General features: G+C 47.7%; 55 protein-coding genes (2 of these 55 cut by a window edge). 44 read left to right on the top strand and 11 right to left on the bottom strand.

Going from position 1 to position 57,671, the window contains the following annotated elements; translation table 11 throughout:
• The 7 genes from dnaJ to IPK84_00530 form a co-directional block, all read left to right on the top strand.
• Positions 1 to 163 carry the 3' portion of a molecular chaperone DnaJ gene (gene dnaJ, locus IPK84_00560; protein ID QQS15846.1) on the top strand. The gene continues 932 nt to the left of window position 1, outside the view, so the window shows 163 of its 1,095 coding nt (coding positions 933-1,095); its start codon lies off the left edge, out of view; its stop codon occupies positions 161 to 163.
• Positions 164 to 167: 4 nt separating this feature from the next.
• Positions 168 to 734 (top strand): RNA 2',3'-cyclic phosphodiesterase, encoded by a 567-nt coding sequence (thpR, locus tag IPK84_00555; GenBank protein ID QQS15845.1) that lies wholly within the window; start codon positions 168 to 170, stop codon positions 732 to 734.
• Between the two features lie 147 nt (positions 735 to 881).
• Positions 882 to 2,054, top strand: coding sequence for a GNAT family N-acetyltransferase (locus tag IPK84_00550; GenBank protein ID QQS15844.1), 1,173 nt, complete (start codon positions 882 to 884; stop codon positions 2,052 to 2,054).
• A gap of 59 nt (positions 2,055 to 2,113) precedes the next feature.
• Positions 2,114 to 3,628 (top strand): glutamate--tRNA ligase, encoded by a 1,515-nt coding sequence (locus IPK84_00545; protein ID QQS15843.1) that lies wholly within the window; start codon positions 2,114 to 2,116, stop codon positions 3,626 to 3,628.
• A 31-nt stretch (positions 3,629 to 3,659) separates the two neighbouring features.
• Complete coding sequence (locus tag IPK84_00540) at positions 3,660 to 4,949, top strand: peptidoglycan DD-metalloendopeptidase family protein (GenBank protein ID QQS15842.1); 1,290 nt, start codon at positions 3,660 to 3,662, stop codon at positions 4,947 to 4,949.
• Between the two features lie 11 nt (positions 4,950 to 4,960).
• The gene (locus IPK84_00535; protein QQS15841.1) at positions 4,961 to 6,232 is read left to right on the top strand and encodes a glycosyltransferase; all 1,272 of its coding nucleotides are present in this window, start codon (positions 4,961 to 4,963) and stop codon (positions 6,230 to 6,232) included.
• A gap of 51 nt (positions 6,233 to 6,283) precedes the next feature.
• On the top strand, positions 6,284 to 7,234 hold the full coding sequence (locus IPK84_00530) for an SDR family NAD(P)-dependent oxidoreductase (GenBank protein ID QQS15840.1): 951 nt from the start codon (positions 6,284 to 6,286) through the stop codon (positions 7,232 to 7,234).
• 50 nt (positions 7,235 to 7,284) lie between these two features.
• Here the strand turns inward: IPK84_00530 and IPK84_00525 are convergent, their stop codons facing one another.
• Together IPK84_00525 and IPK84_00520 are read right to left on the bottom strand one after the other, a co-directional pair.
• Positions 7,285 to 7,986, bottom strand: a complete 702-nt coding sequence (locus tag IPK84_00525; protein ID QQS15839.1) for a hypothetical protein — start codon at positions 7,984 to 7,986, stop codon at positions 7,285 to 7,287.
• 8 nt (positions 7,987 to 7,994) lie between these two features.
• Positions 7,995 to 9,449, bottom strand: coding sequence for a glycosyltransferase family 39 protein (locus tag IPK84_00520; protein ID QQS15838.1), 1,455 nt, complete (start codon positions 9,447 to 9,449; stop codon positions 7,995 to 7,997).
• A 161-nt stretch (positions 9,450 to 9,610) separates the two neighbouring features.
• Here IPK84_00520 and gmd point away from each other — a divergent pair, with 161 nt between their 5' ends.
• Genes gmd through IPK84_00480 form a run of 8 tightly spaced genes read left to right on the top strand, consistent with a single transcriptional unit; the run spans position 9,611 to position 17,572 of the window.
• Complete coding sequence (gmd, locus tag IPK84_00515) at positions 9,611 to 10,651, top strand: GDP-mannose 4,6-dehydratase (protein QQS15837.1); 1,041 nt, start codon at positions 9,611 to 9,613, stop codon at positions 10,649 to 10,651.
• Between the two features lie 33 nt (positions 10,652 to 10,684).
• A complete protein-coding gene (locus IPK84_00510) occupies positions 10,685 to 11,623 on the top strand; it encodes a GDP-L-fucose synthase (GenBank protein QQS16242.1) in 939 nt (312 codons plus the stop codon).
• Between the two features lie 19 nt (positions 11,624 to 11,642).
• On the top strand, positions 11,643 to 12,926 hold the full coding sequence (locus tag IPK84_00505) for an oligosaccharide flippase family protein (GenBank protein QQS15836.1): 1,284 nt from the start codon (positions 11,643 to 11,645) through the stop codon (positions 12,924 to 12,926).
• A gap of 4 nt (positions 12,927 to 12,930) precedes the next feature.
• Entirely contained in the window at positions 12,931 to 13,464 is a 534-nt protein-coding gene (locus tag IPK84_00500) for a methyltransferase domain-containing protein (GenBank protein ID QQS15835.1), read from the top strand.
• 8 nt (positions 13,465 to 13,472) lie between these two features.
• Positions 13,473 to 14,564 carry a glycosyltransferase gene (locus tag IPK84_00495; protein ID QQS15834.1) on the top strand — a complete coding sequence of 364 codons (1,092 nt, stop codon included), beginning with the start codon at positions 13,473 to 13,475 and terminating at the stop codon, positions 14,562 to 14,564.
• A 1-nt stretch (position 14,565) separates the two neighbouring features.
• Positions 14,566 to 15,678 (top strand): glycosyltransferase, encoded by a 1,113-nt coding sequence (locus IPK84_00490; GenBank protein QQS15833.1) that lies wholly within the window; start codon positions 14,566 to 14,568, stop codon positions 15,676 to 15,678.
• Positions 15,675 to 16,457, top strand: coding sequence for a class I SAM-dependent methyltransferase (locus IPK84_00485; protein ID QQS15832.1), 783 nt, complete (start codon positions 15,675 to 15,677; stop codon positions 16,455 to 16,457). The genes IPK84_00490 and IPK84_00485 overlap by 4 nt, the downstream gene beginning before the upstream one ends.
• Entirely contained in the window at positions 16,454 to 17,572 is a 1,119-nt protein-coding gene (locus IPK84_00480) for a glycosyltransferase family 4 protein (GenBank protein ID QQS15831.1), read from the top strand. The genes IPK84_00485 and IPK84_00480 overlap by 4 nt, the downstream gene beginning before the upstream one ends.
• Here IPK84_00480 and IPK84_00475 read toward each other — a convergent pair.
• The 8 genes from IPK84_00475 to IPK84_00440 form a co-directional block, all read right to left on the bottom strand.
• A complete protein-coding gene (locus IPK84_00475) occupies positions 17,551 to 18,675 on the bottom strand; it encodes a glycosyltransferase (GenBank protein ID QQS15830.1) in 1,125 nt (374 codons plus the stop codon). The genes IPK84_00480 and IPK84_00475 overlap by 22 nt on opposite strands.
• Positions 18,676 to 18,787: 112 nt before the next feature.
• Complete coding sequence (asnB, locus tag IPK84_00470) at positions 18,788 to 20,677, bottom strand: asparagine synthase (glutamine-hydrolyzing) (GenBank protein ID QQS15829.1); 1,890 nt, start codon at positions 20,675 to 20,677, stop codon at positions 18,788 to 18,790.
• Positions 20,678 to 20,681: 4 nt separating this feature from the next.
• Positions 20,682 to 21,974: a hypothetical protein gene (locus IPK84_00465; GenBank protein QQS15828.1), complete on the bottom strand. Its 1,293-nt coding sequence runs from the start codon at positions 21,972 to 21,974 to the stop codon at positions 20,682 to 20,684.
• Positions 21,965 to 22,813, bottom strand: a complete 849-nt coding sequence (locus IPK84_00460; protein ID QQS15827.1) for a methyltransferase domain-containing protein — start codon at positions 22,811 to 22,813, stop codon at positions 21,965 to 21,967. The genes IPK84_00465 and IPK84_00460 overlap by 10 nt, the downstream gene beginning before the upstream one ends.
• Positions 22,810 to 23,976: a glycosyltransferase family 4 protein gene (locus IPK84_00455; protein QQS15826.1), complete on the bottom strand. Its 1,167-nt coding sequence runs from the start codon at positions 23,974 to 23,976 to the stop codon at positions 22,810 to 22,812. The genes IPK84_00460 and IPK84_00455 overlap by 4 nt, the downstream gene beginning before the upstream one ends.
• On the bottom strand, positions 23,973 to 24,320 hold the full coding sequence (locus IPK84_00450) for a DUF2304 domain-containing protein (protein QQS15825.1): 348 nt from the start codon (positions 24,318 to 24,320) through the stop codon (positions 23,973 to 23,975). Before IPK84_00450 ends, IPK84_00455 begins: the two co-directional genes overlap by 4 nt.
• An 11-nt stretch (positions 24,321 to 24,331) precedes the next feature.
• A complete protein-coding gene (locus tag IPK84_00445) occupies positions 24,332 to 25,057 on the bottom strand; it encodes a glycosyltransferase family 2 protein (protein ID QQS15824.1) in 726 nt (241 codons plus the stop codon).
• Positions 25,058 to 25,062: 5 nt separating this feature from the next.
• Complete coding sequence (locus IPK84_00440) at positions 25,063 to 28,440, bottom strand: hypothetical protein (GenBank protein QQS15823.1); 3,378 nt, start codon at positions 28,438 to 28,440, stop codon at positions 25,063 to 25,065.
• Between the two features lie 254 nt (positions 28,441 to 28,694).
• Between IPK84_00440 and IPK84_00435 the strand changes: the two genes are divergently transcribed.
• The 11 genes from IPK84_00435 to IPK84_00385 all read left to right on the top strand — a co-directional run bounded on the left by IPK84_00435 (position 28,695) and on the right by IPK84_00385 (position 40,792).
• Positions 28,695 to 29,249, top strand: a complete 555-nt coding sequence (locus IPK84_00435; GenBank protein ID QQS15822.1) for a hypothetical protein — start codon at positions 28,695 to 28,697, stop codon at positions 29,247 to 29,249.
• Between the two features lie 217 nt (positions 29,250 to 29,466).
• A complete protein-coding gene (locus tag IPK84_00430) occupies positions 29,467 to 30,084 on the top strand; it encodes a hypothetical protein (GenBank protein ID QQS15821.1) in 618 nt (205 codons plus the stop codon).
• 175 nt (positions 30,085 to 30,259) lie between these two features.
• The gene (locus tag IPK84_00425) at positions 30,260 to 30,658 is read left to right on the top strand and encodes a hypothetical protein (protein ID QQS15820.1); all 399 of its coding nucleotides are present in this window, start codon (positions 30,260 to 30,262) and stop codon (positions 30,656 to 30,658) included.
• Between the two features lie 342 nt (positions 30,659 to 31,000).
• Positions 31,001 to 31,393 (top strand): hypothetical protein, encoded by a 393-nt coding sequence (locus tag IPK84_00420; protein ID QQS15819.1) that lies wholly within the window; start codon positions 31,001 to 31,003, stop codon positions 31,391 to 31,393.
• A gap of 197 nt (positions 31,394 to 31,590) precedes the next feature.
• Positions 31,591 to 32,022, top strand: a complete 432-nt coding sequence (locus tag IPK84_00415) for a hypothetical protein (protein ID QQS15818.1) — start codon at positions 31,591 to 31,593, stop codon at positions 32,020 to 32,022.
• Between the two features lie 539 nt (positions 32,023 to 32,561).
• Positions 32,562 to 34,547 carry a hypothetical protein gene (locus tag IPK84_00410; GenBank protein ID QQS15817.1) on the top strand — a complete coding sequence of 662 codons (1,986 nt, stop codon included), beginning with the start codon at positions 32,562 to 32,564 and terminating at the stop codon, positions 34,545 to 34,547.
• A gap of 38 nt (positions 34,548 to 34,585) precedes the next feature.
• Positions 34,586 to 36,652 carry a hypothetical protein gene (locus IPK84_00405; GenBank protein QQS15816.1) on the top strand — a complete coding sequence of 689 codons (2,067 nt, stop codon included), beginning with the start codon at positions 34,586 to 34,588 and terminating at the stop codon, positions 36,650 to 36,652.
• 20 nt (positions 36,653 to 36,672) lie between these two features.
• Positions 36,673 to 38,241, top strand: coding sequence for a glycosyltransferase (locus tag IPK84_00400; GenBank protein ID QQS15815.1), 1,569 nt, complete (start codon positions 36,673 to 36,675; stop codon positions 38,239 to 38,241).
• An 11-nt stretch (positions 38,242 to 38,252) separates the two neighbouring features.
• Entirely contained in the window at positions 38,253 to 39,032 is a 780-nt protein-coding gene (locus IPK84_00395; GenBank protein QQS15814.1) for an HlyD family efflux transporter periplasmic adaptor subunit, read from the top strand.
• 13 nt (positions 39,033 to 39,045) lie between these two features.
• The gene (locus tag IPK84_00390; protein QQS15813.1) at positions 39,046 to 40,191 is read left to right on the top strand and encodes a glycosyltransferase; all 1,146 of its coding nucleotides are present in this window, start codon (positions 39,046 to 39,048) and stop codon (positions 40,189 to 40,191) included.
• A 376-nt stretch (positions 40,192 to 40,567) separates the two neighbouring features.
• Positions 40,568 to 40,792, top strand: coding sequence for a hypothetical protein (locus IPK84_00385; GenBank protein ID QQS15812.1), 225 nt, complete (start codon positions 40,568 to 40,570; stop codon positions 40,790 to 40,792).
• 106 nt (positions 40,793 to 40,898) lie between these two features.
• On the opposite strand, the gene IPK84_00380 is transcribed toward IPK84_00385, so the two are convergent.
• Positions 40,899 to 41,468: a L,D-transpeptidase gene (locus IPK84_00380; GenBank protein ID QQS15811.1), complete on the bottom strand. Its 570-nt coding sequence runs from the start codon at positions 41,466 to 41,468 to the stop codon at positions 40,899 to 40,901.
• A gap of 198 nt (positions 41,469 to 41,666) precedes the next feature.
• On the opposite strand from IPK84_00380, the gene IPK84_00375 reads away from it, so the two are divergent.
• The 18 genes from IPK84_00375 to IPK84_00290 form a co-directional block, all read left to right on the top strand.
• Positions 41,667 to 42,812, top strand: a complete 1,146-nt coding sequence (locus tag IPK84_00375; protein QQS15810.1) for a glycosyltransferase family 2 protein — start codon at positions 41,667 to 41,669, stop codon at positions 42,810 to 42,812.
• A 20-nt stretch (positions 42,813 to 42,832) separates the two neighbouring features.
• Entirely contained in the window at positions 42,833 to 43,666 is an 834-nt protein-coding gene (locus IPK84_00370) for a polysaccharide deacetylase family protein (protein QQS15809.1), read from the top strand.
• A gap of 62 nt (positions 43,667 to 43,728) precedes the next feature.
• Positions 43,729 to 44,172, top strand: a complete 444-nt coding sequence (locus tag IPK84_00365; GenBank protein QQS15808.1) for a hypothetical protein — start codon at positions 43,729 to 43,731, stop codon at positions 44,170 to 44,172.
• Between the two features lie 15 nt (positions 44,173 to 44,187).
• A complete protein-coding gene (locus tag IPK84_00360) occupies positions 44,188 to 44,655 on the top strand; it encodes a hypothetical protein (protein QQS15807.1) in 468 nt (155 codons plus the stop codon).
• 128 nt (positions 44,656 to 44,783) lie between these two features.
• Positions 44,784 to 45,533, top strand: coding sequence for an NTP transferase domain-containing protein (locus tag IPK84_00355; protein ID QQS15806.1), 750 nt, complete (start codon positions 44,784 to 44,786; stop codon positions 45,531 to 45,533).
• 115 nt (positions 45,534 to 45,648) lie between these two features.
• Positions 45,649 to 45,975 (top strand): hypothetical protein, encoded by a 327-nt coding sequence (locus IPK84_00350; protein ID QQS15805.1) that lies wholly within the window; start codon positions 45,649 to 45,651, stop codon positions 45,973 to 45,975.
• A gap of 175 nt (positions 45,976 to 46,150) precedes the next feature.
• Complete coding sequence (gene trmD, locus IPK84_00345; GenBank protein ID QQS15804.1) at positions 46,151 to 46,807, top strand: tRNA (guanosine(37)-N1)-methyltransferase TrmD; 657 nt, start codon at positions 46,151 to 46,153, stop codon at positions 46,805 to 46,807.
• Between the two features lie 60 nt (positions 46,808 to 46,867).
• Complete coding sequence (gene ftsW, locus IPK84_00340) at positions 46,868 to 47,995, top strand: putative lipid II flippase FtsW (protein QQS15803.1); 1,128 nt, start codon at positions 46,868 to 46,870, stop codon at positions 47,993 to 47,995.
• Positions 47,996 to 48,006: 11 nt separating this feature from the next.
• Positions 48,007 to 49,179 carry an undecaprenyldiphospho-muramoylpentapeptide beta-N-acetylglucosaminyltransferase gene (gene murG, locus IPK84_00335; protein ID QQS15802.1) on the top strand — a complete coding sequence of 391 codons (1,173 nt, stop codon included), beginning with the start codon at positions 48,007 to 48,009 and terminating at the stop codon, positions 49,177 to 49,179.
• A 54-nt stretch (positions 49,180 to 49,233) separates the two neighbouring features.
• Positions 49,234 to 50,631, top strand: coding sequence for a UDP-N-acetylmuramate--L-alanine ligase (murC, locus tag IPK84_00330; protein ID QQS15801.1), 1,398 nt, complete (start codon positions 49,234 to 49,236; stop codon positions 50,629 to 50,631).
• 104 nt (positions 50,632 to 50,735) lie between these two features.
• On the top strand, positions 50,736 to 51,671 hold the full coding sequence (gene murB, locus IPK84_00325) for a UDP-N-acetylmuramate dehydrogenase (protein QQS15800.1): 936 nt from the start codon (positions 50,736 to 50,738) through the stop codon (positions 51,669 to 51,671).
• An 81-nt stretch (positions 51,672 to 51,752) separates the two neighbouring features.
• Positions 51,753 to 52,106 (top strand): ribosome-associated translation inhibitor RaiA, encoded by a 354-nt coding sequence (gene raiA, locus IPK84_00320; GenBank protein ID QQS15799.1) that lies wholly within the window; start codon positions 51,753 to 51,755, stop codon positions 52,104 to 52,106.
• A 24-nt stretch (positions 52,107 to 52,130) separates the two neighbouring features.
• Complete coding sequence (gene recJ / locus IPK84_00315; GenBank protein ID QQS15798.1) at positions 52,131 to 53,837, top strand: single-stranded-DNA-specific exonuclease RecJ; 1,707 nt, start codon at positions 52,131 to 52,133, stop codon at positions 53,835 to 53,837.
• Positions 53,838 to 53,985: 148 nt separating this feature from the next.
• On the top strand, positions 53,986 to 54,441 hold the full coding sequence (locus IPK84_00310) for a hypothetical protein (GenBank protein ID QQS15797.1): 456 nt from the start codon (positions 53,986 to 53,988) through the stop codon (positions 54,439 to 54,441).
• Positions 54,442 to 54,606: 165 nt separating this feature from the next.
• Positions 54,607 to 55,026, top strand: a complete 420-nt coding sequence (locus IPK84_00305; protein QQS15796.1) for a ribonuclease HI family protein — start codon at positions 54,607 to 54,609, stop codon at positions 55,024 to 55,026.
• Positions 55,027 to 55,039: 13 nt separating this feature from the next.
• On the top strand, positions 55,040 to 56,350 hold the full coding sequence (locus tag IPK84_00300) for an efflux RND transporter periplasmic adaptor subunit (GenBank protein ID QQS15795.1): 1,311 nt from the start codon (positions 55,040 to 55,042) through the stop codon (positions 56,348 to 56,350).
• 20 nt (positions 56,351 to 56,370) lie between these two features.
• Positions 56,371 to 57,189, top strand: coding sequence for an ABC transporter ATP-binding protein (locus IPK84_00295; GenBank protein ID QQS15794.1), 819 nt, complete (start codon positions 56,371 to 56,373; stop codon positions 57,187 to 57,189).
• Positions 57,190 to 57,394: 205 nt separating this feature from the next.
• Positions 57,395 to 57,671, top strand: the 5' portion of a protein-coding gene (locus IPK84_00290) for a hypothetical protein (protein ID QQS15793.1). The gene runs 149 nt beyond the window's last position; the window shows 277 of its 426 coding nt (coding positions 1-277); the start codon lies at positions 57,395 to 57,397; the stop codon falls past the right edge of the window.

The following is a 57,671-nucleotide window of genomic DNA, read 5'->3' as shown; positions in this document are numbered from 1 at the left end:
GCAGTCGGGCGAGGTGTTTCGCATTCGGAGCAAAGGGCTTCTTCCGGTAGGGAGTTCGTGGGGGAGAGGAGATCACTTGGTGACGGTGACGGTGCGTGTTCCGAAGCATCTTTCGCGCGAGGAGAAAAGGCTTTTTGAAGCTCTTCGGGATATTGAAAAATAAGGCTATGAAGGCGCGGAAAATATTCTTGGGAGTTCGTATCCCGGCGGAAGTGGCGAGGCGGCTCTCGGTACGGATGGAAAAATGGACATCTCTGCCGCTTCGTCTTACCAAAGAGCGGAATTTGCACGTGACGGTGCTTTTCCTGGGATTTCGAGGCGATGAGGATATTTCCGAGATCGTGTCGCGCATTGCTGAGGTGTGTCTGGCTACTGAATCGTTCGATGTGGCGCTTGACACAATAGATTTCTCACACAAGGAGGGCGATGCTTCGGAGAAGGGAAATATGCTGTGGTTTTCGGGAGAAGAAAGTGCGGAATTGCTTTTGCTGGCAAATCGACTTGAAGAGGCATTGGATATGGCGACAGCGCCTCGAAAGCATTTCCGTCCGCATATCACGCTTGCTCGCATCCGCAAAGAGAAGTGGGAGGCGCTTCGTGAGAAGCCTATCCTCGCCTCATCCTGGCGAGTTTCAATTCCTGTTTCGAGTCTCACGCTCTTCGAGAGCACGTTTTCAAAAGCGGAAGGTTTGCACTATGAAGTGCTGGAAGAATTCCCTCTGGGGGAGGAGTAATGCGGGTTGCATTGATTATCCCGACCGTACCTATGTCCTCCCGACCGAAACAGAGGGGCCTCATAACCAATACGGTTTTGGATTTTTCCGCTTCGCTCCTTCGTCGCTTCGGTCGGGATGACGAATGCTTTGCTGTTTTTGGAATACATGAATTTGAGCACATTCTCCATTTTCGGAATACCTCTATCGCTCGTGTCGCGCGGAGAAGTGCGTGACGGCGTAACGCGCTGGCTTTCAGGGAATGCTTTCCATCGGATTGCAACCGTCGGGCCGGAATTTCTCTTGCTCGCAAGAGAAAGTAAGCAATTTCATGCGAATCTTCTTCAGGCGGATGTGCGCGTTGCGGATGGTATCGGCATTACGATTGCGGGGTGGCTTTCCGGAAAACACATCGATCGATTTCCAGGTGCGGATATACTTCATGAGATTCTGAAAGAAGCAGAGAAACGAAATTTTTCCATGTTTCTTGCCATTAGGAAAGATGGACTTTCATCGCTTGATGAAATTCAAACCGCACTTCTCAAGAAATACCCGAGATTGAAAGTGACGGGGGAGGAATTTGCTTTGCCGATCAACAATCAACAATCAACAATCAACACTTCTATTGTCTTCTCCAACTTCGGAGCACCGGAGCAGGAATATTTCCTCGAGTCCTTGCGGGGACGTGCGGAACATGTGAAACTGGCAATGGGAGTGGGAGGGGCTTTTGACTTCCTGACCGGAAAGATCTCTCGAGCTCCGAAATTACTTCGAATATTCGGATTTGAGTGGCTCTGGCGGCTTCTTGTCCAGCCGTCGCGGTGGCGAAGGATATTCCGAGCGGTTATTGTATTCCCTTGTTCGGTACTTTGTGATTTTCTTATGAATACACCTCTGCCGGTTCATTTGAAAGAGGCGACGCATACTGATATTCCTCTGCTTCTGGATATTGAGAACAAAGTCTCGGGAACGTGCATTTATTCGCCGATGGTCAAGGAAGACGAATGGAATGAAGAGATGCGGAAAGGTTCTGTCTATCTTATTGAAAAGGGCGGTGAGATAGTGGGAAATGTTTCATATGAAAGAAAAGGCGAAAACATTGCTCATATAAGCGGACTTGTTGTGGCACCTCGTTTTCAGGGGCAAGGTATCGGACGTGAGGTGTTGAGCAAGATTTTGGAAGAGGATTTGAAAGATATGAAGAGGATCGATTTGGTTACTCATCCGGACAATATGATTGCGCAGAAGCTGTACCGGTCTTTTGGATTTGTTATTGAATCCCGAAAAGAAAATTATTGGGGTGATGGCGAACCTCGTCTGGTGATGGTACTCCAAAGATAAAAATCATTTCTTTGATTCTGAAGTGGAAGCGTCGTATGTTAAGAAGAAACTGAATATTTATGGATGACAAAAAAGTTCGGGTGCGGTTTGCGCCGTCGCCGACGGGGTATTTGCATGTGGGGAGCTTGCGGACGGCTTTGTATAATTATCTCTTTGCACGGAAGTGCGGAGGCACGTTTATTCTTCGTATTGAAGATACCGATCGGAAGCGACTGGTTGAGGATGCGGTCGAGAAATTGTTGGGGACGCTCGGATTGTTTTTTGACTGGGATGAGGGATTGGTGGGGAAAGCGGAAAACGGAAGATGGGGGACGACAGAAAAGGGGATGTGCGGTCCGTATGTTCAGTCCGCGCGGCTGGATATATACCGGAAGCATGCCGAAGAATTGATTGATAAGGGGAGGGCATATCGGTGCTTTTGCAGTGCGGAACGACTCGAGGCGGTGCGGAAAGAGCAAGAGGCGCGCAAAGAGCCGACGCGATATGACGGGCGGTGTCGAAATCTGTCGAAGGAAGAGGTTTCGAAGAAATTGATAGAAGATGCGTCGTATGTGGTTCGGCTGCGCGTTGATGGAGGGGATGGGAACATCACTTTTGATGATGCCGTGCGCGGGAAAGTTTCGTTTTTACGGGAGACGATTGATGATCAGGTGCTCCTTAAGTCGGACGGATTTCCAACCTATCACTTGGCAAACGTAGTGGATGATCATTTGATGGGTATCACGCATGTGATTCGCGGTGAAGAGTGGTTGCCGTCGACGCCGAAGCATATTTTGCTCTATGAAGCGTTTGGATGGAATATTCCGCAGTTTTCGCACTTGCCGCTTCTCCTCAATCCCGATCGCTCGAAGCTCTCGAAGCGGCAGGGCGATGTAGCGGTTGAGGATTATTTGGCGAAGGGGTATCTTCCTGAGGCGCTTCTCAATTTTGTGGCGCTTTTGGGGTGGAATCCTGGCGAGGGGAAGACTCAGGAAATTTTTTCACTTCGTGAATTGGTAGATGAGTTTGATCTTGCCCATGTTCACAAGGGTGGAGCGGTCTTTGATGGGAAGAAGCTTGACTGGCTCAATGCGCAGTATATTAAGAACCTCTCAGCTGAAGAATTATTCACGAGAGCGCTCCCGTTTTTGCGACAAAAGACGTGGTTCGAGTCTGTCGAAGATAGCCGGAAAGAATCGGAATATGTAGCGCGGGTATTGGTTATCGAACAGGACCGACTGCAAAAACTCTCCGATGTTGGTGAATCGTCAAAATTTCTCTTTGTTGAGCCGACGGTGGATCCGTTGTTTCTTCCGTGGAAGAAGAATACTCCCAAGGAAACGAGACTGTTGCTGGAGACGATGCTCGCGGTGCTTGCAGATATTCCGGACAATGAATGGGAACGAGGGCGGCTGGAAAAAACACTCCTTGAAACGGCAGGGGAGAGGCGAGGGGATTTCCTCTGGCCGCTTCGTGTGGCGCTCTCGGGCGAGAAGCAGTCGCCGCCGCCCCATGAAATTGCCTGGGTCATTGGGAAGCAGTCGACACTTGAGAGAATCGAAAAAGCGGAGACGCTTTTGGAGAAAATGCTATAATCAGGGGGTACAAATCTTTACGACTAGAACGATGAAGGCGTTCTTGGGAAAGACAGTGCATGAGTTGCTCTTTGGGTTTTCTTTCTTGATGGCCCTGTCTTTTGCTCTTTCTCTGGTTCCATTTCGGAATATTTCTCATGCGCAGGCGACACGCACACCGGAGCAAGAGGATGCACTCAAGAAAGCGCAAAATGAAAAGGAAGATGTGCTCGACGAGCTAAAGGACAAAATAAAAACCTACCAGAAAATTGTAAACTTGAAAGATAAGGAACATGACCAACTGGCGGCACAGGCGGAGAATTTGGCGGCGCAATCGGATGTGTTGCAAGGCGATATCACGAGCAATGAGCGGCGATTGGCGGACTTGGGACAGCAAATTGAGTCGTTGGAATCTCGAGTGAAGGAGAAGGAAAAAGTAATTGGTATTCAGAAGGGCATTTTGGCGGGTATTCTTCGTTCGTATTATGATTCTCAGACGCAGGCTATTGGCGTTTCATCAATGTTGCTTGCTTCTGTGGATGATTTTGATTCGATGATTCTTGGGCGGGATCACCTTTTCGAGGCGGGAACGGGCGTGAAAGAGACGCTCTCGAGTATAACGAATCTTCGCAATGCTCTTGTGCGCGAACACGATTTGGCAAGTACAAAGAAAGTGGAAGTGGCAAGTGTGAAGTTCCAGCTTGAGCAACAGAATGCTTATTTGGAAAATTCCCGACGCAACAAAGAGACGCTTGCGGCACAAGCGGCGGCAGAGCAATCAAAGTATAGCGATATCGTCTCCGACTTGGAGAAGCAGCGTAAGGAAATAGAAGATGAAATCGAACAGCTGGATGCGGCGAGGGCTGGGAAGATAGATTTGAGCTCTATTCCGAATTTCAGCTCGGGTGTTCTCGGGTATCCAGTGAAGGATCCGCGCAAAACACAAGGGTATGGCAAGACGACCTTTACGAAGTGGTATACCTTTCACAATGGGGTGGACTTTGCTGACTCAGTGGGCACGCCGGTTCTGGCGGCAGAGGATGGAAAGGTAGTCGCAATGGGTGATGAGGGGAAGTATGCCTATGGGAAGTGGATTGCCATAGAGCATGAAAACGGATTGACAACGCTCTATGGGCATTTGAGTAAGCAGTCAGTTAAGAAGGGCGAGAAGGTTGATCGCGGCGAAAAAATCGGTCTTATGGGAAGTACGGGGTATTCTACCGGGCCGCATGTGCACTTTGGCGTGTACACAAGCGAGTCGTTTGAGGTGGTAAAGTCGTCAAGTATAAAGGATCTTCTTATTCCGACGGGCGCGCATATCAATCCGGAGAAGTACCTGTAGATTTCTGTCGTATGGAACGACTTCTTGTACAACTTGGAAAAGCGTGGTCGGTATTTCGGCGAGACGGAATTGTGAATGGGAGTCGGAGGATCGTTTCTTCAATACCGACACTGTTTCGTCGGGCTGACTCCGGAGATGTTCTCTTTATAGCGAGCGGTGTTGGCGATAGTGCGCGCTATCGTTGTGCGCATGTTGCGGAATCTCTTCGTTTGCAGGGCTTCCGAGCAGGAGTGATTCAGCAGGACACCCTTCGTCTTTCACGATTTGCCGAGAAGTTTTCGGTGTTTGTATTTCACCGGACGTCGTGGACGTCATCTGTGGATGCATTTATCCGACAGTTGGAATCTTTGAAAAAGACTGTGATATTTGATACGGATGATCTTACTTTTGACGTGGCACTTTTCAAACAAACAGCTGCCTATGAGGCGATGAATGCATTTGAAAGAAAGCAGTATCAAAACGGTATCGGCGCTGAATTTCTGAAGAGCTCGGCTATTTCAGGAGTAACAACGAGTACGGAATTTCTTGCGGAGAGGCTTCGTGTTTTTGGGAAGCCAGTGTTTGTCGTGCCGAATCGCCTGAGTTGTGAAGATGTCACAATCGCAGAGGCGATTCTTGAGACAAGAAAAAAGGATACAGAAGAATTAAGAATGCGGGATGTGGAATTAAGAATGAGAAATAAGGAGTCAGACAGTGTCGTTTCATCTTCTATCTCCCACCTTCCATTTCCTGCTCCTGTTACCATCGGCTATTTTAGCGGGTCAACGGGGCATGATCGGGATTTCGACACAGTTTCATCTGTTTTGAAGCGGCTTCTGGATGAGTTTGAGTATCTTCGAATCTTTATTGGCGGACCGCTCAGTCTTCCTAGCGTGCTCGAACCGTACACTACTCGTATTGATCATGTTTCTTATGTTCCGCGTGCTGAGAATTTTCGGAATATTGCAAGCGTCGATATCAATATTGCGCCTTTGGAAGTCGGCGATCCGTTTTGTGAGGCGAAGAGCGAACTGAAATTCTTTGAAGCGGGCATTGTCGGCGTATCAACGATCGCTACGGCGACGCAAACTTTTCAAGAGGCAATACGTGATGGTGAAGATGGGTATATTGCCGTGAATGAAGAAGACTGGTATAAAAAAGCATCACAGCTTATTTCTGATGGTGATTTTCGGAGGAAGATGGGGGAGAGGGCTCGAGAGACTGCTCTTCGGTGCTATACGACAAATAGTGATCCTGACGGCGAGTACAGCCTCTTCCTGAAAGCGAGAATCCCGCATTCTTGATAGCGTGTTTTCTCGACTCCTTATTTCTTCGTAATACCTAATTCTCTCTGTATGAATATTCTTGTGACCGGAGGTGCTGGATTTATCGGGTCAGCAGTGACGAAGCGCTTAGTGGAGCGCGGTGATCGAGTAGTGATTCTTGATAACTTCAATGATTATTACGATCCGCAACTCAAGCGGGATCGTATCGCTATTTTTTTGAAGGGTGTTGATTTCAAGTTGTACGAGGGCGATATCCGCGATGCGAAACTAGTTGAGAGCATTTTTGAAGAGGAGAAGATAGAGAAAGTGGTCCACTTGGCGGCAATGGCGGGTGTTCGATATTCTATACAGGACCCGCTTCTGTATGCGGATGTGAATGTGAACGGCACGCTTGTATTGCTTGAGGCGGCGCGAAAACATGATGCAAAGAATTTTGTGTATGCATCGTCATCATCCGTTTATGGCGGGAATGAAAAAGTACCATTTGCTGAAAGCGATTCTGTTGATGCTCCGGTTTCTCCGTATGCCGCGAGTAAAAAAGCAAATGAGCTCTTTGCTCACGTGTGGAGCCATCTGTATAAGCTCCCGACGACCGGGCTTCGGTTCTTCACGGTGTACGGTCCGTGGGGACGGCCTGATATGGCCCTTTTTAGTTTCACAAAAAATATTTTTGAAGGAAAGCCGATAGAAGTGTACAATTTCGGGAATATGACGAGAAACTTTACCTATATCGACGATATCGTTTCTGGAACGATAAGGGTATTAGATGCTGATTTGCCGACAGGTGTTATGAATATTGGCGGTGATGCTGAAGAAAAATTGACACGATTTATCGAGGTTATCGAAGAGAATATCGGGAAGACAGCTGAGAAGAAGATGATGCCCATGCAGCCGGGCGATGTCCCGGCGACAGTTGCGGATATTTCAAAACTGCGCGCGCTCGGATGGGAACCGACGACGCGTATCGATGTAGGCATCAAAAACTTTGTTGAATGGTACCGGGAGTATTACAGGGTGTAAGCGTTTCCCGAAAGTATTTTCGAGCTACCAAGAGAAGGCGTAGGCAGTTTTCATTCTTTTGTTTTGTGCTTCTGCTTTGATGGGGAGATTGCTATGAGGATAAGAAACCAGAAGGTGAATCCGACGGAGAGAATCGCTATTCCAGCAAGGGCGGCGCTCTTTAAGAACCATGGTTTGTATTGGGATATTCGTTGATCGAGCTCAATGAGGTCGGTAAGAATGTTGCCACTTCTGTATACGGGACGAAAGGCGAGTGATTCATTGGGACGCGCTTTTCCATTTATGAAGAGTGAGAGCGATTTCTCGGGGATCGTGTTGGGAATAACGAATATCGCCGCTTTTTTCGATCCTTTCTCGGGGGAAAAATGTATATCGAGACAGAAGGTTTTTCCTTTTGAATCGGCAATGGAGGCAAAAGAAAATCGAAACGAGTTCTCGGTATCAAGAGACCTGGCGAGGAGTACCTGTCGGACGATTGTTTCCTGACACGACTCATCGAGGAGAGCGAGCGAGAGTGTTCCACCATTGTCTATCTGCGAGCCACTGAAGAGGATATTGATGCCCGAGAGCCCATTGCGGTCAATCTTGAATGTCTGTTGCGCTCCCGCTTCGCCAAGCTTTGTTTTTTCTCCTTTATTGAGAGGGAATCGAGTGTCTGGAAATCCCCACTGATTGGAGAGATTCACAACAATAATCGCCGTTAAGATGGCAATGAGCGTGAGAAAGAGTGCTGGTGTTCGATATGGGAACATAGCGGATATTAGAGATAGAATCGTGGAAGAATCGTATCAAGCGTGAGAAATATTGAGAAGAAACACATCAGGATAACTCCGCCGATAAGCACGTTCTTAAATCGTTCGCGGGTTCCGAGAAGCATACCGAGCCCAATGAAGACAAGTATGATGTGTGTTGCCAAATTAGGGAGGAAGTATCTGCCTGGCGTGCCGAGAACGAGCGACCCGGTATGGGCAAATATGTTCCAGTCTGCGGCTCGAATACCAAGTTGAAGTGCCAAGATCATGGCAATAAGAAATATAACCGAGCATTTCTCCGGAAGGAAATCAGGCTTGTTTTTAGTGAAGAGAAAGAGCACGAGGCCAAGCGCGGCAATTCCTTCGACTCGTGAGAGTATATCTGTGAGATGATTTGCCAAGAAGTCGTCGTTCCATCCGAGCGTGCCCCAATAGGTACGTGACGAAAGTGCAAATCTCCCGAATGTGAGGCTTTTGTCGAGGTAGCTTTCCAAGGAGCTGATGGTGATTGATAGTGAATCTCCGACAGGAATGAGTGTTGTGTAGTGGTATCGTCCGCTGGAGAGTATGAATATACCGACGATAACGAAGAGTGCCACCCCTACGCTTTTTATAGTAGTGGTGGCATTGAAGGTGCGCCTTGCCAGAGCAAGAATGTGAAAAACGATAATGCCAAGAAATGCCGCGAGTAGAACAATAGCGGTTCCCTTGGTGAGGAGTCCGATTGCCACTGCTGTCAGCATCACGATGAAGCTCTTCCAGTTAAGTCCTTTTTGGAGACTCAAGACCCCTCCCCAGGTAAAGAGGAAAAACGATGGGATGAGGAGGGCGTCGTAGTTGATATTGGTCATGTACATGGAGAACTTCGGTTGGAAAGCGACGAGTGCGGCAAAGAGGGTGCTTGTGAATAAGTCGAATCGGAGCGCTCTCGCAATGAGGAAGGCGAGCAATACGGCTATGGTTCCAAGAAATACTGAGAAAATGCGAATTGCGTAGAATCGAACGAGAATATCGTGTTGAGAAAGTGCTGACTCGATTTCGCTCGCAACTTTATGGTAGAAACTTCCGGTTCCGGCAATGTCGGCGGGTGCAGTGAAGTTATATGGTTTCCATGTTTTTTGAGTGATACTCGATTCATTCGGACCGTCAAAGCTTTCCGAGACGAATGGCTGCGTATCAAAAAGCCCGTGCCGCAAATCATCAATGCCGGCCGCTTTTCCGGTATTGATGATTTCTTCGGAGAAATTGTAGTCGGAAAAGTCTTCTTTGTTTTGAATGTAAGGACGGTGAGTCATCTTTTCGTTGGGTATTTTCGGTTGATTGAAGTATTGAAGTGTGTTGTAGTGTCTTGCTTCGTCTTGCCCGGTGAATATCGGGAAAAGCGCCACCAAAAACACGCCTTTGAAAAAAAAGGCGGCAAGAAGGAGGGAAATGAGAAATAGGGGATGTTGAGTAATATTCATGCGCTCTCTACATGGAGCAGACGTCTTTGTCTTTTGGAAAATCTTCAATGAGAGTATACTATGAATGCTTTAAAATGGCACTTCTGATGCGATTCCAAGGAGGTCTCGTTGAAGGTTGAAGTAGGGGAGTTGTTTAGGATTCTATGGTTACTACAAAATATATGAAAAAAGCTTTTATTACTGGCATAACTGGACAGGATGGATCGTATCTTTCCGAATTGCTTTTGGAGAAGGGTTATGAAGTGCATGGAATGATTCGCAGAGCCTCAACCTTCAACACGGAACGCATCGATCATCTCTATCAGGATCCGCATATAAACGATGTTCGGCTGTTTCTGCATTACGGTGATCTTTCTGATGGAGGCAGTATTTCGAGGCTTATCGGGAAAATTCGTCCGGATGAAATATATCATCTTGGTGCGCAGAGTCATGTTCGGGTGAGTTTTGATATACCGGAATATACGGGGGATATCGACGCGCTTGGAACAGTCAGGATTTTGGATGCGATAAAGGATTCTGGAATATGCGCGAAGTTCTATCAAGCGTCGAGCTCCGAAATGTTCGGAAAGGTGTCGGAGGTTCCGCAAACCGAAAAGACGCCTTTTTATCCACGATCTCCCTACGCTTGCTCGAAGGTATATGGGTACTGGATTACGAAGAATTATCGGGAAAGTTATGGGATGTTCGCCTGCAACGGTATCCTCTTCAATCACGAATCGCCTCGACGCGGCGAGACGTTTGTGACACGGAAGATAACCCGAGGACTTTCCCGTATCGTATGCGGACTGGAAGATATGCTCTATCTCGGGAATATCGACGCAAAGCGAGATTGGGGATACGCTAAGGATTATGTGGAAGGGATGTGGAAGATATTACAAGGTGATAGACCGGATGATTATGTTCTTGCGACCAATGAAATGCATACAGTTAGGGAATTTATCGAGGAGGTTGCGGCGATACTTAGTATCAAGATCGCTTGGGAAGGAAGTGGCATGAACGAAGAAGGAAAGGATGTGAAGACGGGGAAAACGATCATCCGAATCGATCCGAGGTATTTTCGTCCGGCGGAAGTGGATATGCTTATCGGTGATCCATCCAAAGCAAAAAAAGAGCTCGGGTGGGAGCCGAAAACGAAGTTTCGCGAGCTTGTGAAATTGATGACGGATGCCGATTTTGCAGCTGTGCAGCGTCTGATAAAATAAAGTAGAAATAATGACCATGGACTCATCGTTATGATGCAGAAACAATCGAAAATATACGTTGCTGGGCATCGAGGGTTGGTTGGATCGGCAATCGTGCGAAGACTGCTCGCGAAAGGGTATGGCAATCTTCTTTTAAAGACAAGGGAGGAATTGGATTTGCTTCGTCAGTCGGATGTCGAGGCGTTCTTTGAGAGGGGGAAGCCAGAATATGTCTTTTTGGCCGCCGCCAAAGTTGGCGGTATTCTTGCGAACAAAAAAGAAAAGGCGGACTTCATCTATGAAAACTTGCAGATACAAAACAATATCGTCCATAGTGCATGGAAAAACGGTGTGACAAAACTCCTCTTTCTTGGAAGTTCCTGTATTTACCCGAAGCTTTGCCCGCAACCGATTAGGGAAGAATATCTCATGACGGGTCCTCTTGAAGAAACAAATGATGCTTATGCTACTGCAAAGATCGCGGGAATTAAAATGTGCCAAAGTTTCAATGATCAGTATGGCACGAATTTTATCTCCGTTATGCCAACAAATCTTTATGGTCCAAACGACAATTTCGACATTGAAACGTCGCATGTGCTTCCGGCGATGATTCGGAAATTTCATGAAGCGAAGGTCTCCGGTGCGAAGACGGTGACGTTGTGGGGAACGGGTTCGCCGAAACGGGAATTTCTCCATGTGGATGATCTTGCGGATGCAGCGGTCTTTCTTATGGATCATTACAACGGATCGGAAATAGTGAACATTGGAACGGGAGAAGATGTGACGATACAGGAACTCGCGGAAACAATTCGATCGGTGATCGGATTTGAAGGTGAGATCATCTGGGATACCAGAAAACCGGATGGGACGCCGAGAAAGTGGCTCGATGTTACCAGGTTGCGTTCCCTCGGATGGATGCATTCGATCGCTCTTCTGGACGGAATCAGGACGACGTATGATTGGTTTCTCGATGATGCGAGGAAAGTTTCGTAAATGCACCCCCTTATTTTTTATGCTTAGAGAGAAAGTGAAAGTTTTTGCTGAAAAACTGCATGAAAAGATATTTCATCATGCCATGAGCGATGAAATGAAGCTCTTTTTAGAGAACCTTTCCTTCTCGTTTTTTTTGGGTGTTCTCACTTCCGGACTTTTATTCGTAACAAACATATCAGCCGGAAGGATTCTTGGTCCGGTTGGTTATGGCGAATATAATTACTTCCTCTCTCTTGCGACGTCGTCAACCTTCTTTTTTCTCTTAGGGAATAATTCGAGTGGTACACGATTTGTCTCAGATCAAAAATACAAAGAGAAAAAAGAGGCGCTACTAAGTGCGTCCATATTTTTAACGCTCATTCAGGCAGCCGTCTTCTTCGTTTTCGTTTACGCTTTCAGGGGTTTCTTGGGAGATAAACTCGATTTAAGTGATTCTTCAATTCTCCTGATATTTTTCTTTGGTCTCATATTTTCTTTTCGGGAATTATTTGACTCATTCTTGAGAGCACTCGGTTTTTTCAAGAGGCAATCGGCGATGAAATTTCTGGATTCAATTTTTGTCATTCTCGTCTTTTTCTCTTTTTATTTTCTTTCGCGGGAAACATTCACATATTTGTATTACGTAGCTTCGCTTATGGCTGGCGCCACGATCTTTATCGTGGCGGCTCTTTATTTTTTGAGGAAAAGACTTGTTTTTTTTACATGGGATGATGTTGTGTTATTGCTACATTACAATAAATTCTTGATAATTGCCGGTGTAAGCGGCCTCATTCTGAGCTCGGACAAGGTTTTTATTGGTAAGTATATAGGAAACGCTGAGCTCGGAGTCTATAGTGCATATTACACTTCATCGCAGACAGTTATCTCAACGATCGCTATAGTCTTCATGAATATCTTTTGGCCAGTTGTTATAAGAAATAAGGAGAATCTCAAACCAATTGTTAAGAAATTGGAGGTTGCTTTTTATAGGTATTTCATTCTTTGGTTCATTCTTAATGTCTTGAGTGGATCAACATTTCTCTTGTTTTTCGGTAACGAATACCCATTTCAATTGATACTCATGCTTCTATTTTCCCTGGCATCACTTTTGAATATAATTTTCTTTGTTTTCATGGGGATATTAAATATCGATCAAATCGGAAGGGCGACATTTATTAACTTGGTTATTTATAGTTTCATGGTAAGCTCGATTATCCTTTTCAGGAGCGTGTATGCATATTTGATTGCGCAAATTCTAATTTATGTTTTGGCCGCTATTTATGTAAGGAAAATGATTCATGTAAATATTTGTAAGAATGTCTAAATGTATGAAAAAATTGCATCTTGGGTGTGGGAGAATATATATTCCTGGGTTTATCCATATCGATCTCATGGACTTTGATCACATCGATTATAAGATACCGGCCGATGATCTGAGTGTCTTTGATGATGATAGTGTGGATCTCGTATATGCCTGTCATATTCTAGAGCACTTCAAGCGAACGGAGGTCAAGAAGGTTTTACAGGAATGGTTTCGGGTATTGAAACCGGGAGGCGTTTTGAGGCTTTCAGTACCCGGTTTTGAGGAGATCGTTGCCATCTATCAGAAATATGGAGATTTGAAACTGGTTCTCGGACCGCTTGTCGGTGGGCAGACGTATCTTTATAATTTCCATTATATGGCGTTCGATTTCAGATTTCTTTCAGAGCTTCTTATAGAGGCTGGTTTCAAGGGGGTTCGGCGGTATGATTGGAGAAAGACGGAGCATGCCGGAATCGATGATTACTCGCAGGCATACATTCCTCACATGGATAAGGAACATGGATTGCCGGTCAGTCTTAACGTCGAGGCGGTAAAGTAGGATGGCGTATGCAGATATTTCAACACATCGGAAGTGGATCGAAAAAGATCCTTATAGGGCATCCGATTTTCATAACGGATGGTCTACGGGAGGTCATCTCGTTCCTTGATGTCACGCTGTATTATATTGACCCCGATTTTTATCAGGGTTTTTATGATTCTTTACCGAAGGTTTGGACAAGAATAGGGAAAACGGCCCCGGCGTACAATTTGGACAATGCTCTCCGTATCCCGGAATATCGGGAAACTATAGGAAAGCTGGTGAATAAGATTCGGCAGGAGCGTATCCGGTACGCGCTACTGAATTCGAATATGTGGCATCCGAAATTCTTGAATGAGTTGCGAGCATTCGGAATCGTCCTTGCAACGAAAATTGTCGATGATCCGGAAGGGAGTTTGGTTTACTCAAAACCAATTGTTCGTTTCTATGACAAATGCATCTGTTCGGGGGTGGACTATGATGGACGCAGAACGATTGCGGCAATGTATCGTAGCTGGGGAGCGAAAGATGTGAAGTTTCTGCCAGTCTTCGTTGATCCGAGGCATTATGATTTACGGCCGATTGAATATGATAAAAAGGATATCGATGTTATTCATGTGGGTTCGTTCAATTGGAAGCGATGGATTTCGCTACACCGACTGTATCGACGCTTTGGAAATCGATTGAAGCTATATAGCCGATATGATCCTCGTTCTGCGGATACCATTTTCAGGAGCGCATACAGCCTTCTGAATTACTTTTTTCCACTTCCAGAGGTTGAAAATATCAGCGATGTCGAGTTGAAGAAAGCATATAAGAGGAGTAAGATCGGTTTCAATCGTCACTTATCGTATGGACCGAGCAATGCACGGAGTTATGAGTTATGCTTGAACGGTGTCTTGCAGATAACCGATAACGAGAATGGATATCACTCTTTGTATGAAGTCGGAAAGGAGATTGTCTGTTATTCGAGCATAAAGGAGGCATTGGGGAAAATAAAATATTATCTTGAACATGACGCTGAGCGGGAGCAGATTGCACGTGCCGGATATGAAAGGGCATCAAAAGAATACACGTATGAACGAGTGATGGAAAAGCATATCCGTTATATCACCTCGTAATATGAGATTCGAAATTTTCAATAAAACCGGCGCTACGAAAGTCGCTTTTTTTCAAAAAAAAAGCTTCGGCACAACTTTATCAGAAAAAGAGAATGTCCAGGCATTGGCACTTTTTAATGATCTCCAGGTGCATCTCTTTGATACAGATAATCCAGAATTGATACGATTCAAAACATATGAAGAGCACGGTAGATTGGATCTCCTGGAAGGTGTGGCTCAAGAATATTCTCGTATCCTTGATTATCTGAAAGATCATCAAGTAACTATTTGCATTTTCTTTGGTTCTGGATACCCTTGGTCACAGTCGTTTATCAATAGAGTAAAATCAATTTCGTATGCTGCGTGCTATTTTGGTGATGATCCAGAGGGATCCGATCATACTTCGCGTTGGTATGTACGGTATTATGATTATGCTTTTTGCGGAGGGATCTATTTTGATAGATTGAAAAAAACAGAGGAACTATATAGAGAATGGGGAGCACGGAAGGCTCTGTTTGTGCCACTTGGTGCAAATCCAATCAAATATAGACTTCCCTTTAATGATGTATCTTCTCGGAATATTGATTTGGTTTATGTTGGTGGTGCGTACCTCAAAAAAATCATTCGTATCTTTCGGTTAAAAAAACACTTCGGCAAAAGAATGCTTATCTATGGAAGAGGTTGGAACTATGAGGGCGCAAGCACTATTAAAAGGGTCGTTGAATATCTGGTGAAGCGATATTTTGAGATACCGAGAATAAATGAACTGCCAAAAGATGGACTAGTGAGCCTGTATCAAGACACAAAAATCGGTTTCAATATGCATATGTCTTTCGGTCCGAGCAACTTGAGGTTGTATGAATTACCGATGAATGGAGTCATGCAGATCTGTGACTGTAAGGATGGTTTGTCGGAACTTTATAGGATCGATGAAGAAGTGGTTACGTATGATTCCATTTCAGAAGCTATTGAAAAGATAGAATACTATCTTACCCATGATGAAGAACGGAAGCGAATCGCTATGGCGGGCTTTAAAAGAGCTGCGCAATTTTATAAGCTGGAAAACACGTTTAAATCCATAATGGATGAAATAAGGGCTGATAAAAAATGGCTCAATAACAACACATCACTATGAGAGAGGCTCTGACCGAATCAAGCTATTGGGATAGTAATATCGAGAAAACGAAACTCCCGATCAAATATGAGTATAACGCAAGCCTTTCTAGTATTGAGCTTGATAGAATTTTCAAGAAAATTCTCCCCACCGATTACCCGTGTGATTTTATCGAGCTGGGGTGCGCGCCGGGTGGTTGGATGTATTATTTTCATAATCGTTTCGATTACAACGTCTCTGGAATTGATTTTTCACCGAAAGGGATTGAAATTACGAGGAAGAACCTGGATGTATTGGGTATAACGCATGAGCTTTTTCAAGGAAATCTGGACAGCTTCGTTCCAAAAAAACATTATGATGTTGTTTTTTCTGCCGGGCTTATCGAACATTTTCATGGGGATACGCTCCAACGCATAATTCAGAAACACATTGAATTTACCAAGCCGGGTGGGTTTATTGTTATTTCGGTCCCGAATCTTTCAGGGTGGAATCTCTTTTATCAGAAACTGTTGAATAGTGAGAATGTCAAGATTCACAATCTTGACGTTATGAATCTTGAGTTTTTCAACGAGGTTGGAAATAAAGACGCTCTTGAAAACATTTATACCGGGTATATCGGAAGGGTGAATTTCGGTCTGTATTCAGGGAAATGGCCATTTGGGTATATCCATCAAGCTATTCAAAACGTATTTAATTTTCTTTTCCAAAATGGAATAATGCTGCCGGAAACTAAATCTGTTTCTCCATACATTCTTTCGATATACAAGAAAAGAGGTGAGGCAGGGAAGGAAATCTTATGAAGATTTGTTTCTTTTCTCTTTCTGCGTACCCCCTGTTCAAGTCTGGCCACCAGGCTGTTTTCGGCGGATCCGAATTACAGCTTTCGATTGTTGCTGAACATCTTGCATCGCGTCATGAAATAAGTTTTATTGTGGCTGACTTCGGTCAGGCAGATACAGAACGCATAGGAGATTATACGTTTATCAAATCAATCCGCCTTGGCGGATATTTGAGTCCGTGGTTCCGCGTAAAATCGCTATTTATTTTGATAAAAGCGCTTTATCGGACGGATGCCGATATATTCATAACATCTGCAGCTGGACCAGAAGTCGGTGTCATAGCTTTGTTTTGCAAAGTGTTGCGAAAGAGATTTATCTATCGGACAGCGAGTAGTATTGATTGCGATGGAGAATATATACGAAAAAACGGATTTCGCGGAAAATTGTTTAAATTCGGCCTAGAGCACGCCGATGTCATCATTGCTCAGAGCAAAGAAAATGAGGCGCTCTTAAAGAAGCATTATGGTATAGATGCTGTTCTCATAAAAAATGCGTTCGCTATACATGAACATGATGAGACAGGCATTGTTTCAGAATCGGAAAAGAAAGGTATTCTGTGGGTAGGCAGGATGGAGCCGAACAAGCGTCCGGAAACATATCTGAAACTTGCCAAAAAATTTCCGCGAGAGCGGTTTGTCATGATCGCTCCAAAACAAAATCATTTGGTGGAATATTTCGAGATGGCGTTCAATAAGGCGCAGAGTATGGAAAATGTTCAGTTTATCGAACGCGTGCCATTTGATAAGATACAGGAGTATTTCAATAAGGCAAGGCTATTGGTGTGCACTTCGGAATACGAAGGATTTCCGAATGTTCATTTGCAATCGTGTATCGGGGGTACTCCAGTGGTTACGCTTAACATAAACCCCGACAATTATATAACTAAAAATAATATAGGCTATTGCGCTGATTCGGTTTTTGAAAAAATGATCGATCAGATAGAAACTCTTTTGAATGATGAGGGCGATTGGAAAAAAAAATCAACGAATGCTTTTAGATATGCAAAAGAAAACCACGATATCAATATCGTAGGGAAGCAGTGGGAGGAACTTCTCTATAGTCTTGCGAGGAATTGAGAAAGTCGCCTGACAATTTTTTTGAGGTCGAATTTTTCCATAATTGCACCCTTGGCGTTTTTTCCGAGAGCTTTTTGTTTGTGTGGATCAGCAACAAGGAAGTTCATCGCCTCAGCGAGCATGCTAGCATTTCTTGGAGGCACAAGGATTCCGGTGCTTCCGTGTTCAATGAGTTCATGGTTTTCCGGGAGGTTAGTCGTAATGACGGGGAGCCCAGCGGCCATCGCCTCCATAATAGCATTGGACATCCCTTCGCCTTCCGTTGCGAGTATAAAAATGGCAGAAATTTTCAGAATTTCTTTGATATCACCACGATTTCCAAGAAAGAGAATATTCGGCCTTGATGTGTAGTTTTTGACCTGCTCGAGAAGTTCCTCTTTTTGCTCGCCGTCGCCGACGAGGAGGAGCTTGAGGTGGGAAGGCTGGATTGCTGCAGTCGTTTCACTTCCTCGCAATGAAAGTGATTCAAATGCTTCAAGGAGATATTTGTGCCCTTTACCACGGCGAAGTTTGCTCACGCAGGTGATGACTATATCGTCTGATTTCAGAGAGAATTCAGCTCGTTTTTTGCCACAATCCATTTCAAAGTTGAACTCTTCCGTATCGATGGCGTTTGGAATGACTACTAATCTTTCTTTAGGCAGGCGGAGTTTTTTCATGAGTTCCTGTTGAGCAATGCTAGTCTGTACTATATATTTCGTGACCAATGATTTCGTGGCATAATCAATGAAACGAAGAAACTCCCATTGGAGAAGTTTTCCTCGTTGATTGCAGATGATTTTTTTGATTCCGAAAAGCCGACCGAAAACGCGACCAAGAAGATCGGCATGGATAAGATAGGTGACAAGGATATCTGGTTGAAATTCTTTGATAATGCCACGGAAACGGAGAGTTGCACCAAAATCAAAAATATTTTTCAGTTCGAGATATACGACAGGAACACCGGCATTTTCAAGTCGCTTCCCTATCGATCCGTGACCACGAATACAGCAGACGCGGTTGTCAAAGTCTCCTTGCAATCCTGGCAAAGTTTTAAGGAGCATCATTTCCGTTCCTCCTATTTCAAGTCCCGTGATGAGGTGGATGATTCTTTTCTTGGGCATAGAAAATGTGGATGATATTTCTCTGCTCTGTAATCCTGGCATCAGAATCGGAATCTAGATCGATTGTGATTTCTGGATCCCGGATCATGTCTGGGATGACAAATGAAAAAAATCAGTCGAAATATTCTTGGAACCAGAGTTCGAGGGTTATGAGTGCCCAGATATGATATCCGAAATCGATGTTTGTTGTGCAATGTTTATCAAGCAGAGACTTGATGACTTCTTTCTTAAAAATTCCCCGTTGTATCGCCTTCTCTGAGAGAAGGGTTTGGTAGGCGTAATCCTTTAGTTCGCCACGGAACCATTTGTGTATCGGGATACCGAATCCCATCTTCGGACGGAACATGATCTCATCAGGGATGATGCCGCGAAGCGCTTCTTTCAGGATATATTTTTTGTTGTTTCTTCCTTTAAGTTTCAGGTCGAACGGAATTTTAGTGGTAAGTTCCAGAAATTCATGATCGAGAAATGGGGAGCGCCCTTCGAGAGCGACAGCCATAGTATCGATATCCACTTTGACCATAAGGTCATCGGGGAGATAGGTTGCGAAATCTGCGTAGACAGCCTGTTCAACCTTGTTTAGGCTCCCGGACTCGCCAAATCGATCAGCAACGATGCGGTACGAATCCGAATGTTTCATTTTCTTACGAAAGTCATCCGTATAGAGTTCGTCTTTCATTTGGTTCGTGAAATAACAAATGTAGTTCACATATCGGTAGTTATAGGGTTTCGAGAGACTCTCGGCGAAGCGGTGTGTGCGGTCGAGGAAGGTTGTTTTAAAGAATCTAGCGGCAAGTGTCGTTGCTGGAAGTGCAAGCGTCTTGTGAAGAAACATGAGCTTGTCGTAGGCGAGCGCGAACTTGTGTACGCTGTATCGGCCATATCCGCCGAAATTCTCGTCACCGCCATCACCATTGAGCGCGACAGCGACGTGTTCACGGGTGAGTTTGGAGACGTAGTAGGTCGGGAGTGCGCTCGAGTCGGCATAGGGCTCTTCATACTGTTTTACGAGCATGGGAAGGAGTTCGATCGCATGGGGTTCCACAATAAACTCCGTGTGGTCAGTCTTGAACCGGTCAGCGATCATCCGTGCATATGGGAGTTCGTTGTATTTCTCCTCTTTGAATCCGATGGAAAAAGTTTTGATCGGTTTGTCGGAATGTCGTGCCATCATAGCAACGACTGCACTTGAATCCACACCGCCGGAGAGGAACGCCCCGATCGGCACATCGGAGATCATCCGGAGTTTTGTCGATTCCTCGAGCGTGTCGATGATCCGTTTCTTCCATTCTTCGGGAGAGAGATTCCACTTCTTAGAGTAGTCGAGTTTCCAGTACCGCTCGATCTCCATCTTCTTCGTCCGCATATCGAGTGAGAGAGAATGGGCCGGTTCCAGTTTCTTGATACCCTTGAAGCCGGTGAGTGGGGCTGGGACGTACTGGAGGGTGAGATAGTGGTGGATTGCCTCGAAGTCCGGTTCTCGTGTGTACTCCGGCTGCGTCAGGATCGCCTTGAGTTCGGATGCGAAGAGAAACACGCTTCCGTCGAAGAAGTACTTGAACGGTTTCTTTCCGACCCGATCCCGGGCGGCAAAGAGGACTTGTTTCTGCTCGTCATAGATCGCGAAGGCGAACATCCCGCGGAGATGTGAGAGACAGTCTTTCCCGTATTTGTCGTAGAGTGCCATGATGACCTCCGTGTCTGAGTGGGAGGTGAAGGTGTATCCGTCGCGGACGAGTGCATCCCGTTCCGATTGGAAGTTGTAGATCTCGCCGTTGAAGACAATCTCATAGCGGTCCATATACCGCATCGGCTGGTGCCCGAGCGGGGAGAGATCGATGATGGAAAGTCTGCGGTGGCCGAGTCCGACACGTGCATTTGGTGAAATGTATACACCTCCATCGTCTGGGCCGCGGTGTTTGATAGCCTCGTTCATCATCTCGACTTCGACAGTCGAGATTTCTTTGTTTGTGAGGGAAATTTTTCCGGCAATACCGCACATAAATTTAGAGATTCCTTATTATTTCTTTGATACTCACTGCAGATCCGTGACTCCACGAGTAAGAGTAAATTATGTTGGCAACTATGAAGAGTATAACAGAAAGAGATACCACGGAATAAGACGGCCAGAGGAGACTTCTATTCTTTATAGAGTCTTTGAGGAAGCGAAAAACAAACCATGTTCCATGGGCGCAGATGAGGAATGTTAGTGGCCAAGTTAGGAGAAGAGATCTTATCCCGTATATGCTTACCGACGAAAGAAGGGTGAAGGAAAGCGATGAAAAAAACAGGGAAAGAAGGATATGCTGCTTATAAAAGAATAAAATAAACAGGAGAAAGAAGAAAATCAGAACGGCCGTCCAATGCGGGAATACCCAATCAAGATAATCCGTTTTGATTTGTGCGAATCCGGGAAGAATTGACGAGTTATGTTGTTCGCCAATCTTTTGGGATGGGTTGTTTATCTGGTTTTGATTTTTGATGTAGTGTGCCGCTGTTTTTATGACTGGTTTAAGAAAAGTTTCTACACCATAGGAGTTTCCACCGTAGGGGCTATCCTTCAGATGAAAAGCGGTAGGAATATAGAACAGTGCAGTGATAAGAATGATGAACCCAAGCTTTCTTATGAGTGGGATATCAATTTTTCCTTTAAAAATACCATGAAATATAGAATAAAATATGAGGACGATGATAAAGTAGAGCCCTATGAAATGCGTATAAATCATCGACGGTACAAGGATAGTGAGAAATAGCCGCCAGTGGCGGACATTTTCTGTTATGAATACGGAGAAAACAAGTAAAAAGAGAAGAAGCGCAAAGAAACTCGGAACAACCCAGAAAAATCCATGATATGATCCCGCTCCGTTGTAGAGAGCAAGGAAGAAGATTGAAAAGGCGATGAGATCTGTGTTTGAATTCAGTCGTTTCAAGAATAATATGAGCACCGGGAGGAAAAGGACGATGCCTATATAGAAACTCTGAATAAACATTTCATGCGAGCTGATTTCGGAGATGATCGCGAGTGTTCCGAAGAAAATACGATAGGTGAGATGTTCAAATCCAAAATATCCATCAAATGATTCAATGAACGATTTGCAGAATATAATTGTGGGACAGTTTCTGATGCTCTCGATGTGGGCTATATACACGGAGGCATCATTGAAGCGCGGATTATCGAGTCCGTTTCCTAATTCGATATCAATCAGGAAGAATTTCCACACGATAAAAAATATGGAAGCGACGATGATCCATTTGCTTTTTTTTGCCCATGGCTTGAGCGAATCAACTTCTAGGCGCATGATTTTTTGAGGGTGATATTCATCGAGAGTGTTCGGAGGTCGTCCTCCGTGTAACGCTTGAGTAAGTTTTGATCGAGCTCTCCGTTGAAGAGGATGTTTTTCTCTACGTTTACTATCTGCAGGTTATTCTTCCGGATAAGGTCTATATAATAACTGAAGCGTTTTCTATTGACGTATTCACCGGTTTTTGAAAATAGGGCATTGAATATTCTATCGCTTATCTTTAAGAACCAAATACTTCTTTGTGAGAAGATATGGTCCCTTAAATCCACTTGGTGATTCATAATACCGCCGTTTTTCAAGACTCTCGTCATTTCCGAGAAGCAAAAGTCCAAGTTGTGAACATGCTCAAGTACAGCGCAGGAGTATATTATATCGATGGAATTATCCGATATGTTGTATGGGGAGATCTGATCATTCTCAATGAAACAGATTTTTTTACGATTAAAGTGAAAATTTTTAGTAAAGAATTCTGAGATGAGGTGAACATTATTATTGAGGAGCTTCTTGTAGGCCTTGAATATTTTTGAATCTATCTTCGTGTGGTCGCCATTTTCAATGGCGTAATATCTTTTCGCACCGCTCTTTAGGGCGAGCAGACCGAATCCTACGGATCCGCCAGGGCCAAGCTCTAGAATAATCTTGTCGCGGACTTGCGTTGGTGAGATTTTGAGAAGAAATGAATCGAATTGTTTTTTGGCATATTCCAAGTGGTTAAATCCAAAAGAGTACGGATTGAAAACAATTCTTTCAATAAATTTTCTTGAAGAAGGAAAAAATGAAAAAATAATATTCTCTACGAGAACGAGGGGTACTTTTATGAATGGTTTTAAGCTCATAGTGCTTTGAATATGTCTACATATTCGTCGATCGATTTTTTCCAAGAAAATTTTTCAGTAATTGTTTGTCGTGCCTGATTTTTTAGGGAGACATCGTTATGGCTACTATTAGCGAGAAGGCTAGCGATAGCCACTTTTACACTGATAGGGGAAGAATCCTCCATAAGGATACCGTTCTCTCCGTTCCGTATGACTTCATTCGCGCCCTCATGTGGTGTGGCGACAACGGTGCATCCACAGTATATTGCTTCGAGAAGCGATGTGGAAAGTCCTCCTCCCGGATGGGCAGAGTGGAGATATATATCCGATGATTTGAGTATCGCGATCGCGTGTTTCGTTGGGAGGCTTCCAAGCATTTCGATGCATTTTTCACTTTGGGAAAGTTTTTTGAGTGATGAGAAATCTTCGCCGTCTCCGACAATAAGGAAAACGATTTTATTCTTTATCTCTTCGGGCAAGGAGCGTATCGCCGTTATGCTGTCCGCCACGCCTTTCCATTTGTAGAGTCTCCCGATGAAAGTGAGAATTACTTTTCCGTGATGCCGAGCGCGAACTTCGGTGTCCGGCGCGATCGCGTCGATTGCTCGTGTTTCCAGCCCTCTGTAAATGACAGGGGACATTCGTTTGTCGAATTTTCCGACGAAGTTCTGTACGGCTTTTGAAATCGAGATATTTTTGTCGGAATATCGAAATACAAGCCGTCCGAATATATGGTCGTAGAGTTTGGCAAGAAATGTCTTGAATGCGCTGGAGAGTTGAACGAAATCAGATCCGTGTTCGATGTGTATCCATTTTTTTCCTCGCGTTTTCGCATAAATGAGCGCCATGAGCGAAGTGAGAAAGAATCTGGTTCTGGAAATTATAATATCGGTATCCGAACGGAAAAGTTCCCGCCATAGGATCCAGAATTTCGGAGACCACAGTTTTGGTACGGGATAATTATGAATGAGTTCAAAGGCCGGAAATCGGATGACTTCCACATGGTTATGAATGGTTTCGCGTTCCGGCGCGGAGACCGGGATATGAGGAGTGAAAACAATGATATCTACCCCACGCTGTGAGAGATGCTTGTTGAATTCGTCGGCGTGAGACTCCAGTCCGCCGATATGCGGCGGATAGTAGGGGGAAAAGATAAGAAACGATGTTTTTCCTGATGCGTTCATCGTCTTTCTTTTAAGACGGAAATGGCTTCTTTCCTGGTAACTTCCGTGATGTTCTGTTCGAGACGTTCTATTGCTGAGAGGAGCTTGAATATCATGAGAAAGATGAGGAGAAACCCAGTGAGAATGACGGCATTTATATTGCCCTGCAATCCAACGAAGTTGGCAATGAGATTGGTAAGATTGGGGAAAACCGTTATAGCGATCATGCCTCCCCATACGCTGAGTCGAACAAATACCTTGAGAATCGTCTGCCCGCTTTCTTTCCTGATGTAGCGGATGGTTCCTTGGTAAATCATGATCACAGAAATGACGGCGACGATGATTTGATAGAGATGGATTGTCATAGAGGAATTGTTTAGGTAAGTAATTTGAAGAACATTTTGTATACGGTTTTTACGCCGTTTGCGAGGTTCTGTTTGGAGATTTTTCCTATCGAGTACGCAGTGTAGCGAACAGCGATCGGGAGCTCGATATAACGCAGTCTGTACAGGTATATTTCCCGAATAACTTCACTTTCATATTCGTAGCGGTCGTAGCGGGTATTGATCAGATCGGCAGCACGTCGGGAATAGGCGCGAAACCCGGATTGGCTGTCGGTAACATAGAGCCCGAAGAGATACCAGGTAATCAGGTTTCCAATACGATTCTGAATAATCTTGTACAGAGGCATTCCCTTTGGGTGAAGAAGACGTGATCCGAGGGAAACGTCAATTCCTCTTTGTCGGAGAGGGTATAGAAGTTTCTCAATATCTGCCGGATCATGCTGTCCGTCGCCATCCATTGTAACAATACTGTTTGCGCCCAAAAGCTTTGCTGCTTCGATGCCGGTCTTGGTGGCAGCGCCTTTGCCGCGATTGAGACGGTGCCGGAGCGTGATGACTCCGCATGACTGAGCGACAGCGTTTGTTTGGTCGGTACTTCCATCGTCTACGACTATGATGTTTCGATATCCGGCGCGGTGTATTTCTTCGATGACCGAAGCAATGACAGACGCTTCGTTATATGCTGGAACAACAATCCAAACGGAATCCGTGTCGGTTGAAGAGTTTTTTGATGGTGTGTGTGTGGGAGGTACCGTCATAGCTACTATTTCAGGAAGATTTCAAATCGGTGGTCCTGTTGATCGGTTGGAAGTGAGTATGGTGGTTGAGATACATTAAATGGTGATCCGTCGAGTGCGATGTTTTGTATCGTATTCGTGTGATGTGCTCGGGCGGTGAACACAAATGTGTATCGACCGTGTGCGAGCGGAAGCGTGATTGAGCTCTGTGTCCACGTCTTCGGCAGGCAGGGATGAAATGAAACAGTAGTGCCGGTAAGGTGAATGCCAAAGAGCGTTTCGATGATGGTCCGGTAGAGGAGTCCCGCTGAGGCGGTATACCATGTCCATCCGCCTTTGCCGCGGTGTTCAGCGGAATAGATATCCGCGGCGACCACGTAGGGCTCTACCTCATAGAGCTGTGCCGCGCTTTTTGAATCGGAACGGCGGATTGGATTGGCGCATTCAAGGAGGGTATAGACGCGATCGGCATTTCCGAAAGCAGCAAATGCTTCCGCCGCCCAAAAAACGGCGTGATTGTATTGTGATCCGTTCTCCCGTATGCCCGGCGGGTAGTCTTTGATATAGCCCGGATTCTTCCGGGAGAGGTCATTGAAGGGCGGATCAAGGAGTTTCAATATCTTTGACTCGGGATCATAGAGAAAGTGCCAGAGATTTTCCAGCGCCTCTTTCTGCTTCTCTCGCTCGCCTGCCGCGGAAAGAACAGACCAGCTCTGAGCAATCGCGTCAATGCGGCACTCATGACTGCTTTCGGAACCGAGCGGTGTTCCATCGTCGTAGAAGGCGCGGAGAAACCAGTGTCCGCCCCAGCCATGGGTATTGAGGTTCTGCTTGAGCGTCGCGGATTGTTTTCGGAGTGTGTCCGCTCGGGGGATATCGCCTCGAGAGACGAGTATGGCCGTAAACGACTCGAGGACGGAGAATAAGAAAAATCCGAGCCAGACGCTCTCGCCCTTTCCTTGATTGCCGACTCGGTTGAAGCCGTCATTCCAGTCACCGTTCCGGATAACCGGAAGTCCGTGCACGCCAAATACGGATACGAACTCGATGGATCTGAGACAGTGTTCGAGGAGTGTTGCGGAAACGGTCGACGGCCTGTGTTTTTGTACGTCGAAGAGCGTTGCTTTATCTTGATTCTGATCGGTGGAGAGAAAGGGGGCATCTTGGTCGAGAATATCGTTTTTTCCGGAGAGGCGGATATATTCTGCGGTGCTCCAGGCGAGCCAGAGCGGATGATCGGATGCTGCGTTTTTGACACCATACCCGGAGTCTGGCGACCACCAGGCTCGGACATTGCCGTCTTCGAATTGTTGGGCGGCGGCGGCGAGTATATGCTTCTCGGTAATCTCCGGGTTGACATACCAGAGTGCCATCGAATCCTGAAGTTGATCGCGAAAGCCGAAGGCGCCTCCGGGTTGGTAGAATCCCATCTTGGCCCACAGGCGCGAAGTGAGCGTCTGATAGGGAAGCCATGTATTGAAGAGGATATCGAGTGATGTATCCGGAGTTTGGATGGAGGGCAGCGTATCGTTTTGTTTCCAAAATTGACTCACTGTGTCGAGCGAGAATGGCGACTGTGCCGCTATTTCCTTTCGGATGATCGGAAGGAGCGAGAGTGTCTCTGATTCCGTTGTTCCGACGCCTATGGCAAAGAACGCCCGGTGTTTTTCGCGGGGATTGATCGAGGCGGACATTTCCAGGGCAATGCAGGCGTCTGTGGCAGACTTCGGGTTCGCGATGCTCTCTGTATGCGGAATATGCTTTGGCACGGAAAGTGATCCGGAAATGCCGAAGAGCTGTTCTTTGCTTCGCGTGATCAAGTGCACGTGTTCGCTTCCGGTTAGGGCGACATGAAATGGAACTGACTCCGGGTTTCGAATCGGAGAGAATGCGGAGGCGTCGAAGAGGAATACATTTTCTGTCGGAGCGTGCTTCGGCGGATGTTTTTGTTCCGGGGTTTCGGAGAACGCATCGAGAGCGGTGTCCATGAAGAATATCAGATCGATATCGATCGGTTTGTCATCGCTGTTTTCAATCTCTATGGCGAGGTATTTTACGGCGTGTTCGGGATGCACCGAGACGGTCAGCGTGTGGTGAATCGATTTGCGCCCGCTTTCATATTTGGTGAAGCCTCTTCCGTGAGTTACCCGGTATTCGGACGAGGCTGGCAAAGGAGACGGAGTGAGCGACCAGGTCTCGTCGCTATCTTTCTGCCGGATAAAGAGAATCTCGGCTGGCGGGTCGCTCACGGGATTATTGCTCCAGGGTGTGAGACGGCCGTGCTTGCTGTTTTTAAACCAGGTAGTACCGAGGGAGTTTTCGGTCGTCATGGTACCGAAATTGGGATTGGCGAGAAAATTTGTCCAGGGCTGCGGCGGGAGATTCTCCGGACAGACGCGCATTCGGTATTCATTCGTATCCGGATCAAAGCCGCCGAATTCGTTCCAGAAGAGAAGCGATTCGGAGTTGAAGGGAAGGTTTTCGGAGGGTTTTTCGATGAGCGGCGTTGGCGGGGCGACCTCATCCCGTTCGCAGGGGACATCTTTTCGAGTGGTATTCTCCCGCTCGAACTCCGAGTGGAAAAATGTGCGGATGGCGCCGATATCCGGAAATTGTTCCGAAAAGCGATCGGGTTGTTCCGGCGGAAAGTGAGCGGAATTGGAGAAGAAGAGTGAATGGCTTTCGCCCGGTTCCAGCGTGAGAGCGGCCCGAAGATTGGCGAGCGGGTCGAGTATGTATCCTTCGGTGTTCTTGAGCGGGCGATTGAGGGCGATTGGTCGTCCAAAGGGCTGTCCGCGTCCGATGAATGCTTCACGATCCGTTTCGAATCCGAGGAAGTTCTCCGGCGCGTCGAGGAATATCCGATGCATGAAAAATGGGAAGTGCGTTGGGTTGTCAAAGAATCGCCGATGGTAGAGGAGGGCGTGCTCCTCCTCTTTGAATTCGGCCCCGATAAACATATTGCTAAAGGTTTGGTGATAGGAATCGCGAAGACGGTCGAAGAGGAGGATGATGTCGACGGAGCTGGTTACCTCGAATCGCCGGACGGTTGTGTCACGGTTGGTAAGGGTGAGGCGGCGAATTTCGAAATTGCCAGTCTTCGGCAGCAGGATATCGAGCGAGGTTTCTATGCCATGGTCGAGCCGCTCGATATGCGCTGAATGGGCGCCGACTTTCATCCGGAAGTGTTCGGGACGGGCAAAGACCGGTGCCGGTGTCGCCGACCAATACGCTCCGGAATCGGCGTCTCTTACAAAGAAGAAGAGGCCATCGTCCGAAGAAGGGCGGTGGCTTGTGAGGAAGCATTCGCGCGATTTGAGGTATCCGTTCCCGAGCGCATTGAAATGCGATTCGAACGATCCGTTTGAAAGCACGTATTCGTTTTCGGGAAGGCAGGGCTTCATAGTTGCGGCGAGAGAAATGCAAGAGGAGGTAGGTATACGTGATGCCTATAGTATAGCGCACTCCTCGCGATACTTTAACGGCACTGCTTTTGAGAAGAGAACATAGTCCATGTATATTGACAAATAATAGAGTACGGTGTACTCTTGGAGAGTCGTCTGCGTGCGTTCGACGGGAAGTTCCGTCTTTCTTGAATGTCGAACAGAAGCAGAATCTTCCTTAACATTTTCAACGGCAAGCTATTTGGGAGGGGAGTATGAGTACCAATCCTATCGGCACTGGAGAGCAAGTCCGTGTGCATGTAGTCCCCATTGGGAGTGCGTGGCGAGTTGATGCCGGGATAGCAAGGTTTTTGGCGCGTCAAATTTACAAATTGCAGAGAGAGGCGCTATCTCTTCCTGTGGAGGAGGGAATCGGTATTGTTGAATTTAACCTTGTTTTCCATACGGATCGGAGGGTAGATACCCTATTCTATGTTTTAACGAAAGTGCATACCGCCAGGGATATCCTCATCTTCATATTTGACGAAGAACAAGAGAGTGATTCTCAAGAATTTTGGAGTCGAATGGAAACAAGTTTGCATGACAGTATTACGGCTCCATGGGGCATGTATTGTCCGGCGAACTCCTGTGAGTTGTGTGTTTTTTCAGAGGGGTGTGTTATAAAAGATCTTTATAACGGTCCCAATGCGTCCCCTTGCTCTTGTCCATTGGCATTCCGCTTGGAGAGAAAATGTCCCCTGCCAAGAAGAGAGATGTTGTTTCGTGCTATGGTTAGGGAGCGACAGGAACGGGGCGAAATTACCGGCTGATGTGTGTATGTGGAATCTTTAGTTCTTAGGTGGCGCTATTGCTTGTAGGGGCTCGGATGACCAGCGTGTGTCCGGGCTTCTTTTTTTGTCTGAGATCATTGACAAATGATTATAAATACGGTATATTGTCGACAGTGCCTTTTTGGAATCCATCATGTTATTTGGTGGGTTTTCGATGAGGATTGTAGTCTTAAAAATCAATCGTAGGAGATGGGAAATGTTCTTCACTGAAAACACCTTTGCAAATGGTCAAGTTCGGGTCTTTGTGTCCGGATTTGGCGCCAAGGGAGCTATCATTAAAGATGGCATGCCTTGCGGAGAGTTGCTGAAGCGACTTGAAGAGGTGCTTGCCATCTACAAGATATGCGACAAAATCGACTCTGGCCGTAGTAATAGGCGGGGATTCTCGATGTTTGTTTCCGGGAGCATCTCCTGTGCGGATGTATACGGGGAATCTGCCCTGGTCTGTAACATCATACAACAGTGGCTTGTCCAGAAAGGAATTTCTGAACGTTGCGTCTATGTCGATCATGTATCCTCGAACATTGAAGCAAGCATTCGCATTTTCTGGAAACATTTGCAGAAAGCCGACATGGATCGCGCAGCTGCCTGCATTGTCTCGCAGACATATCATGCGATGTATCTGCAGCAGCTCTTGAATTGCATCTCTCAAGGGAAGTATCCGAGCATGATCCGTTGTTGTCGATACGGGAGTGCCCAATCGATGTTTTCCGATATGTTCCGGGCATTGTTCCAATATTGTTCAGCACGCGTCGAGAGGCGCCACTTTCATCAGAGAAGACTGAAAGTAGCAGGTGGTCAAACATCGTTGTAGGCATCGCGAGAAGGCATCATAGTTTTTCTGGCCGATATTCTCATCTTTGGATATCGGCCTTGTTTTTTTGTGCGGATTGACGGCTCGATGCGTCAGGCATAGAGTTGCACTGTAGAGTCCGTGTCGATATCGGCGCGATGAGTTCTTCCTATGCTCTCTCAAGAGGAGGTGCCGTATGAATGTGTGTGCAGACGACTATCGGACCATCAACCCGAAGCCGGTGTTGATGTGCGCCTTTGGGAATGTGGTGCTTTCCCCAATATTATGGGACAATGTTTCTCTGAGACCATTCCTTATTGCTCGGAAACTGGTTGTTTTGAAGGATGGCGTACCTTTTACTCGAGATGTCTCTCACTTTGTCTTCTCTCGATTCATCACATATCGAGGGGGTGATGTTGAATCTCTGAAGAGGTTTTTGCGGAGCAACATTGGTGATTATGAGTCTCTGCTTTGTCTGTTCTTTGATGTTGCTCCGCCGGATTCGTTTGTTTCTCTTTGTAAGTCTCTCTCGATTTCGGTTGAAGCGTTTTGTTTTTCCTTGGAGTCGGTGGCTTATAAACGAGTATTTCCGTAGATCGAACCCTGTCGTTGTTGAGTAAGGGGCGTTGAATCCGTCAGTGGTGTTTCACGCGAACTTTTCTGGCGTTTCTTGGAAGGATTCTTTGCCTGAGATTCCAATGAATCGAGAGAATCATTTCTTCCCACGTGCCAGGATGGCAGGTGGGCTTTTTCTTTCTTGCGATCAAGAGTCACGAGTCTTTTTCTGTTACCTGTTCTTGACAGAGTGCCTTCGGGGGAATAGCCTGTCTATGGGAATTTTCCCAGGTATCGATCCAAAAGGGGGTCGGTCATGCGTGATGAGGCGTACGTTTACATTTGTGGCGCACAGGGTCCAGCACGAGATTGTGCTCAGGGAATGATTGATAGCTTCCTTAGAAATACCCAGCGAGTTTCTCAGGATGGAAAAGTGGTGAATGTTACCACATTGACTCCTGATATGTGTAATCTCGAGTCCTTAATGGACGAAGTGTTTCTTCGGGGGACTTTCGACGGACGTCCCTATGTGGCACTTTTCTTTACTCATGGAGATGGGCATGTCGCAGAGCTGGATGCTCTTGCTGACACACGGTTTTCTTGGGAGGCGTTTAGATTCAACTTGGGGACGGGAAGATTCGCTTTCATTCGAGCTTCGGAGAATTGCAGAAATGGGCATCTTCCTGGTGAATGTGTGAGGGCAATGCGCGCTTATTCTTCTTGGGAGGATCCGCCGCCTGCCTCTTCTCCTGGGTGGTCTGACTGCTCAACCTGATTGACTCTGGATCAGAGTACCTTCCTTGAGTGATATTTCCCAGTATCTCTCGCCAGCGTGCGGAACAGTTCTTTTTGCCCGACTTCTTGCCGGGCTTTTTTCTTGGCTGGAGCATCGTGGTGGGTCATTGACAAAGTAGCATTGAAACAATACGCTATGGTGGGAATTCTCCCGGCACAGCGAGAGGAGGATGGAAAATGACTATCGAACGTGGGACAAAAGGGGTGACATCTCCGGTGAGGCCAGAGAGACGCAAGCGGGCTATTATTTACACAGATGATGGCGTCTTGATTCGCCCTGATATTCTCCCGGCAATAGCCTGTTTTCTCGGTGTGGATCCGCCGGATCGGGAAGGTCTTTGCCCCTTCACGCATGATACCGGAGGCATCCCGGCGTTTGCGAAAGCTCTTCGCGGACAGGGAATAGACTACAAGATAGCGGCCGTTTTTCTTTCCGATGTCGACGAGTGTCCGGCTATGGACATTCTCGGGCATCCGCCTATAATTCCCTGGGAAGTCTACGTAGTTACCACCGGGGGATTGGCGGGAGATCCGGATTACGAATTCCAATTGGTTGATTCCTCCGATATTCGGCAGCGCGCACCAAAGTGCGCAGGTTCCCTCCGGTGACGCTAAAAAAGTTCTCCTCGAAATTTTGTTCTTTGTTGTTCCTCAGCCGATTCCTGTCTGCATCTCCTCGATCGCAACATCAGTTCGCAGGCAGGAATGTTTTGCTCGTACCCTTTGTCAATGGGGGGTACGAGCTTTTTTCTTTTCGGAAGAAATGATTGGGAGTATACTGGCTGTATTGAGATGAGGAGGGATGCAAAACAAAGACAGAGTGGAATGTATGGAGGCGAGTCTGGACGATGCGATGCGGGTGGCGTTTTTCGATATGCGGGTAACGGGAGCAATTCTATGCTCCTGTTTCTACGTTCGGACAAATTGTAACTTCATGTTCAGAGTTTGAAATTTCATGGAAACTATGATAGGGTAGCCTGTCGCAATATTTATCCGTACTACGTTTTCAAATGGATCTTTTTAGGAAGAAATCATCGGCTCTATTTCGATATATTGCAGCCGTTGTCGCTGTCACGATAGGTCTTTTTCTCCTCGCAGTGTTTCTATATTTGTATGTTCCCGCGCATAGGATATCAGAGAATGGCGAGATGACTTCTGACCCGATGTCGGGTTCCGTGAAGATGGAATACGAATCAGTCGAGCGTTTGAAGAAAGAAAGTGTCTTTCTGAGTGATTCCATATTTGTCAATGACCATTCCGTTCCTGTTCCGACCAATCAGTGGTTCAGCTCAGTCGCTTTCTCGAAGACTTCCGAACCGATCTTCACATATCCTCTTGCTGTGAAGATGAATGATGACGGATTTGGAATTTCATATCCGAATATCGTTTCAACTTCTGATACGGTATTCGGTTCTTATGATCCGGATGTAAATGTGACACTTCCGGCTTCATCGCTTCTTTCGTCGGTGCGTTCGTATGACGATCTTTCAGTTCTTGTTTCTCAGAAGAAGGGCAATGATGAAATAGTGAGTCTTCGCGTGACACATGGGTCTCCGTTTGTATTCGCGACCGTCGCGCCAAATCTTTCATTTGATATCTCAGCGAGCGGATTTCATATGACGGAGCAGAAAGACTCCTTTATTTCCTTCACGGCTCGCGGGAAGTCTTTTGCTCTGTTCTTCCCGCACAATGCGCTTGTTGCCACGGCGAATGAAGGGAAGGGGATAAAAATATCAATCAGCGATGCCCGTACCGATATTGCTCTCGCGATTCTTCCCGATGGAGTCTCGGCGGGTACATTTGCTCCGTACGCATCGGATCCGATCGTTTCGACACAGGTTGACCTTGGTGTGCGCGATGATGTCGTGAAGAGCCGGTTCAGTATCGAGACGAAGAATGGCGGAGATACTCTTTTCGCTCTTCTCCCGCGCAGCGTCTCCGCGCTTGATGTTCAGAATGATTCGCCTCGGAAGATTGGTTCGTATAAAACCATACGTGGGGAGCAGTCTCTCTATGTCGGGAAAACATTTTCATTCTCTCGTGAGTTCGTGCTGCCGCCGCTTCGGCTCGATTTCGCATCACTTTCTGGTGATGAAAAAACCTCCCTGCAAAAACAGCTTCGCGAGGATGTGCAACATCTCTCAATTACGGAAAGCGATACATATTTCCTGGGAAAGAGACTTTTCTCAATGGCGAATCTTCTCGATCTTGCTGACGGACTCGGTATGGATGCGGAGCGCGATACATTGAGGGTGAGACTGAAAACAGAGCTGGAATCGTGGCGGGACCGGACGCTTTCTGGTGACGCGAAAGACGGTGGATTTGTCTACGATCCGATTATCAAGGGAATTGTCGGAGAGCCGTCGAGTTTCGGTTCGGAGCGGTTCAATGATCATCATTTTCACTCTGGCTATTTTATCTACGCGGCGAGTATCTTGGCGCGATATGATCCGTCGTATCTTCGCGACAATGAGCTGTTTATCAATCTTCTAGTGAAGGACATTGCCAATATTGACCGGAGCGATACGGCGTTTCCGTATATACGGGGATTCGATGCCTATGAAGGGCATAGCTGGGCGTCCGGCGAGGGTCTCTTCGCTGATGGAAATAATCAGGAATCGAGTTCGGAAGCGGTGAATGCGTGGTATGCGCTCTATCTTTGGAGCGAGGTAATGCATCATGAAGGGCTTAAAAACATGGCGCTTGCCCTGTATGCCGAGGAATCATCGAGTGCGCTTGAATATTGGTTGAATGTTGATCGGGATGATGCTCGGTTCGCTCATTTCAATCATGCTTTTGTCTCGCTCCTGTGGGGTGGTAAGCTTGATTCGGCGACATGGTTCAGCCCGAAGCCAGAAGCGAAACTCGGGATTCAAATACTTCCCATAAGTCCGGGAAGCTTGTATCTTAAAGAAGACATCGCGCGTGCGCGAGAAAATATTTTCTCCGAATCCGAGTTGCAAAGTCCATCGATGTTTCGTGATTCTCTGGCTGCGTATCGGGCGCTGTTTGACGCGACAGGCGCGATGCAACAACTGCAATCGATGGTGTCCGGAGACATAGACGGCGCACATTCAAAGAGTTTTCTGGAAGCATGGATTCTGACCAATGGATTCAGTGACCAAGAGAAATGATTGGAGAAATGATTGCTTCGGTGTAGTGGATGAGACGTATGAATGAATTAGATCAATCGGTATCGAAAGAGAATGAAATAAAGAAAACCCCCGCCTCGCTGGCGGTGTTTGTTGTTGCCGAGCTTTTATCGCTTGCCGCTATTATAGCGGTGGGCTGGTTTTTGATCGGGTATTATACGCAGGCCGAGTTCTTGCAGACCGGTTATCCCGATTGGATGTATCATGCCTTTCGCATCCGGGATATTCAGCAATATGGCATCGCATCGTGGGATCATATTTGGAACAATGGCTTGAATCATTGGCGGGCATACCAGTATGTCCAGCACTATTTGGTATATGGTGTCGTATTGTTGTCCGGTTGGTCGATCACGCACGCGATGCTGTGGGTGACTGTCATTGCGTTTATACTGCTCCGCATTTTGATTTATGGCGTCTTACGCATTTTTGGCGTGAATCGATTGCTTAGTGTCTTTGTGGCGATTATATCCTATGACTTCGCTCAACAATACATTGCTATCATGGACTTCTCTATGTTTCTTGGCTTCATGCTCATCCCACTCTACATCTTGTTGTGGGTGTGGACTTTCCGCGATCGCGATACGAGGTTTCTGTATGTGCTCACGGCGATTACGGGGGCGAGCTGGTCGGTTCATCCTATTGCCGGATTGAGTTTTTTTGGGCTTTTAGTGCTGCTCATACTCGCGAAAAATATAAAACAAAGCATTTCTCGGCTTATCATAGTCGGCAGTATCTTTCTTGTAAGCTCAGCGCCATTCTTAGCGCAGTATGTATTTGCCGGGTATAGCATTAGCAATCCATTTCTTGCTTCGCCACAGTTCTTAAGAGACACTGTCTTCCCCGACTATTTTGGTTTGTCGCTTCTCTATTTCATTCTTCTGGGAGTATGCTGGTGTGTTTTCCTTGTAGCGTCGGATCGCATTCCGCAGTGGGCGAAAGTATTGCTGTTCTATTGCACCGCATACCTCGTCTTTATCTATTTCGGACAACTGGGGTATTATCCGAGTTTTATCAATAAATTTCAGTTTTCACGCGCTGTGACGCTGATAGGGATGATTTTGCCGTTTTGTTTTGGTGTGTTTCTGTATGTGGGACTGTCTTCGGCTCGGTCGCGTCTTGCGGCGACGGCGATTATCGCAGTGATGTCAGTGAGCATTGTGAATTCCATTGATATCGGTTCGTATCGTTCCGGATGGCCGACGGCGTCCATATCCGATCCTGTTGCAATCTATTTTGCCGACAAAGACATCCCGCAGGGAAGTATTTACTTCAAGAATTTTGTAGATTCTGAATATGTCGGGAAACCCGGTCTTCGGTTTGTGAATTCTTACAATCAGCATCTGATGCCGAATCCGTATCCGATGCGGTTCGATATCCTGATGAAAACGGATATCGCTTATACCGGTGCCACGGATAGGCAAATTGATTTGATAGACGATTATTCGACGGTGCTCGGTGTCGAGTATGTTTTTGTCCCAAAGCTCTCGCCGCTTGTCCTTGGACTCACTACCGATAGAGGGAGTATACAGGCATCTTTTGAGCAGGTTGGCGAGGTGGAATTGTCTTCGGAAGTTTTCTCGGTGCTTCGCAATCGCCGCCCGATCGCCAATGCCTATGTGTTTGAGTCGGACCGGACAGGGGAGATTCTTCGCTTTAGCGATATCGCCAAGCCGACGCTTAATGCGACATCGTATGAGCCGTGGGATGAGGAGGTGCATCGTATGGCGGAGTTGATTCGAAGCGGCGACCTGAAACCGATCACGCTTTCCTTCGGATGGCCTGACCGGCTTGAAGTGGACGGATCGAGCTTCGACTCGTTCCAGCATCCCGCCGTTTTGATTAATCAAAGCTATGATGTCGGATGGCGTGTGGAAAATGCGGATAATGTTCGAATCGAACCTACCGATCTTCGATTTATGTATCTCTCGGATCCCTCTGGCGGATCACTCCCGAGGACTATTCAACTCAAAAATTCGTGGCCATGGTGGCACTGGCCGGTACAAACTTTGGGGGTGCTTTCTATTGCAATTACACTGGTAGCTTTCGTTATTTCGTCTATCTGGCGTCGGAATAGATCTGTATCATGACGGCATAAATACAGGTAACTATGGATGTTCGCATAAAAAATATCTTTCGACAGCAGCAAAGCGTCTTCAATGAACGCCATATTTCGTCGGCGAAGGTACTGAATACGACGACGATATTTTTGCTTGTGGCGCCACTTGTGGTGATTCTCTATGGATCATTCGTGTTTAATCCTTCGAATGCGGACAATCTTCCACTCTATATCGTGCAGGTGATTGCCGATGCGATCGCTATTATGGCGCTCCTGGGGCTTTGGGTGACAGTGCTGCTTGATGTAGTAGTCGAAAAACATCACCGAAGCCATGAATCCACACCGAATACATTTCTTACTGAAAAACATCCGACTATGGATGTATTCGTGACAACGGCTGGGGAGCCGATCGATATTATTCGTAAAACGGTTTCAGCGGCAGTTGCAATGGAGTATCCACATGAGACATTTGTGCTGGACGACGGGAGATCGTCTGAAGTTCGCAGTCTTGCGTCGCAACTTGGCGCGGTCTACGTATCTCGTCCGAACCGCCAATATGCCAAGGCGGGGAATGTGAATAACGGATTGCGATATGGGCGCGGAGAATTCTTTGCTATTTTCGATGCGGATCAAACGCCGAAGCGAGACTTTATTGCCAAGCTCTTGCCGTATATGGAGAATGACAAGCTCGCCATGGTTCAGTCGCCGCAATACTTTGCCAATACGGATTCTTTTATCGCATTGGGGACTTCTCAGGCGCAAGAAGTGTTCTACAAATATGTCTGTCCGGCGAAAAATATCTCGAATTCCGCATTTTGCGTGGGAACCAATATGATATTTCGCCGAAGCGCTATCGATGAGATAGGTGGTATAGCTCGGAATAATTCCGAGGATATCTGGACATCTTTTTTGCTTCATGAACGCGGTTGGCAAACTATCTTCGTGAATGAGGTGCTTGCTATCGGGCAGGCTCCGGAAACTATCATCTCCTATTTCAAACAACAGCGACGGTGGGCAAAGGGGGGGCTGGGGATGCTTTTTACGGACAATCCGCTTCGTGCGAAAGGTCTCAATATGGATCAGCGTATCCAATACTTCATTTCCAACATGTTCTTCCTGGTCGGCATTCCCATGGTCGCGTACATATCTTTTCCGATCCTGTATCTTCTCTTTGGAATAAAGCCGCTTAATACGGAGGACGGACTGACGTGGGCGCTTCACTATATCCCATACTTTGCCCTCTATTATTCGCTTACCTGGCTCTTGCTGGGAAAACTTCGTCTGGCGACTCTTGCAACGGCGATAGCGAGTTTTTATCCGTATATATTGGCGCTTTCATCGGTATTGTTTGAGACGGAGCAAGAATGGGTGGCGACCACGGCGAAGAAGTCTCATCAAGATGTACTTATGAAGTGGATTTGGCCGCACGTATTTTTCATCCTTCTTGGGATCGCCAGTCTGGCAGTTGGCTGGTATCGCCCGGCGAATTTTTGGACAACACTTTTTAATACGGTGTGGGTTATATTAAACTCATTCTTTCTCTATTTGTTTTTGACCGGCGAGCGTCGATCGACCGAGGAAGTGTCATCGGAACAAAGAAAACTTTTAACTCTTTCTTAACGTAATCGGGTATGACTTTTTTTGAGAATCTAAGGAAAAAAATTTTGAACGGACTGTATTTCGTTGCGGTATTTGTCGCAGTATTTGCCATAGCGACACAGGCGCTGGCTCGACGGGTGAACACCTACGAAGCAACAAAAAAACCACTTTTCTTCTCTATTGAAAAGGAGCGGATAGTCTTGTCCAATTCCGTGACGGGACGTGTAAAATCGGTTGCAGTGGTGACTGGACAGCATGTTCGCGCAGGCGATCTTCTTGTGGAACTTTCAGATGAGAGCATGGAAGAGCAGATCAGATCGCTCGAGTCTTTTTCCGAAGAAAATTTGTCGGCAAAGACGGAACTCGCTTTGCTTCGCGCGCGCCTTCCAGATTACAAGATACTTGCCCCTCGCGACGGCGTTATATATCAGATTCATACTGCTGAGGGGAGCTATCTTACCGTCAACTCCCCGATCATTACAATGTTTGCCGACAGCAATGTGAAAATCGTCGGAATGGTGAACCAGTCTCAATATGCGGAAATACAGACGAACAAAGATATGGATGTGTACAGTTCGCGCTTCGAACAGATTTACAAGATATCTTTTGAGGGAGTGGGAAGAGTGCAGTCTGGTGAGAATTCCGATGAGCGCTACGAAGTGAAATTCCACTTCAGCGATCCGAATGAGGGCGCCGCATTTATCGACGGAGAGGGTCTTGAGGTGGTGGCAAAGGATACAGGTAGCAGCGAGATCACCCGCCCATCGGCTCGCGTGAGGGATTTATGGAATAAGTTGATTCTGGGAAATTAACCGTAATGAATGTATGATCGACAAGCAAGAACCGAGTGATCTGATGTTAACGATAGTACTTCCGACATACAATGAGTCTGCCAATATCCAACCAATACTTTCGGCTATTCACAAGGCCATGAAGAGTAGTGGCGTTGAGTACGAGGTGCTGTTTGTCGATGATAGCAATGACAGCACACCGGAGATTATTCGATCGGAGATGTCGCATGATGGCAGGGTGAGGATCGCTCATCGGGAGAAAAATGATCGCACTGGATTGGCAACAGCTTTTGTCCTTGGATTCGATTTGGCAGGAGGGAAATATATTTGCTGTTTGGACTCGGATTTGCAGCATCCTCCGGAAACAATTCCCGATCTTGTGAAGGAGGCTCTTTCACATAAAGAAACCGATGTTGTTGTTGCTACGCGGTATGCTCTTGGTGGAAGTGCGGCTGGACTAGGCAGTCTCTTTACCGCATATGGAATATACCGTCGATTAGTGTCGATTTTCATGAAATATCTGACTCAAATTGTCTTTGTCAATGCAAGAAAGACAAGTGATCCGCTGGGAGGATTTTTCCTTTTTCGAAAAAATATCGTGTATGGCGTCGACTTCGAACCGCGAGGTTTTAAAATATTGGTTGAGATTTTAATGCGTGCGCGATATGGAGAAGTTCGAGAGGTTCCATACCGATTCCTTCCAAGAGAAAACGATGAAAGTAAGGCTGATTTGAAACAAGGGTGGCAATTTTTGCGCCACATGCTGCATATAGCGAGGACTGTACCAGAGGCGGATCGATTTTTGAAATTCTGCCTTATAGGATTCAATGGGGTACTCATAAATCTTGGTATGCTTGTAGTGGCAGTCGAGATATTCTCCTTATCTTTGCCGATTTCCTATATTATCGCCGCTGAGGTATCTGTGATAAGCAACTGCCTTCTCAATGTATTTTTTACCTATGGAGATACGCATCTTCCGGATCACCATGGGAGTGTTCGAAAGGTTATGAATTACTACTTTATATCCGCGGTGCTTATGATTTTCGGAGTGTTCGCCTTTGATGCAATTGTGAATGCCGGATTGCAATATATATTATCCGCGCTTCTTGTGAGCATTTTGGTTGTCTTTGCCAATTTCTTCATCACAACAAAAATCGTTTGGCGGAGAGACATTCTGTAACTTCTTCTTGTATCCCCAATATTTCTCAAAGGAGATACTTTCCCATGTCTGTTTGCCTGCAGTTTGTCGTAACCTTGTTGCTGGTGCTTATTATCGCTTACTTGTTGAGCGGTTGCGCGACTCCTCGAGCCGAGGAGACTCGGGAAGATCGCTTTGAACAGGTTCGCAAGTCGTGTCGCGAGTTTCAGTTTGATCCGTTCATTTTCGACGGATGCGTTATCGAGCGCTGCAACAAGGCCGGTTGTTGGAACTGACACAGCGCAGCATTTCCCCTCGACCCACGCCCCTGTGATACGTACGTGTCCCGGGGCTTTTCTGTTTTTATCCGACACTTGATTGCAGGGGATATCTTTTTGGAAGGTCCTTTCTTGATTTTTTGGGTAAAAAGAATCTGGTTATCGGAAGCTATGAAGGGAAGAATCGACTGTATTTCCTTGATCCGCATTTCCCTCGCGGATGGTCGGATGCACAGAAGAATCGTTTGCTTGGCAGGGTTCAGTATCTCAAGGAAATAGCTTGCATGGTACATGTGCACGATAATAATGCTGGGACAATCGATGTGAAGGAACAAACTACTGGCGCTGATTCCCGCAAGGAATAAGAAGATTTAGGATTGATGTGTTGAAAAAATAGAAAAAACGACCCGAGTTCCAAGCAATGTTGGAAGGGGTCGTTTTTCGGTTATTGCCTATGTGGATATCTTTCCACTAGAAGTTTGGCATGTACGGCAACACAATGACAAGGGTACCTTCGGGGGCGAGCTGAGAAATTTCTCGCGCTTTTCCCCAGGGTATGCGTATGCAGGCATGTGTTACGTGTGCAAGCGGCTCTCGTGGCACGAATCCTCCGTGGATTCCAAATGCATATTTCTCAGATAGCTCCATGTAATAGGGCATTTTTGCTCCACAAATTCGGCTTCTTACGCAGCTACCACTTTTATTGCAAGGCTGAAAACAAGAAATCGGGTAGCTTTTAGACCGGTAATTATCTCCATATTTTCTTACGATGCGATATGTACCGGAAGGCGTCTGGCATGAGCGGTTGATGTCGTTGCACCAACGGGCTCCACCTGTTGCTATCGATTGAAGGCGAAGTTTTCCGGAATTGTCGTAATACTTCAGTTCAAATCGATTGAGGTCAACGATAATTTTCGGCTCATGCTTTTGCTGGGAGTGTTCGTCGCACAAGGCATCTCTCGCTAGGAATGAGGAAATGGAGACAAAGATTGCAAGAAGTGCGCCTAATGCATACTTCGTATACTTTCTGGAATAGTACATGGTATCGATCGCTCCGATTGACGTGTTGTGAATGAGCTAGAAGATGTATACGTATGGAATTAACCATATATATCCTCTACTGTCAAACACAGACGCATTTCCACTTGACAGGAAAGCTATCATTGTACATACTGAACTTTCTGCTCATTGACAATTTGTAAGTATGAAATATGCAATCCTTGCGAAGGAGAGAATGCAATGAAAGTGAAAGATGGTGTAGGAGAAGGTGCGGAGGTGACGGCGTACAACAAAGCCTGGAATCGTTTGACTGACTGGCATTGGTGGTTTGGTCTTCCTCCAAAACATATGAAGGTGGCGCCTCGAAAGACGTGGGAGGTGACAGTGGTCATCCCGGCTTTTAATGAAGCAAAATCTATTGGAATGACAGTGTTGAGTATTCAGCGACAAACTTTCCCCGTTCGGGAAATTATCGTTGTTGACGACTGTTCAACGGATGGAACCGGCGAGATAGCCCAGCGGTTTGGTGTAACAGTACTTCGTACTCCAAGAAATTCAGGGACGAAGTCCCAGGCTCTGAATTACGCCTTGAGAAGAATTCAATCGGAATTTGTCTGTATTGTTGATGGAGATACGATTCTCGAGAGAGATGCTTTGGAGAAAGTGCTTCCGGCATTTCATATCGAAAAGGTGGTAGCAGCTTGTGGATATGTTGTTCCTCAGAGAATCAAATCCTTTTGGGAGCGGGCGAGGTTTATCGAATATATCGTTGGTATAGCGATTTATAAGCGCGCTCAGAATCACATCGGAGCAGTCTTCGTTTGCAGCGGGTGTTTTGCGCTTTTTCGGAAAAGCGCTATCGACGGCGCGGGATTGTTTCGAGAGCGGACTATAGCCGAAGACATGGATCTTACTTGGGAGCTGCTCGATAAAGGAAAAGAAGTTGCTTTTGTCGGGGAGGCGATGTGCTACCCAGTCGATCCTCCGAGCTTCTCGATACTTGTTGCTCAGCTAAACCGATGGTATTGCGGCTATCTCCAGTGTATGAAGGTCCGACGGGGTCGATTTCGGAATTGGAAGCTCGGTCTCTTGGCTTACTGGTATATTCTGGATTTCATGTTCGGCTGGGTAACGTTTGTTGTCGGACTGTCTCTCTATACGGGAAGTCTGTTTCGGGGCGGCAGCATAGCATTGCTTTTGCAGGTCTTGCTGCTCTTTTCCGTGTGTTCCGTAAAAGGATTCATGATGGGAAGACTGCGGACGGTTCTCGTGTCTTTCTTCTGTTATTTCCCTATCCTGATCATCAATGCTTGTGTACTGTGGAGGGCGTTATGGCTTGAAATAATTCTCGGAAGAAATCTTGGAAAATGGCAGAAGGGGCATTGAAGTGCCATGGTGTGACAGAAATGAGGAGATGCAATGTGAAATATGCAGAGAAAGTGTCTTTTGCTGTTCGGAGATTGTTCTTGGCAATATTCTGTATATCCGGACTGTTCTCATCATTACTTCCGCCTTCTTTGGCGGCTGTCAATGGCGATCGTTTTCCGCTGGTGGCCATTGTTTTTGATGATGCTCATCGATCGTTCCCGTATGCTATAGACCGTATGCATCGCGAAGGGTTGGTTGGGACGGTCTATGTTCCGACAAGGCTTATCGGCGCGTATGATTTTCATGCGACATGGAAGGATATCGAGAGAGCACGAGATAGCGGCTGGGAAATAGCCAATCATTCGGCGACTCATGCGAACCTGACAAAGATACCTATTGCGTCGGTTGTCGATGAAATCGAACAATCTTCGAGAGATTTGGAACGCCACGGCATACGAGCGACATCGTTTGCCGCTCCCTACGGAGAATTTACTCGTGATATTCAATCGGTCGTTATGATGCGTTTCTCAACCAACCGTATGGCATGGGGAGAAAGCGTCATTCTTCCTGAGAATCTTGATGTTCGAGCGATTCCGGTATTCGATCTTTCGCATGTCGGAACTTCGTATGACTCCATGGAGTCCATTCTCCAAAAAGTGCTGGGTACTCAGGGGCTTGTCGTTATCGTTTTTCATAAGATAGCGATATCGACAGAGAGCTCCGCTGATCCGGTTGACAGATTTACGGTGAAGAGGGGCGATTTCGACTTGTTCTTGAGGAGGGTGTCGGGGCTTCGCGATCTGGGAAAGCTTCGATGTGTCACTATTTCAGGAGGTGTTCAGGAAATTGCTGAAAGGATTCGGCAAAAGTAGGTTGTGGATAATCTGGCTACATCTTTTATCTGTCTTTCCAACTCTCGTAATGAGGTGAACTAATGAAAAGTTCTATCGTTGTTGGGGCATTGCTGAGCATGATTTCTATTTCGCCGGTATTTGCTCTTGAACGGGGCGATACGCCATGGATTGGCTGGGGCGAAGGAAGTTATACCGATTCCAGTTCCAGCGAGGAGTCTGGATTCAAATTCGACGGCTATTTCAAGCAAGGGTATGTCGTTTCGAATTTGGGAAATGGATGGTTTCTCGTGCCCTACGTAGCTGCCGGCATCAAAGCTTCGGAGCACTCGGACGAACCTTGGAATAATCGGGCGGAGCCGTGGCTTGGCATTGAAGCGAGAAAACCGATTGATCTCGGAAATGGGAAATGGGGAGATGTGTCTGTGGGCGTTCGTGCCGGTCGATATATGTACTTCGATGGCGGGGACAATGAATCCATTGTTTCCGTCTATATCGGCATTTCAGCTGGCGGTCCAAACTGGTAGAGGAGTGTTATTGCCATGTATGCTCCCGCATCGTTAACGTCTTGCTGCACAGCGCTGATTCATGTGTTGTTTCAGAATCCGGCAGCTCTTGTTTTGCTGGGTTTGATTGGAATTTCATCAGTAGTTTCCAGTGAAAGAACAGATGTTCCCAACTCTGCTGAGCAGCAATGCTTGGTTCATGTCCATGATCTCGACTTTGCCAAGGGATCCGATGAAAAGAAGCGCCTTGAAGATTTGACAAATAAGGCTCTTCAAGAATTCGAGAAGATCCCCTTGGGGTCGCCGTCAGAGAATCTCGTCTCTGAAGTGCTGAAAGAAGTAGGGAGACTCTCGGGAGGCACTTGTTTGGCAGATGTGTCATCCGTCATGTCTGATCCGGACATGATGCGACAGGTTATGACCCTGTATTTCCTTGATCTTGTCTCGACAGCTAGGGATCTGCGAGAGGCGATAGATCGCTACAAAAAGGATACCGGGCAGTAGTATCTGCCTGTGAAATTGAAGTTAATACACCCTCGGAATAAAGCGGTAACCGCCGCATGCTTCCGAGGGTTTTTATTTTAGGTAGATGTTTGGCGGGCGCTTGAAAAGTTTTTGGAAACCAGAGTAGTATGGGGGATATGGATCAACTCATTATTCTTGCCGGGGGGAAGGGGACGCGGATGCGGTCGGAGATGCCGAAGGTATTGCACTTGGTGAACGGCGTGCCGATCGTACGGCGATTGCTTGATGCGCTCACGCCGATCTTCCCGAAACCGGTTGTGACGATCGGGTACAAAGGGGAAGAAGTGCGGCGCGCGCTGGGCGAGGAGCTCTTGTATGCGGTGCAGGCGGAGCCGCTCGGGACGGGGGATGCGGTGCGCTCAGCGATGGATATGCTTCCGGACGAGGAAATAGAGCGAGTCGTCGTGGTGCCGGGGGACCACCCGCTTATCAGTCGGGAGACGATTGAGAGACTTCTCGCGTTTCAGAAAGAGACGGCCGCACGTATTGCGCTGGTGACGGCGGTAGTGCCGGACTTTGACGGGGAGAACGCGACCTTTTTGCACTACGGGCGTATTCTTCGAAATGAGGCGGGGGATGTGGAAAGCATTGTTGAGTGGAAGGATGCGTCCGAGAGCGAACGGGATATTCGCGAGGTGAATACGAGCTACTATGCCTTCGATGCGAAGTGGCTCCGCGCGCATATCGGGGCGCTCTCTCGAGACAATGCCGCTCGAGAATACTACCTGACCGACCTTGTGCGTATTGCCCGCGAGAGCGGAGAGCGCGTCGTGGCTCTTGCTGTGCGGGATACGCACGAAGCTCTCGGCATCAATGACCCTGATCAACTCAAGCGCGCGGAGCGATATTGTCGATAGATCGAGATGAATGCTCTGGACAGATAGCTGTTTCTGTGCTACAAAAGAGTGGCTTGTCTGTAGTTCATTTTTTCTCTTCAAACTGCGCCCGATACGATCGGGGAAGGAGATTGCTATGAAAGGCTCTCGGAATGGCATCGTGTTCTTGCTGGCTGCGTCACTCCTTTTTGGATGTGCCAATCCGCCACAGAACTATGGTTCCTCTCGGAATGTGCCTCGTCAGCAAGTGGACAGCAATAATGAGGGCGCTGCTATTGTAGGTGCTGCTGTTGGAGCTTTTGTTTGGTTTGCTCTTGGACGTATGTCGGGCAAGCCCTCTCGTCGCGGATATGATCCGGGTCCGCCTCCGTATTATCGGTATGGCAGACATCGGCATCATGACGATCCCGGACCGCCACCACGGCGCTGTCGCAATCAGAGAAATGCGTACGGGTGTTACTAAGTGAGTTCTCGCGACAGATAATAGAGTCGATTGTTTTGTTTGACCGCCTGTTCTCCGAATAATAAGGAGGAGAAGAGGCGGTTTGTTTTTTTATCGCTTTGCCTTTTGAAAGTAAGCCGGCTTTTTTCATCATTTTCGGCGTGCTATTATTCATTTGCTTGCTTATCACCAATGTATGATGCGTTTCGATATTCTCACACTCTTTCCTCGCATGTTTGACTCCTATATCGGCGAGTCTATTTTGAAGCGCGCGCAGGAGGCGGGGCATATCTCGATTGCGACGCACAATATTCGCGACTTTACCGCTGACAAACATCACAAAACCGATGATACGCCCTATGGCGGAGGAGCAGGCATGGTGATGAAGGCGGAGCCTATTTGGAAGGCGGTTGAATCATTGAGAATGCAGCCTGCAGCATCGCGTCGCGTCATCTTGCTGTCGGCAAAGGGGAAGGCGTTCCGACAAGAAGATGTGCGGAGACTGTCGGCGTATGAACAGCTCATCTTTATTTGCGGGCGCTATGAAGGAGTGGATGAGCGCGTGGCGGAACATATAGCGGACGAAGAACTTTCGATTGGAGACTTTGTGCTGACGGGCGGCGAGTTGCCGGCGCTCACGGTGATCGATGCGGTGGCGCGTCTTGTGCCGGGAGTGCTCGGCAATGAGACGAGCGCGGACACGGAATCACATCGTGAACCGGGGTATCTCGAACATCCTCAGTATACGAAACCGGAAGTATTCAATGGGTGGAAGGTTCCGGAGGTCTTGCTCTCCGGAAATCATGCCGATATCGATCGGTGGCGACAGGAACATTCCTCAGAGAGACGGTAACGGGTTTCGGGATCTGCTGTTGGAGGGGTATATCAATATACAAATTGTCAACAAAACGCTGTGCGATCCGATGCTCATTCTTCCTCATCTTCATTTCATAGTCGAAGCCTCTTTTTCTCGGTCTTGGCTCTTGTGGTCATCGGGCTCGTGACCATTGCGAGTGCCGGTGTTTTTTATGGCGAGACGCGATTCGGTGATGACTACTTTTTTCTGAAACGGCAGCTTCTCGGTGTCGGTATCGGGTTGATAGCACTTTTCGCTTTCCAGCAGCTCGACTATCATGTATGGCGCCGACTTGCTTTTCCGCTGTTTGTGGCGACGGTTTTGGCGCTCATTGCCGTGCTTATTCCCGGTGTCGGCGATCGTGTGTATGGAGCGAGCCGCTGGCTTTCGATCGGGCCGTTTTCTTTTCAGCCGTCTGAGATGGCGAAGTTCTCATTTGTGCTCTACCTTGCGGCGTGGTTCTCGCGAAAAGAGAGAAAGCTGGTCGGCGACTTTCTTGAAGACCTCGTGCCGTTTCTCGTGGTTTTGGGGGTGGTCGGATTCCTCATTATGAAACAGCCCGATACGGGGACATTCGGACTCATCTTTCTCATGGCGGTATCGGTCTATTTTATTGCGGGAGCGAAGATTTCCCATCTCTTCGGACTCTTCGTTTCCGGACTGGCTATGCTCGCACTCCTTATTAAGCTGGCTCCCTATCGGCTTCAGCGCTTCATGGTATTTATGAATCCGGACTTCGATCCGAAGGGAGCGGGGTATCAGATAAATCAGGCGCTTATCGCGATCGGGAGTGGCGGGCTCTTCGGACTCGGACTCGGACTCAGCCGGCAGAAGTTCAATTATCTTCCCGAACCGGTGACGGATTCCATTTTCGCTATTTTCTCGGAAGAGTGGGGATTCTTTGTATCGGTTCTGCTGATTGGGCTCTTCGTGTTTATTGCGTGGCAAGGGCTTCGCATCGCGCGGCTTGCGCCGGATGACTTTGGGCGGTATGCGGCGGCGGGTATTGTGTCCTGGGTTATCTTTCAGGCGTTTATCAATATTGCGGCGGCGACGGCACTCATTCCTCTTACCGGTATTCCGCTTCCGTTTGTAAGCTATGGCGGCACATCTATCGTATTCCTGATGGCGGCTATGGGCATCTTGATACGAATCGGGAAAGATTCTACACTGAAAGGACAATAGAGTCTATTTCTATGGGGAAAAAATACCGTATTGTGCTTGCGGGCGGAGGGACAGGGGGGCATATTTTCCCGCTGGTTCCCGTCGCCAAAGAGCTTCGCGCGCAACTCGGAGATGATACCGAACTTTTGTATTTCGGACCGACCGGAGAATTGGAAAAGAAAATCATCAGCGAGGCGGGAATCGCATCGATCCGCATCTTGAGCGGCAAGTGGCGGCGCTATTTCGATCTGCGTAATGTGAGCGATATCTTTAGGAATATCGCCGGTTTTTTTCAGTCGCTGTACTATCTGTACCGGTATATGCCGGACGCAGTGTTCTCCAAGGGCGCCTATGCGGCAGTGCCGGTTGTCTTGGCGGCGTGGGTGTACCGTATCCCGATACTGACGCAGGATTCCGATGCGACACCGGGTGTCGCCAATCGAATTATGGGGAAGTTCGCTGATCGTATCGCTGTCGCATATCCGTCGGCGACCAGATTTTTCGAGCCTTCCCGGGTGGCTATTACGGGGAATCCGATACGCGAAGGGCTACTCCTCGGGAATGTTGACCGCGCGCGCGGACGGTTCGGATGTCCACCGGAAAAGTTGGCTCTATTGGTGCTTGGGGGAAGTCTTGGGTCACAGGCGATTAATCGAGCTATAGTTCGGATTCTTCCGCGTCTTCTTGAACGCTTTTTTGTGATCCACCAGACCGGACAAGCGAATTATGAGGAGGCGCATTCTCGTTTGGAAGAGCATGCTCTCGGCGATACGACCGGGAAACTCCATATGGCGCCGTTCTTTGATACCGGTGAGTTGTCCGATGCTTTCGCTCTCGCTGGCTTGATTGTGTCGCGAGCGGGCGCCAATACGATTTCCGAGATCGCCGCTGTTGGTAAACCCTCCATACTCATCCCGCTTCCTTCGGCCGCGAATGATGAACAGCGTATGAATGCCTATGAAATCGCGCGTGCCGGCGGCGCCCTTGTTTTGGAAGAAAGCAACCTTGGCGAGAATCTTCTCGCGGGGAAAATAGAAGAGCTCTTGAATGATGCCGTGCTGCGCCAGAGAATGACTGATTCGATTCGCGGTTTCTATCATGCCGATGCTTCGGCAAGAATTGCAGAATCTTTGGTAACACTTATCCGCGATCGGGAGAGTCGTGTCACATTAATCGACCGTATCGTTTCTTTTTTCCGTCGGTAGAGCGTGGTATTCGATGGAATTTGGATTTGTTCGAATGGATGAACCGCAGTTTTTATGAAATCTCTTGCCGAGACGAAACGGGTGCACATGATAGGTATTAAAGGCGCCGGAATGGCGGCGCTTGCGGAGATTCTCTCTGGTCGCCATATCTCCGTCGGCGGATCCGATACGAGCGAACATTTCTTTACGGATGATGTGCTTCGACGGCGAGGTATCCGATACGCGGAAGGATTTTCTCCGGACAATATTCCGGAGGACGCCGATGGCATCGTGTACTCAACCGCCTATACGCCCGAGAACAATCGCGAACTCGCGGCTGCTTTCGATCGTGCTCGGAAGTCGGACATCTGTCTCATGAGCTATCCGGAAGCCGTGGGCGCGATCTCGCGAGAGCGGCTCTCCGTGCTGGTTTCGGGGACGCACGGGAAGACGACAACCAGCGCGTTGCTCGCTGAGACGCTGAAGGCGCTGCATGCCGATCCGCTTGCCTTGGTTGGGAGTTCCATTTCAAATTGGGGCGGCAACGCACTCTTGGGATCGGGGAAATATTTCGTGTTGGAGGCGGATGAATATCAAAACAAATTCCGTTACTATAAACCCTGGAGTGTTTTTCTTACGAGTCTTGATTGGGATCATCCGGATTTTTTCCCCGATGCGGAGTCGTATGCCGAGACTTTTCGCGCGCTCCTTCGCCGTATTCCGCCGCACGGTTTCTTGATCTTCTGTGGGGATAGCGCGGCGGTTGCCGATGTGGCAGCTTCTGCGCGTGCACAGAAACGTTCGTACGGGTTTCTGTCGGAGAATGACATTCGTATTGCTGATTACGAGCCTCTTCGCGAAGGACCGTTTTATCAGCAATTCCGTCTTTTCGAAGGAGAGAGAGATCTCGGCTTGTTTCGTCTCCGATTGGCTGGAAAACATAATGCGCAGAATGCGGCGGCGGTTATCGCGTTTCTCTTGGAGCTCAAATTCGATGTCGATGATATTCGCCGAGGCATGGAGCATTTCTTTGGAACGGTTCGACGCTTTGAGCGGGTAGGGGAGTATCGAGGCGCGCTTGTCTATGACGACTACGCTCATCATCCCGAGGAAATCCGTGCAACACTTTCGGCTTTCCGCGAACTTTTTCCGGAGAGAGATATCGTTGCTGTTTTCCATCCGCATACGTTTTCGCGAACTAAAGCATTGCTTGAGGATTTTGCACAGAGTTTCGATGCGGCTGATCGCGTGATCGTGCTTGATATCTATGGGAGCGCTCGTGAGAGCATTGGGGGTGTTTCTTCGGCTGATTTGGTTGCTCTGATGAATCGATATCGCCCAGACCGAGCCGTGCATATTCCGACTTCGGAAGAGGCGATTCGTGTTCTCAAAGAGACCCTCAGAGCCAATGATCTCTTGGTGACTCTGGGTGCCGGCGATGTGTGGCGAGTCGGTCGGGGCGTCTTGTCGTGAAGGATATTCCGGGAGCGCGTTCGCTATATCCGTATTCTGTTTCGACCCTCGGATTTTGGCGGCAGAGCATTCAGATCTCGTCTTTGGAAATATAACAAACTCTTATGATGACTCCGCAAGAATATGTGGATTTGCACCCGCTTACGACATTTCGCGTCGGTGGGAAGGCTCGGTATTTTGTTGAGGCGAAGACCGAGGAAGATATCTGCGAAGCGCTTCGGTGGGCAAAAGATCGGAGTACGAAGGTATTCGTCTTGGGAGGCGGAAGCAATGTGCTCTTCTCGGATAGCGGGTGGGATGGACTCGTGATCAAAATCGAGCTCTGCGATCTTGCTGATATGGGCGAAGGACGGCTCCGAGTCGGTGCAGGCACTCTCCTTCATTCGGCCGTGGAATGTGCGAAGGACCACGGCTATGGCGGTATTGAGCGGCTTGCCGGAATACCGGGGACTATCGGTGGCGCAGTGCGCGGCAATGCCGGCGCTTTCGGCGCGGAAACAGCGTCGGCAGTGACATCGGTTCGAGCGCTGGATCGCGAGACGTTCCGGGTTCGAGAATACTCGCGGGAGGAATGCGAGTTCTCTTATCGCATGAGCATTTTCAAAAAACATCCGGAGCTTGTTGTCTTATCAGCTGTTTTGTCGCTGGCTCCCGGGCAGTCTCCCGATGATTTGGAGAAAACTATGCGCGAAACCATAGCGACGCGCGAGACAAAACATCCGCAGCGCCTCTTGTGCGCCGGTTCATTTTTTATGAATCCGGTTGTTTCCGATGCGTCGCTCCGCAGGGAATTTGAACTCGATACGGGTATGCCGGTCAAGGATGATAAATTGCCTGCCGGGTGGGTGATTGATCATGTTGGGTTGCGTGGCAAGGAGGTTGGCGGCGCCAAAGTGAGCGATATCCACCCGAACTATATCATCAATACCGGAACGGCGACGGCGGAAAGTATCCTTATATTGACCAGTATTATCAAACAGAAGGTCCGCACCGAGGCGAATGTTCGTCTTCGGGAAGAAGTTCAGATGGTTGGATTTTGAGCCGGTTCCCTCGATGTGTTTTGGGTGCCGTGCTATACTGTATTCCCAAGGAGGAAAGATAATTCGGTAAGGCTTGAATCTATGAAAACGCGATTTCTGTTTCAGGGCGTGGAGTTGAGCGGAAAGACGATGCAATATGTGGCGAAGCGTTTGCTTCGTGTTGAAAAACTTGTGCCAGAAACCTCGAAACTCGAGGTGGAAGTCAACCGGAACAAAGCAGGGAAATTCCGTGTCGAAGTTATGGTTGATGTGCCGAAGCAAAAACTTTTTCGTTCGGAAGAAACGAGCGAGAGCGTTGAGGCGTCAACCGATGCGGTTGTTGATGATATCGAACGACAGATTACCGAGACAAAAGATCGCGAGGGTTCACTTGCCCGTCGCGGTGCGCGGAGTATTAAGAAGAAACTCACGCTGGACAAGAGTGCCCGGTTTTGAAAACCTTCTCTCTTTCTTTGGGATATGAAGCATACGTGGAATATACGGGGTTCGCTTTCGAGCAGAGCGGACAGTAGTTTGGCGGCTCATGATCCGGTTGAGATGCTGCTTGAACTCCGCGGCATTGCAACCGAAGACGATCGGAAGAAATTTCTGATGCCGAATTATGATGCGGATCTTCACGATCCCTTCCTTTTTGCCGATATGCAGAAGCTGGTCGATCGGATTCGATTGGCGCTTGATCGGAAGGAGACAGTCGGCGTTTTTGGAGATTACGATGCGGATGGCGTTACGTCGTCAGTGATCTTGCGGCGCGTATTGGAACGACTCGGGCTGGCGGTTGTTCCGTATATTCCCGACAAATTGACCGAAGGACACGGACTTCATGTCAATGCGCTCAACGCTTTTGGTGAAGCGGGGGTAAAACTTTTATTTACGGTTGATTGCGGCATGATGAATCATGCTGAAATACGTGAAGCGGTGACGCGCGACATGGAGGTTATCGTTATCGATCACCATCATGTGCCGGAGGAACTTCCGGCGGCGTTTGCCATTGTAAATCCGAAATTGCCAGGATCGAAATATCCTTTCGATGAACTCTGTGGTGCGGGTACGACCTTTACGGTGGCGCGCGCTCTCTACCAAACTTTTCTTCCGGAGAAGGCGGATGAACTCAAATGGCTTCTCGATATCGCGGCGATCGGTACGGTAGCGGATTGTATGCCGCTTCTTGGAGAGAATCGCGTGCTGGTAAAATACGGACTTATCGTGCTTTCAAAGACTCGACATATCGGTCTCCAGGAGATGTTTGCGGTTGGGAAAATCCCGATTGATGAGGATCATGTTCCGACGGCGCAGACGATTGCCTTTCAGATTGCTCCGCGTATCAATGCGGCGAGCCGCATGGCACATGCAAAGACGGCTCATGAACTTTTGATGACCGAGCAACGGACGGAAGGGAGAATGCTCGCTCTCGAACTTGAGGAACAGAATCGTGCTCGACAGAAAGTAAGCGAAGCGGCGGCAAACGATGTGCGCGCGCTTGCCGAGACGGCGTATCGCGATCGAAAGCTTATCTTTGCTGCGGGGGAGCAATTTCCTCTGGGCGTTGCCGGTCTTGTTGCCGGAAAAATCGCGCATGAGCTTGGAAAACCTACGGCTGTTTTTCATCGGGCCGAAACGGAAAGCACCGGATCGTTTCGGAGTATTCCAGCGCTCAGCATTATCGAAGCGATAGAGGAATGCTCCGATCTTTTGGTGCGTTTCGGCGGACATAGCCAGGCGGCGGGCGCGACCATTCGCAATGAAAAACTCGGCACATTCGCCGAGAGGCTCGAGGGAATAGTAAATCGGAAACTTGCCGAGACGGATATGACGGTGCGGCTGGATATCGACCTTGAAATATCCCCATTCCATATCACACGGGACTTCTCGAATCGTCTTAAAAAGCTCGGGCCCTTCGGTATTGGGAATCCGGAGCCGACATTTCTCATCCGCGATGTTTCGGTAGATGAAGCTCGTCTTGTCGGGAATGGGGAAAAGCACCTCAAACTTTCTCTTGCCACCGAAAAGGGCACCTTCGGCGCAATCGGATTCGGCATGGGAGCGGAGTGGGGGAATCTCCGGAAAGGCGAACGAATAGATGTGGTGTTTCACCTCGAAGAAAACCGATGGAATGGCTCAACCAAGCTGGAGTTGAGGCTTCTTGACATATCTCGAAAGAAGCGCTAAAACGATGATAGAACGTGAAGGGGTTTCGTTCCTTCACAATCTGGGAATCACCATACGACCGACATGTCCGACCGATGAACATGCCCCCGTAGAGGTGGTTTTTTGTTACTCAAAAAACCCGAAAAGAGCAAAGCTCGAGGAGGGAAATATGCTAACGTACCCTTGCCAGGCTTTCCGAGAGATGGAGCCATGGGAAATACTGTTCCTCACGCAATATCGTAAACAACAGGCGTTGAAGTGCCAGGAGGCGGAATTTTGCCGTCGTATGGCGGAACAGATGTTTGATCCGGTGAACCGGTATTTCACTGCTGTCAACCTGTCACTGGATCCCAGCCACCACGATTATGGACAGGCTATCCTAGTTGGTTGGTTTTGTCTCCACGGAGGTCTCCATGCTCTCTTGAAAGAATTCCCAATCCTAAGGGAACACTACAAAAAACAGGGTCACATCCCTATTCACCCTGAGGCGTATGTGTTGCTTCAGTTCTTTATAGCGTGGAGACATGCAGGCGATTATGATTATGTGACGGGAAGGATGGATTGGTTTCGTCGTCGGTTCTTTTCATTGAGCAATACCGACTTTCACTTGCACCTTTCCCGTTAGACAGATGAGAGGGATACGAGGAAATTTCTCATGATTGAGATCGCTGTTGAATATTACTCTGGCCGCGCAACTACCAAGAAAATAGTGCGCGGCGTTTTTCTTTTAGAATGGAAAAATGGTATACTTTAAAAAATGGTGCTTGAATAATTTCCTGTACTGTCTGAGATGGAAACGATTGTGATGTATACGGATGGGGGATCGAGGGGGAATCCGGGACCGTCGGCGTTGGGAGTGTTCTTGGAAACGCTTGATGTTCGGTTTGGCGAGTTTCTCGGGACGGGCACGAACAATGAAGCGGAATATGCGGCGATTCTTTCCGGTATGAAGCGAACGATTGAAATTATTGGAACGGCGCGCGCAAAAGAAACGCATCTCGAATGTCGGATGGATAGCGAACTGGCGATGCGGCAGCTCACCGGGCGCTACCGCGTAAAGCATCCGCATATGAAGCATTGGTTTTCGCTTATACAGCAGGAGGTTCCAAAGTTTGGCAAGGTAAGTTTTCATCATGTTCCGCGAGAGGAAAATACCGAGGCGGATCATATGGTGAATGAGGCTTTGGACAAAGCGACAGTAAGAAGATAGCCTTCGTTTTTCTATGAAGTTGAAACAGTGGCTTGTTATCATTGTCATCATAGCTCTCGGAGGCGGGTTTTGGTATTGGAAGAAATCTTCGGCGACACCGAATTACGAAACCGCATCGGTGGTGAGAGGCGATGTGACGGAAACAGTCTCGGCAAGCGTTTCACTGGTTGCGTCGGATGAAATCGATTTGAATTTTGAAATAGCCGGACGTATCAAGTCGATCGCGGTTTCCGAGGGGCAAAAGGTAGCAGCCGGTGAGGCGATTGCCTCTCTTGAATCGGCAACTCTGGAAGGAGAAGTGGATCGGGCGAGTGCGGCTTTGGAACGGGCGCGGGCTGATGCGAGCATGAGCGATCATGCGCTTCGTGAGGCGCAGGCAAGTGAAAAGGATTTGAAAACGTACTATGATACCGTGCAAGAGGCGGAGAATCAAAAGGTGAGCGCGGCAGATGCCGCTTATGAGAGCGCCAAGGACTACGAAGACGATGCGGAGTCGTATTACAATCAGGTCGTATCGGAGAGTGGTGCATCGAGCTCGACAGCAAAGAGTGCAAAGCTAACATTCACCGCCGCAACCAATGCGCGGAAGGCGGCAAATGAAGCGCGTGACACGGCGCAGAAGAATCGTGATACGGCGATTCGATATGCGAAAAACTCATGGGATGCGGCTCGAGAAAGAACCGAGACGCTCGAGTCTTCGGCACAAACGACTATTGAGACGAGCGCCATACGATCGGCAGATGCGGCACTCGCGATCGCGCAGGCCAATGCCAGGAAGGCGGATATCGTCGCGCCAGTCAATGGACTGGTTACCAAAGTGAATTTTTCAAAGGGCGAGGTTGTCGGGACGGCAATATCCGGCGCTTTCGGGAAATTGCTTTCGTATGATCTCTTGCTTGAAGCGAAGGTTCCGGAATCGGATATTACCAAGGTAAAGCTTGGACAGTCTGCCGGCATATCTTTCGATGCTTTCGACTCGAACGATATACTCCCCGCTGAGGTGATTGAAATCAAACCGGATTCGACAGTGATTCAGGATGTTGTGTACTATATTGTGAAACTCCGTCTTACATCGGTTGACCCGCGTCTCAAGCCGGGAATGAGTGGCGATTCCGACATTCATATCGATGAACAAAAAAATGTTCTTGAAATTCCCTCGAGGCTCTTGCGCGAAGAAAATGGCGCATACTTTGCCAGAGTGTTGACGCCGGACGGTTCGGTCAAAGATCGTGAAGTAAGCGTGGGTCTCCGAGGTGATGATGGTCAGATCGAGATTCGTTCGGGACTCTCCGAAGGGGAGAAGGTGGTGTCGAATGCTTCGTGAAATTTCTGAACTGCGTACGTATGGGAGCGCTTATTGTTTGTCGCGATCTTTCGAAAACATATACATCCGAGGAGAATGTGCAGACCATCGCACTTCGTGGCGCGACGTTTTCGATTGATCGAGGCGAATTTGTGGCGCTCATGGGACCGTCCGGATCGGGAAAGTCCACGCTAATGCATCTGCTGGGACTCTTGGATCGGCCGACATCGGGACAGTACCTTCTCTCTGGCGAGGATACGAGCCGACTTCTGACGGACCGACTTGCCGAGATACGCAATAAAAGCCTCGGATTCGTCTTTCAATCGTTCAATCTTCTTCCGCGAACGAGCGTCTTTGAGAATGTCGAGCTTCCGATGCTCTACGATGTATACGGTATTCATCGGCGAACCTTTCGCGGCGTATGGAAGTCGGGCGGACTTAAGAGCATGGTTGCCTCCCTGGGTTCTGCCTGGGCGGGTATGGGGCAAGCAGCGCACCGCGAGCGGGTTATGGCGGCGCTGCATTCGGTTGGAATGGAGCATCGTGCCGATTACTTTACCAATCAGCTTTCCGGCGGGGAAATGCAGCGAGTTGCGATTGCCCGTGCGCTCGTGAATAATCCGGATATTATTTTTGCCGATGAGCCGACGGGCAATCTTGATTCGAAGTCCGGACTTGCCGTTATGGCGATTTTGCAGAAGCTGAACGACGAAGGAAAGACGATTGTGCTGGTGACGCACGAATCGACTACTGCTCGCCATGGGAAGCGCATGCTCTCCCTTGTGGACGGCGCCCTCGTTGGCGACGCGCCCATTACCAACCGCGTCTTCGCCAGCAGCGAACACGAATTGGTGAAGTGAATGACGCGGATAGATATTTTGGAACTTCATCTTGATAGTTTGAAACTAGGCATTAAAAAATATCACGGTTATGTCATTATCATTACGGATCTTTACAATCCACATTGAAGTTCTTTTGTATATACTTTCATTAATTTTAATCTTTGATTTAATCATATATTTTAAAATCCTCATTATTAAAAGGCTCGAATGGCATCAATCTATTGTGTCACTCTATACGCCAAACTGGCGACTCGATAAACGGAGATCCTTTGTAGTAGTTGAGCTTATTTCATTATTTATTTTAACTTTTCTTTCTCTTTTAGGAGTTGCGTTTGGGTTTTATACAACATTTTACGCGATATTGGCGTTTAGTTCTCTAAAAATGTTATCGCTTATTGTAATGATTGGACTTGCTGGAACATTTGTTGCTATTGCCTGCTTAGCACCTATTCAGGAAATAACTGGCATTACATATCCAACTATTAAGAACATTGGAGTTG

The organism is Candidatus Moraniibacteriota bacterium, from assembly GCA_016699875.1.
Lineage (GTDB): Bacteria > Patescibacteriota > Minisyncoccia > Moranbacterales > UBA1568.
The sequence above is the reverse complement of the archived record's forward strand: the minus strand, read 5'-3'. Positions and strand labels throughout refer to the sequence as shown.

Excerpts from the sequence above, each read along its gene's own strand:
- thpR (QQS15845.1), top strand. The coding sequence starts at position 168 with ATGAAGGCGCGGAAAATATTCTTGGGAGTTCGTATCCCGGCGGAAGTG.
- IPK84_00550 (QQS15844.1), top strand. The coding sequence starts at position 882 with ATGAATTTGAGCACATTCTCCATTTTCGGAATACCTCTATCGCTCGTG.
- IPK84_00545 (QQS15843.1), top strand. The coding sequence starts at position 2,114 with ATGGATGACAAAAAAGTTCGGGTGCGGTTTGCGCCGTCGCCGACGGGG.
- IPK84_00540 (QQS15842.1), top strand. The coding sequence starts at position 3,660 with ATGAAGGCGTTCTTGGGAAAGACAGTGCATGAGTTGCTCTTTGGGTTT.
- IPK84_00535 (QQS15841.1), top strand. The coding sequence starts at position 4,961 with ATGGAACGACTTCTTGTACAACTTGGAAAAGCGTGGTCGGTATTTCGG.
- IPK84_00530 (QQS15840.1), top strand. The coding sequence starts at position 6,284 with ATGAATATTCTTGTGACCGGAGGTGCTGGATTTATCGGGTCAGCAGTG.
- IPK84_00525 (QQS15839.1), bottom strand. The coding sequence starts at position 7,986 with ATGTTCCCATATCGAACACCAGCACTCTTTCTCACGCTCATTGCCATC.
- IPK84_00520 (QQS15838.1), bottom strand. The coding sequence starts at position 9,449 with ATGAATATTACTCAACATCCCCTATTTCTCATTTCCCTCCTTCTTGCC.
- gmd (QQS15837.1), top strand. The coding sequence starts at position 9,611 with ATGAAAAAAGCTTTTATTACTGGCATAACTGGACAGGATGGATCGTAT.
- IPK84_00510 (QQS16242.1), top strand. The coding sequence starts at position 10,685 with ATGCAGAAACAATCGAAAATATACGTTGCTGGGCATCGAGGGTTGGTT.
- IPK84_00505 (QQS15836.1), top strand. The coding sequence starts at position 11,643 with ATGCTTAGAGAGAAAGTGAAAGTTTTTGCTGAAAAACTGCATGAAAAG.
- IPK84_00500 (QQS15835.1), top strand. The coding sequence starts at position 12,931 with ATGAAAAAATTGCATCTTGGGTGTGGGAGAATATATATTCCTGGGTTT.
- IPK84_00495 (QQS15834.1), top strand. The coding sequence starts at position 13,473 with ATGCAGATATTTCAACACATCGGAAGTGGATCGAAAAAGATCCTTATA.
- IPK84_00490 (QQS15833.1), top strand. The coding sequence starts at position 14,566 with ATGAGATTCGAAATTTTCAATAAAACCGGCGCTACGAAAGTCGCTTTT.
- IPK84_00485 (QQS15832.1), top strand. The coding sequence starts at position 15,675 with ATGAGAGAGGCTCTGACCGAATCAAGCTATTGGGATAGTAATATCGAG.
- IPK84_00480 (QQS15831.1), top strand. The coding sequence starts at position 16,454 with ATGAAGATTTGTTTCTTTTCTCTTTCTGCGTACCCCCTGTTCAAGTCT.
- IPK84_00475 (QQS15830.1), bottom strand. The coding sequence starts at position 18,675 with ATGCCCAAGAAAAGAATCATCCACCTCATCACGGGACTTGAAATAGGA.
- asnB (QQS15829.1), bottom strand. The coding sequence starts at position 20,677 with ATGTGCGGTATTGCCGGAAAAATTTCCCTCACAAACAAAGAAATCTCG.
- IPK84_00465 (QQS15828.1), bottom strand. The coding sequence starts at position 21,974 with ATGCGCCTAGAAGTTGATTCGCTCAAGCCATGGGCAAAAAAAAGCAAA.
- IPK84_00460 (QQS15827.1), bottom strand. The coding sequence starts at position 22,813 with ATGAGCTTAAAACCATTCATAAAAGTACCCCTCGTTCTCGTAGAGAAT.
- IPK84_00455 (QQS15826.1), bottom strand. The coding sequence starts at position 23,976 with ATGAACGCATCAGGAAAAACATCGTTTCTTATCTTTTCCCCCTACTAT.
- IPK84_00450 (QQS15825.1), bottom strand. The coding sequence starts at position 24,320 with ATGACAATCCATCTCTATCAAATCATCGTCGCCGTCATTTCTGTGATC.
- IPK84_00445 (QQS15824.1), bottom strand. The coding sequence starts at position 25,057 with ATGACGGTACCTCCCACACACACACCATCAAAAAACTCTTCAACCGAC.
- IPK84_00440 (QQS15823.1), bottom strand. The coding sequence starts at position 28,440 with ATGAAGCCCTGCCTTCCCGAAAACGAATACGTGCTTTCAAACGGATCG.
- IPK84_00435 (QQS15822.1), top strand. The coding sequence starts at position 28,695 with ATGAGTACCAATCCTATCGGCACTGGAGAGCAAGTCCGTGTGCATGTA.
- IPK84_00430 (QQS15821.1), top strand. The coding sequence starts at position 29,467 with ATGTTCTTCACTGAAAACACCTTTGCAAATGGTCAAGTTCGGGTCTTT.
- IPK84_00425 (QQS15820.1), top strand. The coding sequence starts at position 30,260 with ATGAATGTGTGTGCAGACGACTATCGGACCATCAACCCGAAGCCGGTG.
- IPK84_00420 (QQS15819.1), top strand. The coding sequence starts at position 31,001 with ATGATTGATAGCTTCCTTAGAAATACCCAGCGAGTTTCTCAGGATGGA.
- IPK84_00415 (QQS15818.1), top strand. The coding sequence starts at position 31,591 with ATGACTATCGAACGTGGGACAAAAGGGGTGACATCTCCGGTGAGGCCA.
- IPK84_00410 (QQS15817.1), top strand. The coding sequence starts at position 32,562 with ATGACTTCTGACCCGATGTCGGGTTCCGTGAAGATGGAATACGAATCA.
- IPK84_00405 (QQS15816.1), top strand. The coding sequence starts at position 34,586 with ATGAATGAATTAGATCAATCGGTATCGAAAGAGAATGAAATAAAGAAA.
- IPK84_00400 (QQS15815.1), top strand. The coding sequence starts at position 36,673 with ATGGATGTTCGCATAAAAAATATCTTTCGACAGCAGCAAAGCGTCTTC.
- IPK84_00395 (QQS15814.1), top strand. The coding sequence starts at position 38,253 with ATGACTTTTTTTGAGAATCTAAGGAAAAAAATTTTGAACGGACTGTAT.
- IPK84_00390 (QQS15813.1), top strand. The coding sequence starts at position 39,046 with ATGATCGACAAGCAAGAACCGAGTGATCTGATGTTAACGATAGTACTT.
- IPK84_00380 (QQS15811.1), bottom strand. The coding sequence starts at position 41,468 with ATGTACTATTCCAGAAAGTATACGAAGTATGCATTAGGCGCACTTCTT.
- IPK84_00375 (QQS15810.1), top strand. The coding sequence starts at position 41,667 with ATGAAAGTGAAAGATGGTGTAGGAGAAGGTGCGGAGGTGACGGCGTAC.
- IPK84_00370 (QQS15809.1), top strand. The coding sequence starts at position 42,833 with ATGAGGAGATGCAATGTGAAATATGCAGAGAAAGTGTCTTTTGCTGTT.
- IPK84_00365 (QQS15808.1), top strand. The coding sequence starts at position 43,729 with ATGAAAAGTTCTATCGTTGTTGGGGCATTGCTGAGCATGATTTCTATT.
- IPK84_00360 (QQS15807.1), top strand. The coding sequence starts at position 44,188 with ATGTATGCTCCCGCATCGTTAACGTCTTGCTGCACAGCGCTGATTCAT.
- IPK84_00355 (QQS15806.1), top strand. The coding sequence starts at position 44,784 with ATGGGGGATATGGATCAACTCATTATTCTTGCCGGGGGGAAGGGGACG.
- IPK84_00350 (QQS15805.1), top strand. The coding sequence starts at position 45,649 with ATGAAAGGCTCTCGGAATGGCATCGTGTTCTTGCTGGCTGCGTCACTC.
- trmD (QQS15804.1), top strand. The coding sequence starts at position 46,151 with ATGATGCGTTTCGATATTCTCACACTCTTTCCTCGCATGTTTGACTCC.
- murG (QQS15802.1), top strand. The coding sequence starts at position 48,007 with ATGGGGAAAAAATACCGTATTGTGCTTGCGGGCGGAGGGACAGGGGGG.
- murC (QQS15801.1), top strand. The coding sequence starts at position 49,234 with ATGAAATCTCTTGCCGAGACGAAACGGGTGCACATGATAGGTATTAAA.
- murB (QQS15800.1), top strand. The coding sequence starts at position 50,736 with ATGATGACTCCGCAAGAATATGTGGATTTGCACCCGCTTACGACATTT.
- raiA (QQS15799.1), top strand. The coding sequence starts at position 51,753 with ATGAAAACGCGATTTCTGTTTCAGGGCGTGGAGTTGAGCGGAAAGACG.
- recJ (QQS15798.1), top strand. The coding sequence starts at position 52,131 with ATGAAGCATACGTGGAATATACGGGGTTCGCTTTCGAGCAGAGCGGAC.
- IPK84_00310 (QQS15797.1), top strand. The coding sequence starts at position 53,986 with ATGCTAACGTACCCTTGCCAGGCTTTCCGAGAGATGGAGCCATGGGAA.
- IPK84_00305 (QQS15796.1), top strand. The coding sequence starts at position 54,607 with ATGGAAACGATTGTGATGTATACGGATGGGGGATCGAGGGGGAATCCG.
- IPK84_00300 (QQS15795.1), top strand. The coding sequence starts at position 55,040 with ATGAAGTTGAAACAGTGGCTTGTTATCATTGTCATCATAGCTCTCGGA.
- IPK84_00295 (QQS15794.1), top strand. The coding sequence starts at position 56,371 with ATGGGAGCGCTTATTGTTTGTCGCGATCTTTCGAAAACATATACATCC.